The organism is Micromonospora sp. NPDC049891, assembly GCF_040660295.1.
GTDB lineage: Bacteria > Actinomycetota > Actinomycetes > Mycobacteriales > Micromonosporaceae > Micromonospora.
In genome coordinates this window covers 111861-160598 of record NZ_JBFAML010000015.1, presented here as the reverse complement: position 1 = coordinate 160598, position 48738 = coordinate 111861, and the positions used below count along the sequence as shown (strand labels likewise).

The following is a 48738-nucleotide window of genomic DNA, read 5'->3' as shown; positions in this document are numbered from 1 at the left end:
GTGGGCAACTCGACAGGGGTGCCGTACTCAGCCCATGCGATGGCCTCGTCGCCGTGCATCACAAGTGCCGCGTGCGCCTTGCCCTGCTCGACGTAGGCCTTCTTCAGAGCTCGGTTGGCCTCCGCGCCCTGGCCGCGCTCGGGCCCGTCAGGGTGAAACCAGATGCACCAGCAGCCCCCGAAGATGCCGTTGTGCCGCTGCACCAGCGCCTCGAAGGCAGACCAGGTCTCGGGGCTGAGAGGCGCGATGGTGTACGACGACTCGCTAGCCATGCGGCACCTTATCGCGGTACGGCCGCGCGCCGCCGGTCGACAGGACGGTCACGGCGTGTCGTGCGTGGCGCCGAGAGGCGTGGCAGCCTCGTGCGGCGCGAGTTGCTCGGAAGTCCCGACGAATGCGCGCCCGCACCCCGCACGAGATCTTCCAGTCCGTCCGGACGGCAGTGGTCCCGGCGCGCTACCGGATGAGGCAGAACGGGTGGCCGGCCGGGTCTGTGAAGACCCTGAAGCGCTCACCGCCGGCTCTGAGCCGGCGGGCGCCCAGCTCCAGTGCCCGGGTCTCGCCTGCGTCCAGGTCGTCGACGAGGAGGTCGAGATGGGCTTGCTGTGGGTACGCCGGATCCGGCCAGCGGGGCGCGTTGTAGGCGCTGATCTGCTGGAACATCAGGCTCTTACCGCCACCGGCGACGAGCGCACCCTCGGGGCCGTCGTAGGTGACCTCCATACCGGTGAGGCTGGCGTAGAAGCGGGCCAGCGCTGACGCGTCGGGGGCGTCGATCGTCACCGCGAACAGCCTCATCACCGGCCCGACGCCGTCTGCCTGGCAGAGATCGAAAGGATGGCCGGCCGGGTCGGCCAGGGTGATCCAGGTAGGGCCGTCGGCCAGCCGGACCGCACCGAGGGCGACGGCCCGCTCGGCCTGCGCCCGGGGATCATCGGTCTGCAGGTCCAGGTGGAACTGCTGCGGGTGCTCCTGCCCGGGCCACCGCGGCCCGACATGGTCAGGTGCGCGCTGAAATTCGATCTCCTGACCGTCCGGAGTCCGGAGGCCGAACCGGTCAGGATCCTGACGGACGACGTCCCAGCCGGCCAACTCGGCATAGAACGAGCCGACCTCGTCAATGTCCGCAGCGTCGAAGATGGCCAGGTCCAAGCGAGCTGTCACGGTCATGGCCACATCCTGCCCCAGCCCACCGACACGAACTCCCGGCCATCTCCACGACGCGTCCAGCGCACAGCGCCCGGCTTATACGCCCAGCCCTCCCATCACGGACACTTCTTGGCTGGTGAACTCGCCCGTGAGCATCGGCATGGCCTTGCCGATCGCGGCTCTGGTTTCGGGAAGCTGCAGGGAGGCGTCGTGCTTCTCCTTGCTCTGCCACACCTCGCTCACCCAGATCGTGACGTCGTCGGTGTCCGAGACGCTCACGACGTACAGGTCACATCCGGCCTCGCGGAGGCCATCAACGCCGCTGAGCAGGATGTCCACGACGTCATTCCGGTGACCCGGCTTGGTCTTCATCGATCCGATGTAGCCGTATGACACAGCAACTCCCTAACGCGGCGGCAAGCTGGTCACGTGCATGCGACGAGCGACGGAAGGTGACTCGTAACGGAGAACGCTTCTGCAGCTCCGAGATACTGATCTGCCGCTCCTGATGCGGTCAGTGTCAGCGTGCTGTCGTACGCGCGGGACTGGCTACTCTCTCTTTGTTGGTCAACTGGCTCGGTCTCAGTCGTCCACACCTTCACCGCCCGATACGCAAACCCGTCCTGCGCCGCCGGCTCGGCGATGAAGGAGACCCTCTGTCCGGCAGCAAGCTGCCGGTACCCATTCATGGCGATAGCCGAAAAATGGACCCAACACCCGCCGGGGACCTCTGACCCATCGATGACCCCCCAGCCAGCACCGCTGTGATAGATCCGAACGACTCCTGAGCCTGCCACCCGATCATTCTGCCTGGCGCCCGCCAGCATCGCGAAGTACACCGTCCTGCCGCGGCAATCACATGCCGCTGATTGGTGTGTGTCGGGCCCACACGCGGCAGAAGAGTGCGTGAGTCCCCTCGGCGCGGTCAGATTCCGAGGCGTTCGATCAGCGTCTCAATGTTGGGCGCAACCTCGATCCAGTCCGCCGTTGTGCTGAGGTAGATCACTGACGGGGCGGCCAAGGAAGGTCTGTAGTCCAACGCAAACGGCTGGTCGGGGCCGAGGTCACCGATCAGCAGAGACTGGTCAGGATCCACGTCGCCAGGCGGGCGCTGCCGGTCCGGCTGACCGAGATAGAACCCGCGATAGTCCTCAGGCATGTCGTCGATCCAGCGCCTGTTTGCCGTCATCCGACTCAAGGGGAGGAACTGTGGGACCACCGCGTCATCGCCGAAGACTTCGCGGTACGTCGACGACGAACGGTCTGGCGCTATCCATCGACCCTGCCGCACCGCACGGAGGAGCACCGACGGGACCGGCAAGCCGTCGATGATCACATCGCCATCATCAGTGCGCCCTACGGTCCCCACAAGTCCGACTCTCCTCGACACACAGAGAGTGTCGGATCTGGCGGATGCCGTTCGTAGCGTATGCAGAGCCGGACGTCGGGTCCGGGGACGAGCAGAGGGAGCGGACATGGCTGAGTACCTCATCTACTTCAATCAGCAGTGGGTGGGTGACCACACCGAGGAGTGGTTCCGTGGGCGTGGCCCCCTCGCCAGGGCGGTTGTTGATGAGATCAAGGCCGCCGGGGCGTTCGTTTTCGCCGGGGGTCTGGAGGAGGAGGACGGGCCGGTTTTCACCGCCGACGCCACGAGCGGTGCGGTGGTTTTCACCGACGGGCCCTATGTCGAGAGCAAGGAGTTTCTGGGTGGCCTGACCATCGTGGACGTGCCGGATGAGGCGACCGCGCGGATGTGGGCTGGCAGAATCGCGGAGGCCTGCGGCTGGCTGCAGGAGGTTCGCCGGTTCAAGCCGCCGCGTGTCTTGCAGGGATGAGATCGTCACTCGTCGGCTGAGGGTTGAGCCGAGGCGTGGCCGGCAACGGGACGAGGCGGCCGGGGTTGGGTGGTGCCTCGCCCTGTCGCCGGCGGTCCAGGGTCAGGCGTCGGGGTGCGGGGCGGTGACGTCGAGGATCCATGTGATGCCGAAACGGTCGGTCATGATCCCGAACGCCGGTGCCCACCGGGCTGGGCCGTACGCCTCGATGACGGTGGCACCGGCGGCGAGCTTGTCCCACAGTGCGCCGACCTCGTCGACGGTCTGCCGCGGACCAGGGCCACGTCGTTGGACGTGATCGGCGAGCTCACATCGCACCTGACCGCATGCGGCCTGCCCGTGGCATCCGGCCGGAGCCCGGCCGATAACACGTTTGGCGGACCACGGCTGTGCTGTTAGTTTCCGGAGGCCGTGCGAGAGACCGAGGAGGTGGTACCCGTGAACGTTTCGACATGGGTGCTCCCCTCTGGGGTCACGGTCGGGCGATAGGTCGTCCGGGAGCGCCGTTTCACGAGCACTCCCGAAAGGCACGACCATGCGATTCACTACTGTGCGGCGCCTCGATGACGGCGTCCTCGAACGCGAGTTCACCCTCGGAGAGATCCCGGGCATCCTGTGGACGCCCGCATTCGCATCCGTATCCGCACCAGTCCCGCTGATCCTGCTCGGCCACCCACCGCTCGGACTGCACAAGATGTACCCCCGTCTGGCGGCACGGGCTCGCCACGCCGCGGCGGACGGCTTCGCTGCGGCCACCATCGAGCTCCCCGGCAGCGGTGACCGGCCCCGTTGGGCCGCCGCCGAGCAGGCCCGCGCCGGCCTGCGCCGGGCCATGGAGGCCGGCGAGCCGGTCAGCGCCGAGATCATCGATACCCTCATCCTGCCGCTCGTCGACAAGGCGGTCCCGGAATGGCGGGCCGCCCTGGACGCTCTCCTGTCGCTGCCCGAGATCGGTGGCCCGGTCGGGTACTCGGGGGGAGTGATCTCCATCGGCATCCGGCTTGCGGTGGTCGAGCCCCGCATCGTGGCCGCCGGCTTCTTCGCCGGAAGTTTCGTGCCTCGCGCCATGTTCGAGGAGGCCCGACAGGTCACCATTCCACTGCATGTCCTGCTGCAGTGGGATGACGAAGGGAACGACCGGCAGGCGGCCCTGGATCTGTTCGACGCCTTCGGCTCCAAGGAGAAAACGCTGCACGCCAACATGGGCGGACACACCGGTGTCCCGCAGTTCGCAGGGGAGGACGCGGCCGGGTTCTTCGCCCGGCACCTGCGCTAGCCGCAGGCCGGGCCCCGCCAGGCCAGCAGCAGGTGGTAGGTGCCCTCGGCCAGTACGCCGCTGACCGAGGGCAGGCCCCCGCCCTCATCGATGGCGGGTGTCCAGCCCGTCCGTGGTTGTGCTTTTCACCCCTGCTTCGGCTCATGCTCGGGAGCATGGTGTCCGACCTGGCGCTCGACTTCTCCCGCCGAGGGTTAAACACCTGGGCGGGCTGGGAGCGGGTTGCCGCGCTGAGCACGCCGTGGCGGTCCCACAGCGCATGCGCTGACCGGCTGTATCGCCACGGACCCGCGGTTCGCCGTTCTAGGATCCGAGATATTGCGGCGGCGTGTGGATTTCGAGAAGACGCATCGACCCACTACTTCTCCTCGCGCAGGGCGCGAACCTGGATGGAAGGAACATGCATGGCTGTCACAACAAAGACCCATCCCGGTACCACGAAGATCCGGCCGTTCTCGGTCAACATTCCCCAGGCCGACCTTGACGACCTGAAAAGGCGCATCAGGTCCACCCGGTGGCCGAACAAGGAAACGGTGGACGACCAGTCGCAGGGCGTGCCACTGGCGACGATTCAGGCCGTCGCCCGCTATTGGGAGAAGGAGTATGACTGGCGCAAAGTCGAAGCGCGGCTGAACGCCGTGCCGCAGTTCATGGCAAGCATCGACGGGGTGGACATCCACTTCATCCATGTGCGCTCGAAGCACGAGGACGCGCTGCCGCTCATCGTCACGCACGGGTGGCCCGGGTCGGTGATCGAGCAGATGAAAATCATCGAGCCGCTCACCGACCCCACGGCCCACGGTGCCAGCGCCTCGGACGCCTTCCACCTGGTGATCCCGTCGCTGCCTGGCCACGGATTCTCGGGCAAGCCGACCGAGCCGGGCTGGAACCCGCAGAAGATCGCGACCGCTTGGACCGAGCTGATGAGGCGGCTCGGCTACACGCGGTTCGTCGCGCAGGGCGGCGACTGGGGCGCGGTCGTCGTGGATCAGCTCGGGGTGCAGGCCCCTCCGGAACTACTTGGCATCCACACCAACATGCCGGGCGCGGTCCCACCCGAGATCGACAAGCTGTTCCAGGGGGACACCACCGGCGCGAACAACGCGATGGGCTCGCTGCCGGCGGATCTGTCCGACGACGAGATGCGCGCCGCCACCGAACTGGACTACGTGTGGAAGCACGTCGCGTACGCCCTCATGATGGCGACGCGTCCGCAGACACTTACCGCCCTGGCTGACTCCCCGGTGGGTCTGGCGTCCTTCTTGCTCGACCACGATGCTAAGAGCCTCGCCCTGATCGCAAACATCTTCCAAGGCGCCAATGCGGGTCTCACCCGCGACGACATCCTGGACAACATCTCGCTCTACTGGCTGACGAACACCGCGGTCTCCGCGGCCCGGCTGTACGCGGAGAACAAGCTGTCGTTCTTCGCCGCCAAGGGCGTGAACGTCCCGGTCGCCGTAAGCGTCTTTCCAGACGAGCTGTACGAGGCACCGCAGAGTTGGGCCGAGCAGGCGTACCCCAACCTCATCTACTTCAACAAGCTCGACACCGGTGGGCACTTCGCGGCTTGGGAACAGCCGAAAATCTTCTCCGAAGAGCTTCGCACCGCCTTCCGGTCGCTGCGTTGAGTGGCCGTGTCTCTGCCTCGCTCACCGGGGCAGCCGGCCAGGCACGAGCGTGCCCACACGGGATTGGTTTGGCCGCCCGGACCCGTTGGCTGTCATGTGCCAAGTGTGGAACGGTGATCAGCGCCCGTGGTGCGGATCAGTGGTCGGGTGTCGTGGGTGGCCGTAGCAAACAGAACTCGTTGCCGTCGTGGTCGGCGAGGACGTGCCAGGCCCAGCCGTCTTCTTCGATGGGACTGTCCGTGATGCACCGTGCTCCTAGTGATACCAGTCTGGCCACCTCGGCCTCAAGGTCGGGTACGCGCAGATCCAGGTGCATCCTGTTCTTGTGCGCCTTTGGTTCGGGAACCCGCTGCAACAGCAGCTCAACGCCGTTCCCGTCGGCGGGTAGCAGCCGCCGGTAGTGCCCTGGCGAGAGCGGTTCAGCCACGTATCCGAGCGCCTGGCACCAGAAGGTCCCCGAGCGATCCAGGTCGGCACAATCCAGGACCACCGCCAGGACGACGTCGCTGCGTCCACCAAACCGAGCCGGCCCGTCAGTCATTGCTGCAGGCTATGACAGAACTCCGTGGGTGGGCCGTTGCTGTGGCCGGCGGACGAGCCTTGGCCGACCTGTGACGGTGAAGGTCTGGACGATCATCCCGCCGAGGCTGGGGTGCCACTCGTGCTGGTCCTGCAGCTGCTCGCCGACGATGTGCCCGAGTTGCCGTTCCCGGCGGCCTCGTCTCGTCGTAGTGCCGTGCGATCAGTCGGAGGTCAGCGGTGCTGTACTGCCCGATGACCTCGGTTGTCGTCCTGCCGTACGACGTCCCGCCGGTCTGAGCCGTATCGCTCGACGAGCGTGTTGCCGATCGAGGCCAGGTGGTCTCGCACGCCCGGAGGGCCGGTCACCTCGATCCATTCGACCAGCCCGGCAAGCTCGCCAGCGAGTATGTACTCGTCGTTGCCGCGGATCACGACGTCGATGCGGCCGTCGGTCCTGGAAGCTCCCACCTCGAGCCGACCGCCGAACCCCATCCGGAGCACGCCTATTCCCTGCGGCGCGCACACCGCCCGGACTTCGAGGGGCATTCGTTTGCGCTCGACCTCGTCGGCGATCGCGCGCCAGCCCTCGGCAAGGTCGAAGTCCTCGGGCCGGTGTACGGGGTCGCAGGTCGGGTCGGCGGACGAAACGCGGTCGATTCGGAAGGTCCGCCGACCGGCCTCGGTGTTGGCGACGAGGTACCACGATGGGCCTTTGGCGACGATGCCCAGCGGGTGGACGGTTCGCTCGGTTTCGGTGCCCTTGCGGTCGACGTAGCCGAGCCGGACCTGGACACTGCGGATCACCGCGTCCTGGAGCGCGTCGAGGAAGCGAGGCGGTCGGGGCTCGACCCGGCTCGCCCCCCATCGCTGTGGGTCCATGACGAGCGACGACGCTGCCGCCTCGGCCTGCACCCGGAAGGGTTCCGGCAGAGCTTGGACGAGCTTGCGCAGCGCCGCTTTGACGGCCGGCGTCGCAGCCGAGACCGGACCGGCGACCAGGAAAAGGGCGCGGGCCTCACCCGATGTCAACCCGGACAGGTCGGTGCGGGCACCGCCCACGAGGCGCCAGCCGCCGCCTCGGCCCTGCATCGAGTACACCGGGACCCCGGCCATACCCAGGGCGTCGAGGTCACGGCGAGCGGTGCGCTCGGAGATCTCCAACTCCCGGGCGACCTCCGCTGCGGTCACCTGCTCACGCTGTTGCAGCAGAAGGAGGATGGCCATCAACCGGTCGGCTCGCACTCCGACAACACTTCCACGAAAACCGGTCAGGAGGTGACCGGTATCGGTCGGCAGGATGCCGGCATGACAACCGATTTTCCCGAGCCCACCCGCATTTCGGTAAACGGTGTGGAACTCGAAGTCTTCGAAGCCGGCCGGCAGAACGCGGGGAACCCCATCGTGCTCTGTCACGGCTGGCCGGAGCACGCCTTCTCCTGGCGCCATCAGATGCCCGCCCTCGCGGCAGCGGGCTACCACGTCATCGTCCCGAACCAGCGCGGTTACGGCAACTCGTCCCGCCCGACCGAAGTCACCGACTACGACATCGCACACCTGTCTGGCGATCTCGTCGCACTGATCGATCACTACGGATACGACGATGCCACCTTCGTTGGTCATGACTGGGGCGCAGCCGTCGTCTGGGGCCTGACCCTGTTGCACCCGAACCGTGTCAACAAGGTGATCAACCTGAGCCTGCCGTACCTCGAGCGCGGGGACAAGCCCTGGATCGAGTCCATGGAGGAGGTGCTCGGTAGCGACTTCTACTTCGTCCACTTCAACCGGCAGCCGGGCGTCGCGGACGCGGTGTTCGAGGAGAACACGTTCCGATTCCTTCGGAACCTGTACCGGAAGGACGTGCCCCTCGCGGAGCCGCAGCCGGGCAATGCGTTGATCAACCTCGCCAGGATGGAAACCCCACTCGGTGCGCCCATCATGAGCGACAGTGAGCTGGCCGTCTTTGTCGCCGCCTTCGAATCAACAGGTTTCGCGGGCGGTTTGAACTGGTACCGAAACCTGGACCGCAACTGGCGTCTGCTGGCGGACGTGGACCCGATCATCCGACAACCCACCCTCATGATCTACGGCGACCGCGATACGGTCGCGAGGTCCGAAAGGTTGACAGACTTCGTGCCGAACGTGGAAGTAGTCAGTCTGGACTGCGGTCATTGGATCCAGCAGGAAAAGCCGGGAGAAACAAGCCGGGCGATTCTCAAGTGGCTGGACCAGCGGGATGCCGCCTAGCACCGCAGCAGGAGATCCGCTTCACGGTCCGCTGCGGGTCTGCGGGTTGTAGTTGCCGGTCATGCCCCCTGCGCTGCGGGTGCGCGGCGAGCGCGAGGAGGACGCCCCGCTGCCGGCGATGGACTCCTGCGATCAGCGCGCGCGGCGGTAGTGCATGGCCACCGCGCCGTTGCGGAACGGGTCCGCCGAGAGCAGTTCGAGCCGGCGCGTGCCGGGTAGCCCGCCCTGGTACAGCGTCGGGCCGTGGCCGGCGATCCTGGGGTGGACGAGCAGTTTGTACTCGTCGATCAGGTCCAGCCGGTCAAGTTCGGTCGCGAGCTTGCCGCTTCCGAGGAGGACCCCGGCCGGTGTCGTGTCCTTGAGCTTCTGCACGCCCTCGCGCAGATCGCCGGCGATGTGGTGGCTGTTGGTCCACGGGAAGTCCTTGCGCGTAGACGAGACCACGTACTTGGGTTTGGCCCCCAACTTGACCGCCCACTCGCGCATGGCCGGCGGCGCTTCCTGGTCGCCGCGAGCGACGGCAGGCCAGTAGCCCTCCATCATCTCGTAGGTGACGCGACCCCACAGCATTGCCCCGCCCTCGTCCAGGAGGCGGGTGAAGTAGACGCGCGTCTCATCGTCAGCGATCCCCTCCTGATGGTCGACGCAACCGTCCAGGGTGAGGTTGTAGCTGAAGGTGAGCAGTCCCATGACTGGCGACTCTAACGCCCCACCACGGCGTCGCGGCCCAGGCTGGGTGAGTCCGCTGACGGACCTACCCGAGCAGCGCCGCCGCCGCGGCCAGCGTGGCCAGCGACAGCGTCGTGGTCACTATCACCGCCCGGTTGGCCAAGTCCTCGCCGACGCCGTACTCCTGGCCGAAGATGAACGTGTTCTGCGCTGTCGGCAGGCCCGCGCACACCACCACGGCGAGCAACTGCGGCGCGGACAGGTGCAAGACCAGCCCGGCCGCGTACGCGATGACGGGCTGTGCGACGAGCTTCAGCGCGGTGACCACGGCCAGCTCTGCCGGCTCGGCCGGCTCTGCCCGGGGCGGCGTCGTGCGGTGCAGCGACGCGCCGAGCGCGACCAGGGCGGCCGGAACGGCGGCGCCCGACAGCAGGGTGAGCGACGCGCCGACGGCCGACGGCGGATGCAGGCCGGCAGCCGAGCATGCGACACCGAGCAGCGACGCCAGGATCACCGGGTTGCGTACCGGCAGGGAGGCGATACGGCGGACCCGTACCCGCCCGGCCGGGTCGCTGTGCCGGTCCAGGGCGACCAGGATCACGGGCGTCACCACCAGCACCTGCAGCAGCACCACCTCCGCCAGGAACGACACGTTGCCGAGAACCTTCGTAGCGATCGGGATGCCGAGGTTCGCCGAGTTCACGTACCCGGCGGCCATGCCCCAGATCGGCCGTTCGCCGGGCTCACGACCGAACAGCCGACCCGCGCCGACCCACCCGAACCCGACGACCGCGGCGGTGCTCACTCCAAAGGCGAGCAGCGAGCGGCCGGCGAACCCGGAAAGCGGCATTCGGGACAGGGCTAGGAACAGGGCGGACGGCATCGCAAGATGGAACACGAACCGGCCGAGTACCGACGCCACCGCCTCGCCCAGCAGACCCCAGCGACAGGCCGCGTAGCCGACCGCGGTAAGGGTCCAGATCGGTACGAACGCCGACACCAATGTCATGCGGGCGTCACCGGCGAGCGGGCGTCGCGCCGGCTCAGGGACTGGCGGGCGTCCGGGGCGTACGAGCCGGGAACCGCGGCGACAAACCTTACCTGGGCGAGGATGTCATCGACCTGCCGCAAGCCGCCGGGCAGCCGGGGGTTGTCCACGTGTCCGTCCATTGGAAAGCCACCGTTCAGCCTCGCATGCCGTCGTTACCACCATGCGCTACAACAGAGCCCGGCTCTGCCGCTGAGCGGAAACCGGATCAGCGTGCGGTGGGCAGTCATGCAGAGGATCTTCTGCTTCCGCCTATGGTGATCGTATGGACCATTTTCAGCGGCCTCACGGTCTGCCGCCGGTGAACGGCTACAGGCCAGGCGCGCTGCGATCAAGTCGCCAACAACGAAGCCCGGTAGCCCGGGACCTACGATGGTCTCGATGACAATTCCCGAACGGCGATCCGACGACGTGCCCACCGACGAAGCCCGGGTCGACGAGGCTCTGCGGCTGCTTGCCGGCGCGCCGGTCGAACTCAATGTCGCCGCCAAGCGGCTCAGCCGTGGCAGCGGTGTCTACGCCTGGTGGGCTGCTCCCTCGGTCTTCCCCGACCTACCCGGGCTGACGAATGAGAACGTCCCGTCGTTACGGCTGCTGTACCTCGGACGGGCGACCAGCCTGCGAGGGCGGATCCTGCGCAACCATCTGAGGCGTTCGGGCAGCTCGACTCTGCGCCGTACCCTGGCCGGGCTTCTTGTCTCCGAGGGGTACCGGACGACCTGGACCGACCGGGTCGTCCTGGTCCCCGAGGACGAGGCGCGGCTGACCACGTGGATGCACACACACCTGCTCTTGACGTGGGCGGAGGACCCGGATCCGGCGACCATCGAGGCCGAACTCGTCCGGCGTATGCACCCGCCGCTCAACGTCCACGGTGTCGACCCCGACCACATTCAGGCGGCTGTTGTCGCCGCCAAGAACTCATACAACGCCAGCAGCCGCCCGGCCGAACCTCCGCGAACGCCATAACTGGTTACCCGACCTGTCACAACACAGCCACGTCCCGGCGCGTCCCCGTGACCGATGGAACGAGCGGAGTCCCCGTCCCGGCGGCGGTGCACGATTCGGAAGCTATCGTCGTCGCATGCCCGATCTGATCGTGCCCACCGTCGATCTGCATGCGGCCTGGCTCGATGCGCACCACGAGTGGGGCCCGGGCGTACATGAGGACGGTTTCGGGCTGCGGCCGTCTGATGAGGTGGACTCACCGGCCGGATTCGCGGCCTGGGTGGCGCAGCTGGCCAAGAGTTCGGATCCGGCAGAGCCGCTACCGAGTGGCCGGGTGCGGTGTACGTACCGATGGGTCGTCGAGGGCGGCCGAGTCCTCGGCGGGATCGCGCTGCGGCACGATCTCAGCACCTCCGGCCATATCGGTTACGGGATTCGGCCGTCGGCGCGCCGGCGTGGATTGGCAGCCTGGGCACTGGGCCGGATGCTCGACCAGGCGCGAGGGATCGGCCTGGAGCGCGTGCTACTCATCTGTGCGGTGGACAACGTCGCCTCGGCAAAGACGATCGAGCGCCACGGCGGAATTCTCGAGGACGTCCGGGACACCGAACAGGGCTTCATGCGGCGATACTGGATCACGCTCGCTCAGCCAACGAGGCAGCCCGTCGGGGAGATGTTCGAGGAACAAGCACGAGGCTCGCGGTGACGTCCGCCTGCGCCTTGAACCGCGCGCACGGCCTGGTTGTCACCGACCCGGGCGACGACGGCGTCGAGGTCGAGGTGCTCGGCCGCGACCGGCGGGCGGCCGGTCAGCACCGGCAAGTGGCGCAGTAACGGGAACGATGGCGCCTAACCGGCGAGGATGCCCGCAGTGACGATCTGGTTCGCGGCCAACTCGCGCCATCCGCCGAGGCCCGAGCCGGCCAGGCGGTACATGCCGTACTGCCGGCGGGCTGGCAGGTCGAGCAGGTTCGGCGTGCGGTGCGGACGAGCTGGCTCCCGGTTCTCTGTAGGTGCGGACGTCCAACAGCACCGCGAGTGGTCATGACGGGAACGCCCGCAGGCACCGCGCAGTTGCGTCATGCCATCGAGTGACAGGCGCAAGTGTCCCCTGACCCGCCGGTCGGCGCATCGATGCCGGCGATCGCAGCCAGGTCCGCCTCCGGTATGCCCAGTGCGCCTGCGATCTCGCCGACCAGGACAGGGTGCGGATTGTGCCCTCCCGTTCGCGCCGCGTTGATCGTCGACATGGCGCGAACGGTCCGTACGGCGAGTTCCTTCACCGAGACGCCCCGGCTGTCCATGAGTTTGCACAGCACAGCGCCGAATGGATGCGGCTCCGGGGCACCGGCCTTCGCGAGTGCGGGCCCGACGGTTGTGTCCGCGATCTTCGCCTGGAAGCGCAGCAGCCGGTTGCCCTCGAATCGGACGCGTCCGACGAACGGCAACGTCTGCGCCGCGCGGCCCACGAGTGTGCCCGGCACCGAAACCTCAGTGAACGCGTTCTTCTGCCGGTCGTGACTGCTGGCGACCTCGCGTGGGGAAGCCGCCTCGACCTGCGTGACCTGCCAGTCGCTGTTCCACCACGGAAGTTCGGCCAGCAGGTCGTTGAAGAACGGCGGCAGAGCCGCGAGGTCGACCGGCTCCGGCCTCTTCGGGTGCACGATCCCGGGCCAGTACGTCAACGCCTTCTGCACGGCGGGGCTGAGCGTACGTCCAGCGACATTCATCGTCGCAGAGTAGCCCGGAGACGTTGCAGCATACGTATCCAGCGCCTACGGCATCGAGTCTGCTCCACACTGGTGTGATGCAAAGTGGCGATCGCCGGGCGCGGGTTCGGGAGGTACGGCGACGGCTGGTGCAGGAGGGTCCGCCGTGGACGCGACCTCGCGAGCAGGACTTCGAGACAGTCACGATGCCGGAGCGGGACTGTGACCTGCTTCGAGATCTGTTTATCCGTGAGGGGGTTGAGACGGTTGTCGAGGTCGGGCTTGCCTACGCCAGCTCTGCCCTCGCGATCGGGGAGGCTCTGGTCACGGTCAACCCGCCGCGCCCCCGGCACATCATCATCGACCCCTTTCAGGACCACGCGTATTCCAATGTCGGCTGGGATCTTCTGCAGGCTGCGGGACTGGACTCGATCGCCGGGCTCGTCCGTACGTGGTCCTCGATCGCGCTCCCTGAACTTGTCACCGAAGGTCTCGTCGCCGATGCGGCGTTCGTAGACGGTAGCCACCGTTTCCACGAGGTCTTCGTGGACCTCTACTTCCTTCGCAAGATCATTCGGCCGGGCGGGCTGATCGTGCTGGACGACGACTGGACTCCGTCGGTGCGGACCGCGGTGCGGTACTACGAGAAGAACCTGGGATGGACGCCGATTCCCGACGCCTTCGACGGAGGAACCCTGCGTAGCATCGGCGATGAGCCCGCGGCCGAGGCAGTGCCGCGCTGCCGCGCCCTCCGCCTCCCCGACTCCTTGATCGAACCGCCCTTCGATCTGTTTCATCCTTTCTGTGCTTGAAGGTGCGGTATTCGGCCGATCGAACAGCGTTTCGGGCTGTTCCGGTGGCGGCGGCGTGTCGTCGCGGGGCGGGGGCGGTGTCGGAATGAGCTGCGAGGTGGGAAGCGTCGCGACCATCAGACAGATGGTCGAGACGGGCGCGGTCGGCGGGCAGCCGAGGACCCCGGCGCCAGAGCCAGCCCCGGGGGCGGACCTTTTTTGCGCGGCGCCGCTGGCGTGAGTGCGACTGCGGCCGGCATGGCAGCAGGGACCGTTCATACGGCCTCAGGAGCAGGCCGGCCGGAATCCTCCGGGTGAGAGACCAGCATGCTGTCGAAGATGGCCCGCTGCGGGCGTGGAGCTTGGAGCGCTGCGCGGCCGCGGGATACGTCTGCTCTGCTCAACCGGTCGATGGTGGCCATGTGGGTATCGGCGCGACGGTCGCCGGACCAACGCCGCGCTGACCGATGCTGACTACGAGGTGCTCGTGGCCGCACCTCCGGGGCACGTCGCAGCGGTCCGGGAACACCTGATCGACCGACTCGCACCCCACGAGCTGGCAACGCTGAGTCGCATCGGCACCGCGGTCGAGGCTGCCATCAGCCGCACGGCGACGCCGACCGAACGGTAGCCCGCTGGCCGGATCTTGCGATCCCGTGCTGTGGCCGACCGCGGCAGAGGGTTGACCCGCCGGCAACTGGGCAGGACGTCAGGTGTCGGAAACCAGAGCCGGACCGCTGTCCGGCGTGGCACCAGAGGGAGGACGGGTCATGGGCGACTCTTCGACACGGCCGTTCGCGGTGGTGACCGGGGCATCCAGCGGTATCGGGTTTGAGCTGGCCCGGCAGTTCGTCCAGCACGGGTACGACGTCTTGGTGGCCGCTGAGGACGCGGAACTGGACACCGCCGCGACGAACCTGCGGCGGGACAGCGGCGCGACGGTAACGGCGGTCCGGGTGGACCTCACCCAGCCGGAGGGCGTCGAGCGGCTCTACCAGGAGATCACTACCACCGGCCGTCCGGTGGACGCCGTCGCATTGAACGCCGGAGTCGGACAGGGCGGCGATTTCGCCCGGCAGACCGACCTGAGCGACGAACTGGTCATCATCGACCTCAACTGTCGCTCCACCGTGCATCTCGCCAAGCGGGTGGTGCCCGACCTGGTACGACGGGGCAGTGGCAGGGTGCTGTTCACCTCGTCGATCGCGTCCACGATGCCGGGCACGTACCAGGCGGTATACAACGCGTCGAAGTCGTTCGTGCAGTCGTTCGCGGAGGCGCTTCGGGAGGAACTCAAGGACACCGGGGTCACCGTGACCTCGCTGATGCCGGGCCCGACCGACACCGAGTTCTTCGAGCGAGCCGATCTGGAAGACACCAAGCTGGCCAAGAAGAAGGACGATCCGGCCGAGGTGGCCCGCCAGGGTTTCGAGGCCATGATGAAGGGCGATGCGAAGGTGGTGGCCGGCTCCCTGTTGAACAAGGTCCAAGCGGCGGGAGGAAGGCTGATCCCCGATGCGGTAAAGGCCAGGTTGCACGGGGAGATGGCCAGGCCAGGATCTGGATCCGGGAGCTGATGAGCGGTTCCTGGTAGCGGCCGTCCCGGTGCCCGCCGGTGCATGCGACCTGATCCGGTCGACGGTCGCTGTTACGCCATTGACGGCATCGGTGGCGGGTACGCGTAGGCGCACCGTGGCGGGTGCCGGCTACCACGGTTTCGCGTGTCCGACTCGCGGCGGCCGGTTGTCAGTGGCGGATGTCGGGCGGCGGTGACAGCCGACGCTCGATGGTCGCCTGGTGGATGGGAAGCGCGATGGACGCCAGGTCGCGTACGACGGCGTCGAGTAGTCGTGTCATCCGGGGTTGCTGGCTGGAGATGAGCCGGATGTCGTCGACGATCGTCGCCAGGAGAGTGTCGTACGGGATGCTGATCATCCGGACGCGGACGGTGCCGTCGTCGTCGCGGACGACGTGGATCGGGTTTGGTCGGGTGGCGAGTCGGCGGAGGAGGTCGTGGGCCTCCTGTACGGCCCGTACGGCGGTGGTGACGTCGTTGACTGACGCAGACAGCGCGCGCTCGGCGATGTCGGCCAGCTGCCGGAAGCCGAAACCGACGTCCTGGCCCGGCGAACGCTCCACGCTGAGGGTCACGCCCTGCTCAGCCCGATCGGCGGGCACCGGGTGGGGCGTGCCGCCGGTCGTTGCGTGCACGCGTAACAGCGGCGCTCCGGCGACGACGAAGTCACCCGGTGCGGGGACCACGGTGATGGTGCAGTCGTACGCCTGTGCCAGCCGGGCGAGCAGCGCGAGATCGACATTACTGACCATGCCGGGTTCCGTGGCCCGTACGGTCTGTGTCACCTCGCCGGGTACCAGCGGCGGCTCGTCGGATGTGGGGAGTTCTGCGATCGATCGTCGGGACTGCGCGCCGATGGAGCCGATGATGTGCGACACCTGCATGACCGTGGTGATGTGGTGCAGGTAGTAGATGAAGGTGCCGCTGCTGGCGAGGACGAGAGCTATCGACACCGTGAGGGACAGCTCCGGCAGCCCCTGAGCTTCGCTGTCCGGTAGCGCGGCCAGTACCACCATCGCGAACAGGAAGGTGGCGATGAACGTACCGAGCGTCGCCTGGATGATCCGGTCTTGCAGGAAGGTCCGCAGGACTCGGGGGGAGTACTGGCTGCTGGCCAGTTGCAGGGCAACGATGGTGATGGAGAACACCAGCGCGGTGAAAGAGATCATCGCCGTGATGATCGAAGACAGTAGCGACCGGGCGCCGGCGGGGGCGCTGGGCACGATCCCCCCGAAGGGAAGATCGAGCTGGAGCTCCAGCGCCGACAGTCCGATCGCCGCGACCACCGCTCCGATCGAGAAGACCGCCGGCACGACCCAGAAGCTCTCCCGTATCCCGGCCAGCCGCGCGGCCGCGGTACGAGGCCGGCTCACGATCGACAGCTCTTCGTCGCCATATGCTCATCGTGGCGCATGCCGGGCCACCGCGGCCTGTCCATCGACGTCGACGAGCGTCGGGGGCCGGCGCTGCTGGTACGGCGGCGGGCGGCCGACACGGCGGTCTTCTCGATCAGGGCGCGTCGCCGGCCGGCGACGCCAGCACGTCGAGGACTGCGGCCAGGGTACGGTGCCACGGCTGGCGGACCAGGTCGCGTTCGAGGTTGCTCAGCGCCCGGGTCGTTCGAGTGGCCGCGACGCCCCCAGGATGCCGGTCGCCGATCACGCCTCGGGGTCCTCGTCCCGATCCAGTGAGCGCACCTGGTTCAGCAGGTCGGGGTGACGGTAGATGAAGGTTCGGTGGACCCTGGCGAAGCGCGCGACACCGCTGATGCTGGTGTCGCCGCCGTGGGTCGCGAGGTGGATGAGAGCGTCGAGAACCCGTTGCCGGCGGCGTGCTGAATCGGCCCGCCGGGCGGCAACCAGGGCGGCCGCGTTCTCCGCGGTCGGGGAGGCTGAACCGGTCATCGCGACCGTCCGACGAGGGTGATGGACGTTCGTATCCGAATGATGTGGGGGAGCCGAGCGGGTCATGGTGGCCTTCCTCAAGGGTCGGCTCGACTGGTGCGCCTCCATGGTCTCGGCCGGCGCGGCGCAACCGCAGAGGCCATCGGTCCGCTGTCGAGTGTCCTTTGGCAGGTCACTTTGCGTACTCGGGGCGCGATGATCGCGCCCCTCGCGGCTGGGTCGTCCTTTGTGGTCAGCGCCTCGGACGTTCGGTTACCACGGGTCGATTTTCGGTCAAGCGAAGATCCGTAGAGCGGGTGGATTCCGGCGTGGGATGATCTTGTCGCGCATGTTGCGCACGCGTTCCGTGGCCCCTTCGTAGCACTGTGTGCGAGCAGCAAGGATTGACGTTACGCAGTTGAACCACTACTTGAAGTAGCGATGCGGGTGTCACTCACGGTGCGTTGACACCGCCGAGCGCGCGGTCGAAAGTCACATCCACGGGGATGCAACTGGCATCCGAAGACGCCGGTCCTAAGTGGACCACGGGGTTGAGGCGTCTCGGACTCACGGTCGTTGGTCGTGAGCGCCTGCCGTCGCTCCTGTCGCTGCTCACCCCTCGCTCGCAGAAGGTGCGATGGACGCGCTAGACGATTTTCTTCGGCACGCTCACGTCTGGAACAGCTGGATAGTCCTGATCATCGGCTGCGCCGCCCTCGGAGCACTTGTCGCGTCGGCCCGCCGCCGGGACGTGGCCCGCCGAGACCGCCGGGTGCTCAGCGCGTTCGTAGGCGGTGTGCACCTGCAGGTGATCCTGGGCGTGGTGCTCGCGCTGCTGCTGATGTCCGTCGGCGACGACCTTTTCGCCGGCGACAGCGCGAAGGCTGGCTGGCACGCGGCACTCGGGGTGGCGGCGGCCGGGCTGGCCACGCTCGCGCTCCGGTTGTGGCGGTGGTCCGACCGGCCCTGGCCGGCGGTGTTCGCGGCTGCGGCAGCACTGGTGGCCGCGCAACTGGGCCGTCTGCCCCTGATCGTGCTGGGCACATTCGTCGCCGCCGGCGTCGCCGAACTGGTGCGGCGACGGACACCGCCGCAGGCCCGGCAACCGATGCCCGAGGGCGAGGAGTCGCGATGAAGGTTCTGATCGTCACCGAATCATGCTTCGGCAACACGTCTCGGGTGGCCGACGCGGTGGCCGCCGGCCTCCGGTCCGCCGGTGCCGAGGTGACCGTCGTCGAAGCGGCCGCCGAGCCCGCGCTCGACGGCGTGGACCTGCTGCTGGTCGGCGCGCCCACGCACAACATGGGCCTCCCCGGACCAGCGTCACGCAGACAGGCCGCGACAAAGGGCGCTAGCCCGGCCTCCACCGGCGTGGCGGAGTGGCTGGACCGACTGCCCACCGGATTCGGTGGCCGTGCCGCCACCTTCGACACCGTCACCGGCACCGGGTTCTTCTCCGGCTCCGCCGCCAAAGCCATCCAGAAGCGGCTTCGCCGCCACGGGGTGGCCGTGGTCGCCCGGCAGAGTTTCGTCGTCACATCGACCGAAGGCCCGCTGGCCGACGGCGAACTGGACCGCGCCGAACTGTGGGCCGCCGGCCTGGCCTGACCCGCGGCGGTCCGATGGGCCCGCGAGAACTGGAGTGTGTGATGGCCGCAGCATCCGCGGACGAGACGCTCGTCGATCGCTTCCGTACCGTCCTGCACCGCCGGGCCGAGGCGCCCTGCTACCGGTTCCTCGTCGACGGCGAGGGTCCGGCGCGGGTTCTCACCGGCGCCGACCTCGATCGCCGGGCCCGCGCCATCGCGGTCGCACTACGCGAGAGGGTGACCGGGGGCGACCGGGCACTGATCCTCTGCCCACCCGGCCTCGACTACGTGGCGGCGTTCTTCGGCTGCCTCTACGCGGGCGTGGTGCCGGTCCCGGCCTACCCGCCCGACCCGGGCCTGCTCGCCCGGATGCTGCCCCGTCTGGCCGGTGTGCTCCGAGATGCCGATCCGGCGGTCGTTCTCGGCCCGGCCGCGGACGCCGGCATCAGCGAGCACCTTGTAGCCCTCGTCCCCGAGGCGGGCACGCTGCCGTGGGTCGCGGTGGACGAGGTGGACGACGCCAGGGCGGGGGAATGGCGACGTCCCGGGGTGCGCGGCGACGACCTGGCTCTGTTGCAGTACACCTCCGGTTCCACCGGAAGCCCCAAGGGTGTCATGCTCAGCCACGCCAACCTGCTCGCCAACCTGGCTGCCATCGACGACCGGTTCTTCGACGCCGCCGATCCGGACCCGAGCTGCGTGATCTGGCTACCGCCCTACCACGACATGGGGCTCATCGGCGGGCTGCTGGAGCCGGCCTACCGGGGGTACCCGGTGACCTTCATGTCGCCACTGGCCTTCCTGAAGCGCCCCGTCCGGTGGCTGCGGGCAATCTCCGACCTGCGGGCCACGCATGCCGGCGGACCCAACTTCGCCTACGACCTGTGCGTCGCGAAGATCCCTGAGGCGGAACGTGCCGAACTCGATCTCAGCAACTGGCAGGTCGCCTTCTCCGGCGCGGAACCGGTCCGGGCCGCGACCCTCGACCGGTTCGCCCGCGCTTTCGCCTCCAGCGGCTTCCGCCGCGCCGCGTTCTACCCCTGCTACGGGATGGCCGAGTCGTCGCTGCTGGTCGCCGGCGGGACGCGCGCCTCCGAGCCGTCGCTGCTGCGGGTCCGGGCCGACGCACTGCAACAGAACCGAATCGAACTGGCCGAGGCCGGTGACGCGTCCCGGACCCTCGTCGGTTGCGGCCCGGTCATCGACGGACACCGCCTCGTGGTGGTCGCCCCGGACGAGCGGACGCCGCTGCCGGAGCGCCAGGTGGGCGAGATCTGGGTGGCGGGGCCGAGCATCGCGCGCGGCTTCTGGGGCCGCGCCGAGGAGACCGCCGAACGGCTCGACGCCCATCTCGCCGACGGCACCGGCCCGTTCCTGCGTACCGGTGACCTCGGCTTCCTCGACGATGGCCAGCTCTACGTGACCGGCCGGATCAAGGATCTCGTGATCATCGCCGGCCGGAACCACTACCCGCAGGACATCGAGCGAACCGTCGCGGAGGCTCACCCGGCGCTGGGCCGTGGCGCCGGCATCGCCTTCTCGGTCGACTCCGGTGACGAGGAGCGACTCGTCGTGGTGCAGGCGGTAAACGTCAGCGCCGCCCGCCTCGACTGCGGCGAGGTCTTCGCCGCCGTCCGCGCCGCGGTCGCCGCCGAACACGGGCTCCGGGTCCACGAGATCGTGCTGGTCAAATCCGGGAGCATCCCGAAGACATCGAGCGGCAAGCTGCAGCGCCTCGCCGGTAAGCAGGCCTACCTGGCCGGCTCGCTGACCGCGGTGGCCCGGTCCTTCGCCACGGATGTGCGCCTGACCCGAGAACAGTTCGAGGAGCGGATTCTGCGGGCACTCGGGGAGCGGCTGCAACTCGACCCCGAGGCACTCGACCCGCAGCGCCCGGTAGCGACCTACGGGCTACAGTCCGTGGACCTGGTCGGACTGATCGGTGAACTGGAACGGTGGTCCGGCCGGGCACTGCCGGCCACGCTCGCCTGGGAGTACCCCACCGTCGAAGCCCTGGCCGGGTTCCTGTCCGACGGTGATGAGGCCGCAGCGGCCGGGCGGACGCCCGCACCGCCGAATGCGTCGAGCCCGGAGCCGATCGCGGTGATCGGCATCGGCTGCCGTTTCCCCGGTGGCGCCGACGGGCCGCAGGAGTACTGGCGACTGCTCACCGAGGGCCGGGACGCCGTGACCGAGGTGCCCGCCAGCCGCTGGCGGGCTGCGGACTTCGACGCCAGCCGGTGGGGCGGGTTCCTGCCCGGCGGCGTCGACGGCTTCGAGCCCGCCTTCTTCGGCATCTCCCCGCGCGAAGCCGCCCGGATGGACCCTCAGCAGCGCCTGCTCGCCGAGGTCGCCTGGGAGGCGCTGGAGGACGCGGGCATCGTGCCGGAGCAACTCGCCGGCTCGGCCACCGGAGTCTTCGTCGGCATCGCGACAAACGACTACGCCCATCTGCAGTTCCAGCGGCTCGACCGGATCGACGCCCACACCGGCACCGGCAACGCGCTCAGCATCGCCGCGAACCGGCTGTCCTACCTCTTCGACCTGCGTGGGCCGAGCCTTGCCGTCGACACGGCCTGCTCGTCGTCGCTGGTCAGCGTGCAGCAGGCCGGCACCAGCATCGCGCAGGGCGAATGCGACCTCGCTCTGGCCGGCGGGGTGAATCTCATCCTCTCCCCGGCTCTGGCGATCAACTTCACCCGGGCCGGCGCGATGGCCGGCGACGGGCGGTGCAAGCCGTTCGACTCACGGGCCGACGGCTACGTCCGCGCCGAGGGCGCCGGGGTGGTGGTGCTGAAGCCGCTCTCCCGAGCGGTGCGCGACGGCGACGCGATCTACGCCGTCATCCGGGGCGGCGCGGTCAACCAGGACGGCCGGACCAACGGGTTGATGGCGCCGAACCCGCACGCTCAGGAAGCGGTCGTCCGCGCCGCGTACGCCAGGGCGGGCGTCGCGCCCGGCGACGTGCACTACGTCGAGGCACACGGCACCGGCACGATGCTTGGCGACCCGATCGAGGCGAAGGCGCTCGCCGCCGTGGTCTCCGCGCGTCGCGACCCCGCGCGACCCTGTCTGATCGGGTCGGTGAAGTCGAACCTCGGGCACCTGGAGGCCGCAGCGGGCATCGCCGGCCTGATCAAGGTGGCCCTGATGTTGCGTCACCGCCGCATCCCGGCCAGCCTGCACTACCGCGAACCGAACCCGCACGTCTCCTTCGAGCAACTGTCGCTGCGGGTGGCGGACACCGCGCAACCGTGGCCGGCCGGCGATGGCCCGGCGCTGGCCGGTGTGAGTTCGTTCGGTTTCGGCGGCACCAATTGTCACCTGGTGCTCCAGGAGGCTCCGCCGGCAGCCACGGCCGAACGGACGGTCCCCGGGGACAATCTTCTGCTCACCGTCTCGGCGCCCACCCACGCGGCGCTGCGCGAGCTCGCCGCCCGGCACGCGGCCCGGCTGAGGGAGCCCGGCGCCGAATCCACCGTGGCGGCGTACTGCGCGGCGGCGGCGGTCCGGCGCACCCACCACGCAGAGCGACTGGCCTGCGTGGGCGGGTCGGCGGCCGAGCTGAGCGAGGCGCTCGCCGCCTTCGCCGGCGGCGACGACCACCCCGGTCTGATCGCCGGCGGCCGGCGGACCGGCCGGCGGCCCCGGCCGGTGTTCGTCTTCGCCGGGCAGGGCCCGCGCTGGTGGCCCCTGGCCGCCGATCTGCTGGACACCGAACCGGTCTTCCGGGAGACGCTGTGGCGGTGCGACGCCGCGCTGCGCCGCTACGTCGACTGGTCACTGGTCGAGCAGCTCACCATCGCGCCGGAGCGGTCCCGGCTCGCCGACCCGGGCGTGGTGCAGCCGGCCACCTGCGCACTCCAGATCGCCCTCGCCGCTCTGTGGCAGTCCTGGGGCGTGGAGCCGGCCGCAGTGGTCGGGCACAGCGTCGGCGAGATCGCCGCAGCGCACGTCGCCGGTGCGCTCGGCCTGGACGACGCCCTCCGGATCGCCCTGCACCGGGGTCGGGTGATCCGCACGGTGATCGGACAGGGCAAGATGGCCGTCGTCGGTGCGTCCTACGACGAGACCCGGAACATGCTGGCCCGGCTCGACGACGGTCTGGTCTCGGCGGCCGCCGCCAACGGTCCCGCCTCGACGGTCATCTCCGGCGCGACCGCGGCGGTGGAGCGACTGGCCACACTTCTGGACGACGAGGGCGTCTTCTGCCGGATTCTGGAGTCCGTCGACTACGCCTCGCACAGCCCCCAGATGGAGCCACTGCAGGCCGTGCTGCGTGACGCGTTGGCCGGCCTCGCCCCGGGGCCGACCGCCCGTACCCTGGTCTCGACCGTCACCGGCGAGCCGATCGACGGCACCACCATGGACGCCGGCTACTGGGCGACGAACCTGCGCCAGCCGGTGTTGCTCGACCGCGCCATGGACAACCTCCTGGCGAGCGGGCACGACACCTTCATCGAGATCTCCGGCCACCCCATGCTGACCGGCGCGCTCGCCGAGAAGCTCGACTCCCGAGAGCAGCCCGGTACGGTCGTCGCCTCCCTGCACCGCGACCAGCCCGGCCGCGCCGCGCTGCTCAGCGAACTCGCCTGGCTGTACGGCGCCGGCCTGCCGGTCGACTGGACCCGGCTGTACGGCACGGTGCCGCCGGTGGTGTCCCTGCCGACCTACCCGTGGCAACGGGAGCGCTGCTGGGTGGACCACGACGACGCCGTCCCGTCGGCCGCCCCGCCAGCCGACCGTCGACTCTGGCAGGCGGTCGAGGACGGCGACCTGGACACGCTGCACGACGTGTTGGGGCTTGCCGACCCGGCCCAGCACGCCGCCCTCGCCACCGTGCTCCCGGCCCTGGCCGGTTGGCGTCGGACGACGTCCGGCCGGAGCGCCGCCGAATCCTGGCGCTATCGCGTCACCTGGACCCCGCTGCCGGCGACCCAGCCGATGCCGCTGGCCGGCACGTGGCTGCTGGTGGCCCCGAGCACCCCGGCCGACGTCGAACTCGCCGATGCCGTCCGCGCAGCGCTCACCGGGCACGGCGCGGCCGTCGTCGAGGTGCCGGTGCCACGCGCGGACCGGGCGTCGCTCACCGCGTCCCTCAGCGCGGCTCTGCGACGATCGCCCGAGCCGCCCCGCGGCGTGGTGTCCCTCCTTGCCGTCACGGACGCGCCGCTGCCCGACGGTGCTGCCCGGACCCTCGCCCTGGCACAGGCCATGGCCGACGCAGTGGTCACCGCCCCGCTGTGGCTGATCACCAGGGGTGCGGTGTCCACCGGGCCAGCCGACCCCGTCGAAAACCCGGCGCAGGCGCTCGCCTGGGGGCTGGGCCTGGTGATCGGCTTGGAGCACCCGCAGCGGTGGGGCGGGCTGATCGACCTCGGCGGCACGCTCGACGGGAGCGTCGTGGAGGGGCTGGCCGCTGCTCTGGGCGGTCCCGGGGATGAGGACCAGCTGGCGGTACGGCCGGGTGGGGTCTTCGCCCGTCGGCTGGTGCACGCGGCCGTCGCCGAGCCGGCCGTGTCGGCTTACCGGCCCCGCGGGACGGTGCTCATCACCGGCGGCACCGGCACGCTGGGTGCCGAACTGGCCCGCCGGCTCGCCCGCGCCGGTGCCGAACATCTGGTGCTCACCAGCCGGCGCGGTCCTGACGCGCCAGGCGCCGCCGACCTGGCGACCGAGCTGACCGCGCTCGGTCCCCGGGTCACCGTGGCCGCCTGCGACCTGGCCGACCGGGCGGCACTCGCGGCGCTGCTCGACGGGCTGTCCGCCGCCGGTGACCCCGTCCGCTCCCTGTTTCACGTCGCGGGCGACGTGTCGCTGGTGAAGCCACTCACCGAGACCAACCCGGATGACCTGCGACACGTTGTCGCGGGGAAGGACATCGGTGCACTGCACCTGCACGAACTGCTTACCGGCCCGCTCGACGCCTTCGTGCTGTTCTCCTCGATCACCGGGGTGTGGGGCAGCGGGCACCAGGGCGCCTACTCCGCCGCGAACGCCTACCTCGACGCGCTCGCCGAACACCGGCGCGGCCGGGGTCTGCCGGCGCTGTCGGTGCAGTGGGGCCCGTGGGCGGCCGGGCAGGCCCACGACGCACACGAGGACGAACTGGCCCGCCGCGGCCTGCGGCTGATGCCGGTGCAACCGGCCCTGGCCGAGCTGGACCGGGCACTCGGCACGGACCGGGCGACCGCCGTGGTGGCCGACGTGGACTGGTCACTGTTCACCCCGGCGTACGCCGCCGCGCGAGCCCGGCCCCTGCTGAGCGAGCTTCCCGAGGCGCAGCGGGCCTTGCAACCGGTCGAGCCGACGCCGGCCGTGGCCGGAGAGCGGCGCGACGACCTGCACCGGGTGCTGCTCGCGGTGGAGCCGGGACGCCGCCGCCGTGAACTGCTCGTGAACCGTTGCCGCGAAGAGGTGGGCCGGGTGTTGAAGCTGGCTCCGGAACGGGTGGACACCAGCGTCCCCCTCGCCGGCATGGGCTTCGACTCACTGCTCTCGCTGGAACTGCGGCGACGTTTGGAACTCGTCGTCGGCACCACACTGCCGGCCACGCTTGCCTGGCGGTACCCCACAGTGGACACGCTCGCGCCGTTCCTCGCCGAGCAGATGGGGATACCCCTGGAGGCGGTGCCCGTCGCCGAGGCCACGCCACCCACGCCACCCGCACCGCCCGCAGCGCCCGAGGCCGTCCTCGACGTCGAGGCACTGAGCGGCAGCGACGTCGAGGCGCTGCTCCTACAACGACTCCAGGCCATCGAGGGGGCCCACGATGACACCGCAGCCGAAAGAGCCTGAGATGACCTCTCCGGATTCCTCTGCCGCGACGTTGAGACGCGCACTCGTGGCGATCGACCAGCTGCAACGCGATCTGGCTGCGGCTCGTGCACAACGAACCGAACCGATCGCCGTGGTGGGCCTTGGTTGCCGCTTCCCGGGCGGCGTGGTGGACGCCGACTCGTACTGGCGCCTGCTCTCCGATGGTGTGGACGCGATCCAGGAGGTCCCGTCGGACCGCTGGAACGTGGACGCCTTCTACCAGAGCGAGGTGGGCCAGCCGGGGACGATGACCACCCGATGGGGCGGCTTCCTGGACCGGATCGACGAGTTCGACGCGGAGTTCTTCGGCATCTCGCCGCGGGAGGCCGAAGCGATGGATCCCAACCAGCGGCTGGTGCTGGAAGTGGCGTGGGAGGCGCTGGAGCACGCCGGGTACGCCCGGTTGGCCGGTAGCCGCACCGGCGTGTTCATCGGCGTGATCGGCAACGACTACGCGCTTCGGAACTTCCGCCGGCCGGACGAAGTCACGCCGTACGTGGTCACCGGGAACGCGCACAGCGTCGTCTCCGGTCGGCTCGCCTACCTCCTCGACCTGCGCGGCCCTGCGGTGTCGGTCGACACCGCGTGTTCCTCCTCGTTGGTCTCGGTGCACCTGGCCTGCCAGAGTCTGCGGTCCGGCGACTGTGACCTGGCCCTGGCCGGCGGAGTCAACGTGATGCTCTCGCCGCTTCCCACGATCGGCTTCTCCCAGTTCGGGATGATGGCACCGGATGGCCGGTGCCGGACGTTCGACGCGGCCGCGAACGGGTTCGTACGCGGCGAAGGCTGCGGGCTGGTGGTGCTCAAACGCCTCTCCGACGCGCTCGCCGCCGACGATCACGTGCTTGCCGTGATCCGCGGTGGAGCGATCAATCAGGACGGTCGCAGCACCGGCCTCACCGCACCCAACGTGCTGTCCCAGCGCGACCTGCTGCGACGTGCCCTGGACGCCAGCGGGGTCAGCGCGAGCCAGGTCTCCTACATCGAGGCGCACGGCACCGCCACGACGCTTGGCGACCCCATTGAGACAGAGGCGCTGGCCGAGGTCTACCCGGCGGAACCGGGAGGGGAGTGGCACCTCGGATCGGTGAAGACCAACTTCGGTCACCTGGAGGCAGCCGCGGGGGTGGCCGGCCTGATCAAGGTGATCCTGGCGTTGCGTCACCGGGCGATCCCCGCCCACCTGCACTTCGAACGCCTGAACCCACTCATCGGCCTGGAACGTCCGCCGTTCACCGTGCCGACGCGGCTCACCGAGTGGGTGCCCCGAGACGGGCGCCGGATCGCCGGTGTGAGCAGCTTTGGGCTGAGCGGCACCAACGTCCACCTGCTCGTCGAGGAGGGCCCGCAGCGGCAGCCGGTGGCGCCGGACGACTGCCGCCCGCTCTCCGTGCTCGCCCTCTCCGCCCGCAGCGAGGACGGCCTGCGCGCGCTCGCCACCCGGCACAGCGAGCTGCTCGGGGCCACCGCGCCACCGCCGGTGGCCGACCACTGCTGGTCGGCCAACACGGGGCGCATGCACTTCACCCACCGGCTCGCGGTGGTCGGTGGTACGGCGACGGAGCTGCGGGCGGCGCTCGACCGGGCGATGGAGCAGCTCGCTCCCGCTGCGGTCCGCGACCCCGAGGTCGCATTCCTGTTCAGCGGCGAGGGTGCCGAACGCCCTGGCATGGCGCGCACGCTGTACGAGACCGCTCCGGTGTTCCGGGAGGCGATCGAGCGGTGCCATGAGCTGCTTGCCGACCCGCTGCTGCCGGTGCTGTTCCCGGCGCGCCCCGACGCGACGGACTTCCGCCGTCCGACCCGGGGACAGCCCGCGCTGTTCGCGGTGGAGTACGCGCTCGCCCAACTGTGGCGGTCCTGGGGAGTGGAGCCAGCCGCGGTGCTCGGCCATGGTGTGGGGGAGGTGGCCGCCGCCTGTACCGCCGGGGTGATCAAACTGGAGGGCGCGCTGCGGCTGGTGACCGAGCGGGCGCGACTCGTCGAGGCCGGCGCGGCCGGCATGGACGCCTTCCGCCGGGTCGTCGCCGAGATCGGCCACGCGCCGCCGCGTATCCCGTTCGTATCCGCGCTGACCGGGGCGCTTCAGCCCTGGGACCGCGCGCCGGGAGCCGAGCACTGGAGCGGGCAGGCTGACGGGCCGGTGCGGTTCAGCGACGGCGTGGCGACGCTGCGCGGGCTCGGGCACCACCGGTTCGTCGAGATCGGCCCGGACGCCACCCTGCTCGACGACCTCGACCCGGGTGCCGACCTGCTGCGCCTGCCCAGCCTGAGGGCTGGCGCGAACGACTGGGAGACCATCCTGCGCACGCTCGCCGAGCTGTACCGGCACGGCACCGACGTGGACTGGATCGGGTTCGACCGCGGCTACCGGCGTACCCGGGTGCCGGTGCCGACGTCACCGTTCACGCGGACCCGGCACTGGTACGAATCGTCGCCGGCGACCGACGTGCCGGCTCCCGCGCCCGCGCCCGTGCCGGCCGCGGAACCGCTGCTCACCCGCGCTGCGCTGCTGGCGCTGCCACCGGAGGAGCGTTTCGACGTCCTCGCCGACCACCTCGCCCGGGGCGTCGGGGTGGCGCTGGGCTCCGGCTCCGGCCCCCGTCGCAAGGCGGCCGTCGCCGCCGTCCGGGTCGGATTCGACCAGCCGCTCCTGGAACTGGGCCTGGACTCGCTGATGGCGATGGGGCTGCGGAACCAGATCCGCAGCCAGCTCGGGGTGACGCTGCCCATCGCCGGCCTGTTGCAGGGGGCGTCGGTTCGTCGGGTGGCGGAACGGATCCTGCACCTGCTGGACGACGCGGAGACCTCGCCCACCGGGACCTCGTCCACCGGGACCTCGCCCAGCGACGACCCGACGGACGCGTTGCTCGCCGAGTTGGAGCGTCTGCCCGCCGAGGAGAGGCAGGCCCTACTGGCGGAAGAGGACGGCCGATGAGCCTGCGTGAACGGCTGGCCGGTCTCTCCCCGGAACAGCGTGCCCGCCTGACAAGGCGGCTCGCCGATCGGGAGAAGACCTATCCGCTCTCGGCCATGCAGCGCCGCCTCTGGTTTCTTGAGCGGCTCACCCCGGGCACCGCCGCCTACCTGGTGCCCGCAGCGGTCCGGCTGCGCGGTCCGCTCGATCGCGCGGTGCTGCGCGCCGCCGTCGCGGACCTGGTCGCCCGGCACGAGTCACTGCGTACCACGGTGGTCGAACGTGACGGCGAACCGGTGCAGGTGGTGACGCCGAACGTGGCGGTCGACATCGGTGCGGAGGATCTGCGCTCCGCGCCCGACGCCGTTCTCGCCGAGCGGGTGGAGGCGGCCGTCAGCACCCCGCTCGACCTGGCGACCGGACCGCTGCTGCGGCTGCGGTTGCTGCGGGTCGCCGACGAGGAGCACCGGCTGATCGTCGTACTGCATCACATCGTGGCCGACGGCTGGTCGGTGAGCGTGTTGTTCGCGGAGTTCGCCGCGCTCTACGCCGCGCACCGCGCGGGTCGTCCGGCCGGGCTGCCACCGCTGCCGTTCAGCTACGGCGAGGTAGCGCGGCGCGAGCGGAACGACTGGGACGACGACCTTCGCTACTGGAGCGACCACCTGGCCGGGGCCCCGCGCGTGCTGGAGTTGCCGCTGGACCACCCGCGGCCACCGGTCGCGTCGTCGCGAGGCGACTCCTGGCACTTCGACCTCCCGGCCGGCCCGGTCCGGGACCTCGTCGCCGTCGGGCAGGCGCGCCAGGCCACCCCGTTCATGGTGCTGCTGGCCCTGTTCCAGGTTCTCGTACACCGCTACGCCGGCCAGGACGACGTGGTGATCGGTGTCCCGGTCGCCAACCGGGACCGGGCCGGGCTGGAGGGACTCATCGGCTTCTTCGTCAACACCCTGCCGATCCGCACCGACCTGGCCGGTGACCCGAGCTTCGCCGAGCTGCTCGACCGGGTCCGGGACGCCTGCCTGGGGGCGTACGCCCACCAGGAGGTTCCCTTCGACCGGCTGGTGGAGGAGCTGAAGCCGGCCCGCGACCTCAGCCGGCCGCCACTGGTCCAGGTCAGCTTCGCCTACCAGGCGCAGCCGTTGCCGACCGTCGACGTGGCGGGGCTGGAGATGACCCGACTTCCGCTGCGCAGCCGGACCGCGCGATTCGATCTGGAACTGCAACTCGTCGACGACGGCGACCGGGGTCTGAGCGGGCTGATCGAGTACAACAGTGACCTGTTCGACGCCGCGACCGTCGAGCGGATGGCCGGTCACCTGGGTCGGCTCGCGACCGCGGCGGCGGCCGACCCGGACCTGCCGATCGGGGCGCTCGCGCTGCTCGGCGACGAGGAACGGGCGGCGCTGTTGGCCGCGGGCATGGACAGCCGGCGCGACTGGCCGGTGTCCGACCTGGCCCACCGGCGGATCGCCGGCCGCGCGCGGGAGACGCCGGACTCCGAGGCCATCCGGTTCGAGGACCGCGTGCTCACCTACGCCGAGGTGGACCGGCGTGCCAACCAGCTCGCGCACTGGCTGCGCGGGCAGGGCGTCGATCGCGACGTACTGGTCGGGCTCTGCCTCCAGCGCTCACTGGAGACCGTCATCGCCATCCTGGCCGTGCACCGGGCCGGCGGCGCCTACCTGCCGTTGGACCCGGACTACCCCAGGGCGCGGCTGGAGTTCATGCTCGACGACTCGCGCGCGCCGTTGGTGCTCACCCAGTCCCGGGTACGCGACCGGGTTCCGGCCGGGGCTGCCGTGGTGGCCTGTCTGGACGAGATCGACAGCGAGCTGGCCGAACAGCCGGCGGATCCACCGACCGACGCCGTCGCCGACGAGGACCTCGCCTACGTCATCTACACCTCGGGATCGACCGGACGACCCAAGGGCGTGCAGATCCCGCACCGTGCGCTGGCCAACTTCCTGCGTTCCATGCAGGTGCGACCGGGAATCGGCCGGGACGACACGCTACTGGCGGTCACCAGCCTCTCCTTCGACATCTCGGTGCTCGAACTGCTGCTGCCGCTGGTGACGGGGGCCCGGGTGGTGCTGGTGTCGCGGGCGGTGGCCGCCGACGGTCGTGAGCTTGCGCGGGTGCTGGACCGGAGCGGAATCACGGTCATGCAGGCCACGCCGTCGACGTGGCGGATGCTTGTCGAGTCCGGCTGGGCGGGTTCGCCCCGACTGCGGATGCTGTGCGGCGGTGAGGCCCTGCCGCCGGGCCTCGCCGCCCAGCTGCGCCCACGTGGCGCAGAGCTGTGGAACATGTACGGCCCGACCGAGACCACCGTCTGGTCGGCGGTGTGGCGGGTCGTCGCCGGTCCTATCCGGCTCGGCGAGCCGGTCGCCGACACCGAGCTGCACGTGCTCGACGGGCGCGGGCAACTGGTGCCGCCCGGCGTTGCCGGCGAGTTGCACATCGGCGGGGTCGGGCTGGCCCGTGGCTATCTGAACCGGCCCGACCTCACCGCCGACCGGTTCGTCGAACTCGCCACCCCGGCCGGCCGGTTCTACCGCACCGGCGACCTGGTGCGCCGTCGAACCGACGGCAGCCTGGAGTTCCTGGGCCGGCTCGACCACCAGGTGAAGGTCCGCGGTTTCCGGATCGAACTCGGCGAGATCGAGGAGGTGTTGACCGGTCACCCCGAGGTTGGCGGGGCGGTGGTCACCGCCCACGCACATGCCGGCGACACCCGGCTGGTGGCCTATCTGGCCGGCGGTGACGTGCCGGCCGCGCACCTGGTGGGCTTTCTGCGGGAGCGGCTTCCGGACCACATGGTGCCATCGACCTTCGTGCGCCTGCCGGCGTTCCCGCTCACCCCGAACGGCAAGATCGACCGGGCGGCCCTGCCCGAGCCGGAGTACGGCCGTACCGGCCTGGAAACCAGCTACCGGTCGCCGGAGGATCCGCTGGAGCACGTGGTCGCCGAGGCCTTCGGCCGGCTGCTCGGAGTCGAGCGGATCGGTCGGGACGACGACTTCTTCGCGTTGGGGGGCCACTCCCTGCTCGCCACCCGGCTCGTGACCTGGCTCCGCCCGGTCGTCGGCGTGGAGCTGCCGCTGCGCGCGGTCTTCGAGCACCCGACCGTGGCCGCTCTGGCCGCCCAGCTGCGCGATCCCGACGCCCGCCCGACGGCGGCCGGTCCGGGCCGCGTCGGGCCGGCCGTCGGCGCGCAGGTGGTGCCCCGTCGCGCCGATCCGGCCGCGCCCGTGCCGCCGCTGGCCGCCCAACGTCGACTGTGGCTGCTGGAACAGCTCGCCCCGGACAACCGTGCCTACCTGCTGCCGGCCGCGTTGCTGGTGCGCGGCCGCCTGGACGTCGCGGTTCTCCGCCGGGCCTGCGACGAGGTCGTACGGCGACACGAGGCGCTGCGCGCGGTGTTCCCGGAGATCGACGGCCGACCCTGGCTCGTGGTGCGCCCGGAGGTTCCGGCCGCGCTTGTGGTGCACGAGTGTCCGGACGGCACGGAGACCGAACTCACCGAGCGGTTCTTCGACAGTCCGTTCGTTCTCGCCGACGGGCCGCTGCTGCGTTGGGAGGTGCTGCGTCGCACCGACGACGAGGCGGTGGTGCTGCTCGCCATGCACCACATCGTCTCCGATCAGTGGTCGTTGGGCGTGCTGCTGGGCGAGGTTCTGGCGCTGTACGCCGCGTACGCCGCCGACGCGCCGAGTCCACTGCCCGCCATCGAGGTCCAGTACCCGGATGTCGCCCGCTGGCAGCAGGACGAGCCGGCCGATCCGGCGGGCCTGGACTACTGGGTCCGACAGTTGCGCGGGGCGCCCGCCGAACTCAACCTGTCCCTGGCCCGTCCCCGGCCGCCGAGGAAGAGCTACCGGGGCGCCGCGCTGCAACTGACCGTGCCCCCCGAGGTGGTACGGGACCTGCGCGCTCTCGGCCGCGCCGAGGGGGCCACCCTCTTCATGGTGCTGGCCGGTGCCTTCCAGGTGCTCCTCGGCCGGCTCGGCGGCACCGAGGACGTGGTGGTCGGCACCCCGGTGGCGAACCGACGGTTGCCGGAGCTGGAACCGCTGATCGGCCTCTTCGTCAACACTCTGGCGCTGCGCACCGATCTGTCCGGCGACCCCACCTACCGTGAGCTGCTGCGCCGTGTCCGTCAGGTCTGCCTGGACGGGTACGAGCACCAGGACGTCGCGTTCGAGCGGCTGGTGGAGGCGCTTCGGCCGGACCGCAGTCTGGCCCGTACGCCGATCTTTCAGGTCGGGTTTGCCCTGCAGAACGTGCCGTTCCCCGCATGGACCGGCGGCGGCCTGCGGGTGGAACCGTTGCCGGTCGACGCCGGCACGGCGAAGTTCGACCTCGAGCTGCTGCTCACCGAGGACGGCGACCGCGTCCACGGCCGCCTCGAGTACAGCCTTGACCTCTTCGACGAGACCACCGCCCGGCGCATCGTCAACCATCTCCAGGTCCTGCTGGTCGGGGTCGCCGCCGACCCGGACCGGCCCATCGGCCGGCTCCCGCTGATCACGGCGCACGAGCAGCGGAAGATTCTGGCGCTCGGTGACGGCGGCCACCGGGAGTGGCCGGGTGCCGGTCTGATCCACGAGGAGTTCGAGGCGCAGGCCAGGGCGACACCGGACGCCGAAGCGGTGCGCTTCCACGACGAGCGGCTCAGCTACGCCGAACTGGACCGCCGCGTCAACCAGCTCGCGCATCGCTTGCGCCGGCTCGGCGTGGGCCGGGACGTGATGGTGGGTGTGTGCATGGAGCGTTCCGTTGAAATGGTGGTGTCGCTGCTCGCCACCCTCAAGGCCGGCGGTGCCTACCTGCCGCTGGACCCCGGCCTGCCGCCGGCCCGCATCGCGTTCATGCTGGATGACGCCCAGGTGCCGGTCCTGCTCACCCAGAGCCGCCTGGCCCCCTCGCTGCCGGAACTCGGGGCGGACGTGCTCCGCGTGGACGAGTTGGCCGAGGAACTCGGCCGCGAACCGGCGTCGTCGCCGGGTGTTCAGGTGAACGGCGACGACCTGGCCTACGTCATCTACACCTCCGGCTCGACCGGGCGGCCCAAGGGGGTCATGAACGTGCACGCCGGCATCCGCAACCGCCTGTTGTGGATGCAGGACACGTACCGGCTCGACGTCTCCGACCGCGTGTTGCAGAAGACGCCGTTCTCCTTCGACGTGTCGGTCTGGGAGTTCTTCTGGCCGCTGATGACCGGCGCCTGCCTGGTGGTGGCCGTCCCGGACGGACACCGCGACGCCCGTTACCTGGTGGAGACCATCCGTCGCGAGCGCGTCACCACTGTGCACTTCGTCCCGTCCATGCTGCGGATCTTCGTCGGCGAGGAGGGGGCAGCGGACTGCCCCAGCCTGCGCAGAGTGATCTGCAGTGGCGAAGCCCTGCCACGTGAGCTGCAGGAACAGTTCTTCGCCACGGTGCCGGCCGAGTTGCACAACCTGTACGGCCCGACCGAGGCGGCTGTCGACGTCACCGCCTGGGCGTGCCGCGCCGGCGATCCGGGACCGGTACCGATCGGTCATGCCATCGCCAACACCCGGATGTACGTGCTCGACCAGATGCTCCAGCCGGTGCCGGCCGGAGTGGCCGGCGAACTCTGCATCGGCGGACGGAACCTGGCTCGTGGTTACCTCAACCGGCCGGATTTGACCGCACAGCGGTTCGTCGCGCACCCGTTCGACCCGACCCCCGACGCCCGGCTGTACCGCACCGGTGACCTGGCGCGGTTCCGCGACGACGGCGCCATCGAATATCTGGGCCGGCTCGACCACCAGGTGAAGCTGCGCGGCCATCGGATCGAGCTCGGTGAGATCGAGCACGCTCTCGCCGACCATCCGGACGTCCGCGAGGCCATCGTGACCGCCCGGCCGCTGGGCGGCGACCAACGGCTGGTGGCCTATCTGGCCGGCGAGGAGCCGCCCGCCGCGGGCACGCTCATCGCCCACCTGCGGCAGCGGCTGCCCGACTACATGGTGCCAGCCGTCTTCGTGCCGCTGCCGTCCTTCCCGCTGCTGCCGAACGGCAAGGTGGACCGCGCGGCGCTGCCCGAGCCGGAGCTGTCACGGCCCGATCTGGCCAACCCGTACGAGGCGCCCCGCGACGACCTGGAGCGGACCGTCGCCGCGGCGTGGAGCCGGTTGCTCGGCATCGAGCGGGTGGGTGTGCACGACAACTTCTTCGAGCTGGGCGGTCACTCGCTTCTGATGGCCGAGCTGCGTGGCGCGCTACAGGACGCCCTCGACCGACCGGTGACGCTCGTTGAGCTGTTCCAGTACCCGACCGTGCGCGCGCTGGCCGAGCACCTGGCCGCCGGCCCGTCCGCCGATCCGCTGGCCGCCGCGCGGGAGCGGGTGGCCGGCCGGCGGGCGGCGTTCGCCGAACGCCGCCGGACCGCCGCCCGCCGGAGCACGAACCGTACCGATTCCACAGGGGAGCGACAGTGAGCGACTCGACCGACGACCTGTCCCAGGTGGCCATCATCGGCATGGCGGGACGCTTCCCGCAGGCCGCCGACGTGAACGCCTTCTGGGCAAACCTGGTGACCGGTCAGGAGAGCATCTCCTCCTTCTCGGTCGACGAGCTGCGTGCGGCAGGGGTCAGCCCGGCGCTGGCGAGCCGGCCGGACTACGTACGCGCCAAGGGTGTCCTCGACGGCGCTGACACCTTCGACGCCGGCTTCTTCGGCTTCAGCCCACGCGAGGCGGAGCTGATGGATCCCCAGCACCGGGTGCTGTTGGAATGCGCCTGGGAAGCGGTGGAGTCGGCCGGCTACGACCCGCAGGCGTTCCCCGGCCGGATCGGGGTCTTCGCCGGCGCCAGCATGAACACCTACCTGCTCTACAACCTGATGGCCAACCGCAGCCTGATCGAGGCGCTCGGCCCGTACCAGACCCAGCTCGCCAACGACAAGGACTTCCTCGCCACCCGGGTCGCGTACAAGCTCGGGTTGCGTGGGCCCGCCGTCACCGTGCAGACCGCCTGTTCCACCTCGCTGGTGGCGGTCCACCTCGCCTGCCAGAGCCTGTTGTCCGGGGAGTCCGACATGGTGCTGGCCGGCGGGGTCTCGGTGAACGTACCGCTGCGCAACGGCCACCGGTACGAGCCGGGCGGCATCCTGTCCGCCGACGGCCACTGCCGGCCGTTCGACGCCGCCGCCGGCGGCACCGTGATCGGCAACGGCGTCGCCCTGGTGGTGCTGCGCCGGCTCGCCGACGCGCGGAAGCACGGCGACACCATCGACGCGGTGATCCGCGGCTCGGCGGTGAACAACGACGGTGCGCTCAAGGTGGGCTACACCGCACCGGCCGTGGAGGGCCAGTCCGAGGTCATCGCCGAGGCGCTCGGCATCGCCGGTGTCGCGCCCGAGACGGTCGGCTATGTGGAGACCCACGGCACGGGCACGGCGCTCGGTGACCCGATCGAGATCGCCGGACTCACCCGCGCCTACGGCCAGGGCGGCGCGTCCCCCGGCTCCTGCGCGATCGGCTCGGTGAAGAGCAACATCGGCCACCTGGACGCGGCGGCCGGGGCGGCCTCGCTGATCAAGGCGACGCTGGCCCTCAAGCACGAGGTCATCCCGGCCAGCCTGCACGTCGAGCGGCCCAACCCGGAACTGGCGTTGGAGACGAGTCCGTTCCTGGTCAACGGCACCCGGCGGCCGTGGCCCCGTACCGACCAGCCGCGTCGGGCCGGGGTCAGTTCGTTCGGCATCGGCGGCACCAACGCCCACGTGGTGCTGGAGGAAGGACCGGCCGCCGCCCCGGCGGAGCCCGGCCGGCCGTGGCAGCTGTTGCCGCTGTCGGCGCGCACCACCACCGCCCTCGCGCAGGCCGCCGAGCGGCTCGCCGACCACCTCGAGGCGCACCCCGACGAGGAACTGGCCGACGTGGCCTTCACTCTGGCCACCCGGCGGCGGGCCTTCGAGCAGCGGCGGGCGGTGGTGGCGGTCGACCGTGCCGACGCGGTGCGACGGCTGCGCCGGGCCGCCCTGGCCGAGGCGTCGGACACCGCCGGGCGGCCCGTCAAGGTGGCGTTCCTCTTTCCCGGGCAGGGCACCCAGCACGCCGGCATGGCCCGCGACCTGTACGACGATGACCCGGTCTTCCGGACCGAGCTGGACCGCTGCCTCGCCCTGTTCCCCCCGGCGGTGCGCGCGGCGCTGTTCCCGACCGACGGCCCGCCGGCCGACCTGACGGAGACCGAGCTGGCCCAACCGGCCCTGTTCGCCGTCGAGTACGCCCTGGCCCGCACGCTGATCGCGGCGGGCGTACGACCGGACGCGCTGGCGGGTCACAGCATCGGCGAGTACGTCGCCGCCTGCCTCGCCGGTGTGTTCCGCCTTGAGGACGCCGCTGCCCTGGTCACCGCGCGCGCGCGACTGATGGGGGCCACGCCGCACGGGGCGATGCTGGCCGTCTTCCTGCCCGAGGCCGAGACCGTGGAGCTGCTCGGCGACCGGCTCAGCCTCGCCGCCGTCAACGGTGCCGCACTCTGCGTCGCCTCAGGCCCGGCTGACGCCGTGAACGACCTGGAACGACGTCTCGTGGCCGGCGGCATCGGCTGCCGGCGGCTGCACACCTCGCATGCCTTCCACTCGACGCTCGTCGAGGACGCGGTGCGACCGTTCGTCGCGGAGGTCCGCGAGGTCATGATGAGCGCACCCCGGACGCCGATCTGCTCCAACCTCACCGGTACCTGGATCGAGCCCGGTCAGGCCACCGACCCCGAGTACTGGGGCGCGCACCTGCGTTCCACCGTGCGCTTCGCCGACAACCTGGGCACCCTGCTCGCCGACCCCGACCTGATCCTGGTGGAGGTCGGTCCGGGTGACTCGCTGTCCACCTTCGCCAAGCGACACCCGTCCTGGACGCCGGGCCGGGTCGTGGCGGCCGTCATGCGTCGGCCCGACGAGCGGCGGGCCGACCGGCAGGCCCTCCTGGAGGCGCTGGGCACGATCTGGGCGGCGGGCGTCCCGCTCGACTGGACCGTCCTGTGCGACGACAACCGGCGTCGGTTGCGCCTTCCCTCGTATCCGTTCCAGCGCCGCCGCTACTGGGTGGAACCTGATCGTCCGGACACGCCCGGACCGACCCCGACGTCTGTCTCGTCACCCACCTACCGCCCGAGTTGGCGACGGCTGCAACCGGTCCGCCCTCGCGCCGAGGAGGGCGCCTGGCTGGTGCTGGGCGCGGATCTCCCTTTGGGCCGGGCCCTGTGCGAGTCCCTGCCCTCGGCCGTGCGTGTCCGCGCCGGAACCGGTTTCGCGCAGGACGACCCGGACGCCTTCACCATCGATCCGGCGAACCGGGAGGACTACCGACGTCTGTTCGACGCCCTCGGCGATCACCGGCCGGCGCGGGTCGTCCACCTGTGGAGCCTGGCCGTGGAACCCGGTGCCGATCTGGACCGCGCCGAGGCCGTCGGATTCCACAGCCTCCTGGCGTTCGCACAGGCGCTCGCCGGCCGGGCGGAGCGGCCCGCCGTGGCCCTGGACGTGCTGACCCGGGGCGTGTTCAGCGTGACCGGCGACGAGTGCCTGCAACCGGAGAACGCCACCCTGGTCGGCCCGTGCACGGTCGTCCCGCAGGAGGTCCCCGGTGTCACCTGCCGGCTTCTCGACCTCGGCGGGGCGAGCGCCGAATCGCTCGCCCTCGTGCTGCGGTCGGCGCCGGACGAGCCGGTGCTCGCCCGACGGGGCAGCCACTGGTGGGCCCGAACGTTCGACGCCGTTGACCTCGACCCCGGCCCGGCCACCGGCCGGCTGCGCGACGACGGCGTCTACCTCATCACCGGCGGGTTGGGCGGCATCGGCCTGGCGCTCGCCGAACACCTGGCCCGCTCCGTGCGGGCCCCGGCGATCGGTCTCCTCGGCCGTACCCCCATGCCCCCGGAGGAGACTTGGTCGCAGTGGTTGACCGAGCACGACGCCGACGACCCGACAAGCGTGCGGATCCGACGTCTGCAAGCGCTCCGCGACCTGGGTGCCCGGCCGATGGTGCTGCGGGCCGACGTCACGGACCTCGCGCAGACCACTCGGGCGGTAGACGAGCTGCGGGCCCGATTCGGCGCGCTGTCCGGCGTCGTCCACGCGGCCGGGCTTCCCGCGAGCGGTCTGCTCGCCGGCATGTCGCGCGCCGACGCCGACGCGGTCCTCGCCGCCAAGACCCGCGGCACCCTGGTCCTGGACGCGGTCTGCGGCCGGGATCCGCTCGACTTCGTCCTGCTGTGTTCGTCGCGCACCGCGATTCTCGGTGGGCCGGGTCAGTTGGACTACTGCGCCGCCAACGCGTTCCTGGACACCTTCGCCGCCACGCGGGACGGCGCTACGGCCGTGGCCTGGGACACCTGGCGTGACACCGGAATGGCGTCCGACCCGGCCGGCGGAGCCGACATCGGCCACCCGCTGCTGCACCGCCGCCTGCGGCGCACCGCTACGGTCGAGACGTTCCGCACCACCATCACCACGGCGGACAGCTGGATCGTCGACGAGCACCGGATGCAGGGGCACGGACTGGTTCCGGGCACCACGTACCTGGAGATGGTCCGAGCTGCGGTGGCGCCGCACGCCGGCCGCAGGGAGATCGAGTTTCGGGACGTGCTCTTCATCGCGCCGGTGATCGTGCCGGACGGCCAGGAGCGCGAGATGATCACCACGGTCGAGCGCGGCGACGACGGCGTGCTGAGCTTCCGGGTGCACAGCCGGGGAGCCGCCGGGCAGCAGGAGCACTGCGTCGGCACCGTGGTGCTGCACGACCCGGTCGAACGGCCCCGGCGCGCGGTCGGCGAGTTGCTCGACGCTTGCGACGTACGCGAGGTGATCGAGGGCGAGGACGCGTTGCGGCGTCGGCTGCGGCTGGACTTCGCCGCCGAGGGCGGGCTCATCCGGTTCGCGGTGCACGGTCGGTGGCGCTGTCTCACCCGCATCGATGTCGGCACCACGGGCATGATCGCCACCCTGGACCTGCCCGAACGGTACGCCCCGGACCTGGACACCTACCTGCTGCACCCGGCCCTGCTCGATGTGGTGGGGGGTGCGTCACGGGTCTACGCCGCCGAGGGCTACTACCTGCCGTTCTGGTACGGCAGTCTGCGATTCGTCCGGGGCCTGACCGGCCGGATGACGTGTCACATCCGGGTCAGGGAGGGTGGTGACTCGTCCGGCGAGACCCTCACCTGCGACGCCGACGTCCACGACGAGCAGGGCCGGCTGCTGGTGCGGATGCGCGACTTCACCATGAAGCGGGTCCATGATCCTGCGTCGATGCGGGACGAGGTCGAGCGTGCTGCGGCAGCCGGGCCGGATCCCTCACCGGCCGGCCTGGCCACCCTGCTGGACCCGGCCGGCGGGTTGACCGTCGCCGAGGGCGGTGACCTGTTCGACCGGATCCTGGCCATCGACCCGCTCCCAGCCCAGGTGGTCGTCTCCGCCCGCGACCTGGCGGCGGCGCAGCGGGCGGCAGCGGCGATCGACCCGGCCCGGCTGGCAGCCGAGCTGGCGGAGGCGACCGCTCCGGCCACGCTGCACCCGCGCCCCGATCTCGACATCCCGTACGAGGAGCCCGCGCCCGGCGCCGAGGCGGACATCGCGGCCATCTGGCGGGAGGTGCTCGGCATCGAACGGATCGGCCGCAACGACGACTTCTTCGCGTTGGGCGGCCACTCGCTGGCCGCGGTCCAGATCGGTACCAAGCTGCGCGCCCGGTTCGGTGTGGAACTGACCCTGCGCGACTTCTTCGACCAGCCCACCGTGGCGAACACGTCCCGGCTGATGGCCGGTACCGGGGATGTGCCGACGCCGACGCCTATCGAACCGATTGCCGACGGAGTGGACGAGCTCACCGACGACGAGGTGGACGCCATGCTGCGGGAGCTGATGGCCGCCGAAGGGGGAGGCGAGGCATGACGATGCCGGATCTGGACGCAATGTCGACGGCCGACAAGCGACGCCTGCTGGCCGAGCGGCTTCGCGCGCGGGTGCGCGAATTCCCGCTCTCCTTCCCGCAGCAGCGGCTGTGGTTTCTGGAGCAGCTCGTGCCCGGCAGCGCCGCGTACCACGTGCCGATCGCGGTCCGGCTGCACGGGCCGCTGGACCTGGGGGTGTGGCGACGCTGCTGCGATGAGATCGTGCGCCGGCACGACGCGCTGCGTACGACGTTCGCCGAGGTGGAGGGGCAGCCGGTGCAGCGGGTCGCGGCTACCGGGCGGGCCGACCTCGCGGTGGTCGACTGCGCCGGTGGCGATGTGCGGCAGCTGCTGCGGGACGAGGTCCAGCGGCCGTTCGACCTCGGGACCGGTCCACTGTTGCGGGTGCGGTTCTTCCGGGTGGCACCGCAGGAGCACGTCCTGCTGATCACCATGCATCACATCGTCGCCGACCTCTGGTCGGTGGCGGTCGCCGTGCAGGAGTTGATCACTCTTTATCCGGTGCTGCGGGACGGTGGCCTGTCCCCGCTGCCGGACCTGCCCATCCAGTACGCCGACTTCGCCGCCTGGCAGCGCCGGCAGATGGCAGGCCCTGGCTTCGCCGCCGATCTCGCCTACTGGACGGCCGCGCTGGAGGGGGCGCCGCCGGTGCTCGAACTGCCCACCGACCGGCCGCGACCGCCGGTGCAGACCTCCCGCGGCGGGTCCACGGAGTTCCGACTGCCCGGTCCGCTGGCCGAGCGGCTGCGTGCGTTGAGCCGTCAGGAGGGCGCGACGCCGTTCATGACGATGCTCGCCGCGTTCGCCGTGCTGCTGCGGCGCTACAGCGGCCAGGACGATCTCGTGATCGGCGCGCCGATCGCCAATCGGACCCGGCCGGAGGTCGAGCGGCTGGTCGGCTTCTTCGTCAACACCCTGGCGCTGCGGATCGACCTCACCGGCGAGCCCACCTTCAGGGAACTGCTGTCCAGGGTCCGGGACGCGTGCCTGGGCGCCTACGCGCACCAGGACCTGCCGTTCGAACGGCTGGTCGAGGAGTTGCATCCGCAGCGGGACCTGTCCCGGTCGCCGTTGTTCCAGGTGTCGTTCGTGTTCCAGAACATCGAGGTGCCGGACCTCGACCTGGGCGGGCTGCGGGTCACCCCGTACACAGTGGAGAGCGCCACCGCGCGTTTCGACCTGGAGTTGCAGGTCTTCGACCGGCCGGACGGGCTGGGCGGCTGGTTCGAGTACAACGCCGACCTGTTCGACGGTGCCACCGTCGAGCAGATGTCCCGGGCGCTACGTCGGTTGGTCGAGCACCTCACCGAGGCGCCGGACCGTCCGGTCGTCCGGCTCGACCTGCTGAGCGGGGACGAACGCCGGCGACTGGCACAGGAGCCCAACGACACCCGACGCGTGTGGGCCGACCTGACCTGGGCGCACCTGGAGGTCGCCGGCCGAGCGGCGGCGGACCCCGACGCCGAGGCGGTGCGCTGCGGCGAGCGGACCCTGACCTACGCCGAACTCGACCGTCGGGCCAACCAGCTCGCGCGTCACCTGCGCGGACTCGGCACCGGGCGCGGCGACCTGGTCGGAATCTGCACCGAGCGCACCCCGGAGATGGTGGTGGCGATGCTCGGCACGCTCAAGGCCGGCGGCGCCTACGTCCCGCTCGACCCGGCCTACCCGACCGAGCGGCTCGCGTTCATGATGGCCGACTCGGGACTGAAGATGCTGCTCACCGAGGGTCAGCTCGCGGATCGGCTGCCGGATCCGCCGGCCGTGGTCGTCTGTCTCGATCGGGACGCGGACGCGCTCGCGGCCGAGGACACGGCAGCTCCGGAGGTGGTGGTCGACGGCGACGATCTGGCCTACGTGATCTACACCTCCGGCTCGACGGGGCAACCCAAGGGCGTGCAGATTCCGCACCGCGCCCTGGCCAACTTCCTACGCTCGATGCGCGAACGCCCGGGCCTCACCCCGGCGGACACCCTGCTCGCGGTCACCACGCTCAGCTTCGACATCTCCATGCTGGAGTTGCTTCTGCCGCTGACCACCGGCGCGCGGGTGCACCTGCTCAGCCGGGAGGTGGCCGCCGACGGTGCCCGGCTCGGCGCGGCACTGACCGCCTCCGGTGCCACGCTGATGCAGGCCACGCCGGCCACGTGGCGACTGCTGCGGGACACCGGATGGACACCGCCCGCCGGGTTTCGGATGCTCTGCGGCGGTGAGGCCCTCCCCGAGGATCTGGCGCGGTGGCTGGTCGGCTGCGGCGCAGAGCTGTGGAACATGTACGGACCCACCGAGACCACGATCTGGTCTGCGGTGTCGCGGGTGACGGAGGGGGTCCGGCTGGGCGACCCGATCGCCAACACCGAGTTGCACGTCCTCGACGCGTACGGCGAACTCGTGCCACCGGGCGTCCCCGGTGAGCTGCACATCGGTGGCGCGGGCCTGGCCGTCGGCTATCTCGGCCGGCCCGAGCTGACCGCCGAGCGGTTCGTGCCACACCCGTTTCCGATCGGACTGGGCGAGAAGCTCTACCGCACCGGCGACCTGGTGCGGCGTCGTGCCGACGGCAGCCTGGAGTTCCTCGGCCGGATGGACCACCAGGTGAAGCTGCGCGGCTTCCGGATCGAGCTGGGTGAGATCGAGGCGGTGCTGGCGCGGCAGGCGGTGGTCCGGCAGGCGGTGGTCCTGGTCCGCGAGGACACGCCCGGAGATCAACGCCTGGTGGCGTACGTCGTGGCCGACGCGGCCCCGGCGCAGCCTGACGAGCTGGTCCAGTGGCGCAGCATCTGGGACTCCGCGTATGACGGCTCGGCTCCGGAGGTCGACCCGACATTCGACATCAGCGGTTGGAACAGCAGCTACACCGGCGAGCCGATCCCTGCCGCGGAGATGCGGGACTGGGTGGACCGGACCGCCGAGCTGGTGCGGGAGCGCGCGCCGCAGTCGGTGCTCGACGTGGGCTGCGGCACCGGCCTCATCCTGCACGCGGTGGCTCCGCACTGCCTGCGCTACTGGGGCACCGACTTCTCCACGGTCGCGCTGGACCGCCTCCGCGACTCCTCGACCCGGTACGCCGGCGACGTCCAGCTGCACGAGTGCGCCGCCGATCAGCTCGACCGGCTGCCGGAGCAACTGTTCGACGTCGTGCTGCTGAACTCGGTGGTGCAGTACTTCCCGGATGAGGAGTACCTGGCCCGGGTGATCGAGGGGGCGCTGGACCGGCTCGCCCCGGGCGGCGCGGTCGTGATCGGCGACGTGCGCAGCCTCCCGTTGCTCGAGGCCTTCCACACCTCCGTCGAGCGCCACCGGGCCGGACCCGGTGAGTCCGACGACACGCTGCGCGCGCGGGTACGTCACCGGGTGTCCGAGGAGGAGGAGTTGGTGATCGATCCGCGCTACTTCCAGGCCCTGCGGCACCGGATCCCCGGCATCGCCGACGTCCGGGTGCGGCCCAAGCGCGGCCGGTTCGCCAACGAGCTCACCCGGTTCCGGTACGACGTGGTCCTCACCGCCGGCGTCGTCGTCCCGCCGGCCGACTGCCCCTGGCGGGAGTGGACGTCCCTGACGGCGTTGCGCGATCAGGTCGGTGGTGACGTGCTCGCCCTGCGCGACGTGCCGAACGCCCGGGTGCTGCACAGCGGCGGGATCGACCCGGAGGAGCTGTTCCGGTTCGGCGAGGAGGTCGGCTACCAGGTCGAGCTGGACTGGTCCGACCACGGCCCGGACGGCGCGTACAACGTGGTGCTGCGTCGGTCCGGCGTCGCGGACCACCCGGTCGCCCCGGTGGCGCCGCCACCGGACGGGCCGCTGTCGGCCTGGGTCAACGGCGCCGCGACCCGCCGTGCCCGCAAGCTTCAGCCGCAGCTGCGCGCCGCCCTCGCCGAACGCCTGCCGGAATACATGCTCCCGTCGGCGTTCGTGTTCCTGGACGCCTTCCCACGGACCCCCAATGACAAGGTGGACCGCCGGGCGTTGCCCGCCCCGGACCTGCTGCGTCCCATCCTGCGTACGCCGTACGAGCCCCCGCGTGACGAGGTGCAACGCGCGCTCGCCGAGATCTGGGGCGAGTTGCTCCGGGTGGACCGGGTCAGCGTCCACGACGACTTCTTCGAGCTGGGCGGCCACTCGTTGCTGGCCACCCAGGCCATTTCGCGGATGCGGGCCCGCCTCGGCGTCGACGTGTCGCTGCGCGACCTGTTCGAGCAGCCGACCGTCGCGATGCTCGCCGCGTGGTTGACCGCCCGTGCTCCCGCACCCACCGTCACCGCGCTCACCGCCATCGAACCGGTGCCCCGCGGCGGGGATCTTCCGCTGTCGTTTGCTCAGGAGCAGCTCTGCGTCGACTTTCCGGTGCCGCCGCAGCATCCCTTCCACACGGTGGTGACCGCCGCCCGCCTGCGTGGCGCGCTGGACGAGGAGGCCCTGGGCCGAGCACTCGACCACCTGGTGCGGCGACACGAGACCCTGCGCACCCGGCTGGTCACCCGGCCGGGCGGGCTGGTGCAGGTGATCGATGACCAGGGAAAGTGGCCACTGGTCCGGTCCCGGCTGGATCCGGCCGACCTGGCGGACCCGATGTCGGCGATCCGCAGCCTGCTGGACGAGGAGGCCGGCCAGGGGTTTTCCCTGGCCGAGGGCCCGCTGGTCCGGGCCCGGCTGATCACCCTCAGCGACCGGGACCGGATCCTCGTGCTCGCCATCCACCACGCCGTCACTGACAACTGGTCGTACGGAGTGCTGCTGCGGGAGTTAGCGGTGGCGTACGACGCCTTCGCCGGTGGGCGCGACCCCTGGCTGCCGCCGTTGCCTGTCCAGTTCGCCGACTTCGCCGGGTGGCAGCGCCGAGAGTACGAGTCCGGTGCACTGGACCAGCACGCCCGGTACTGGCGGGATCGACTCGCCGACCTCCCACCGGCGCCGTCGTTCGACGTGGCGCACCTGCCGGCCGCCGAGGCAGCGTCCGGTGCGGACGACCACTTCGTGCTCGGCGCGGAGCTCACCGCCGGACTTCAGGCGCTTGCCACACAGGAGAACGCCACGCTCTTCATGGTGCTGCTCGCCGCGTACGACGCGTTGCTCGCGGCGTACACCGGTAGCCGGGATCTGGCCGTCGGCTTTCCGACCGCCGGGCGCGACCGGCCGGAGGCCGAGAACCTGATCGGCTACCTGGTGAACTCCCTGGTGCTCCGGGTCGACCTGGCCGGCGATCCGACCTTCCGGGAGGCGATCGCGCGGGTACGGGAACGAACCCTGGAGGCGCACGCCCACCACGCCGTGCCGTTGCAGCCGCTGCGGCGTGAGATGCCGGCCGCCCGTGACCGGGTACGCCTGGGGTTCAACCTGCTCAACGCGCCGCTGCCGCCGACAGTGCTGCGCGACGTACAGCTGGAGCCGGTCTCCGTCGAGCACGGCGGGGTGTTCGTGCACGTGCCCCCTGGCCTGCGACCGGCCGAGGTGGATCTCGGCCTGATCGTCATGGCGGACGCCGGTCTCCTGCGGGGCCTGTGGTTGCACGCTCCCGAGCGCGTCGATGCCCGCCTGGTGGGCCGCCTGCGTCGCCAGTGGGAGCGGCTCCTGGAGATGGTGGTGGCCGACCCGGACCGGAGCATCGAGGAACTGGGCCGGGTCCTCCGTACGGACGGCGCAGGGCAGCCGACGTGAACGAGCAGTGGTTCTGGGCCCGCCGTCCCCGGCCGGCGGCGGCGGCCCGTCTGGTCTGCCTGCCGTACGCCGGCGGCGCCGCAGCGGCCTACCGCATGTGGGACCAGTTGGCGCCTGGCTGCGTCGAGGTGTGCCCGGTCGAGCTTCCCGGGCGTGGCGTGCGGATGGGGGAGGAGCCGTACCGCCGGCTCGCACCGCTGGTGCGGGCGCTCGCCGACGCGCTCGAACCGTTGCTCGACCGGCCCTACGCGCTGTTCGGTCACAGCATGGGCGGCCTCGTGGCCTTCGAGCTCGCCCGGCTGCTGCGTCGCCGTGGCCAGCCCGAACCGGTGCACCTGTTCGTCTCCGCCTCACCGTCGCCGGACCGGCGTTCCGGGGCCACGATGCACGACGCCTCCGACGCCGAGCTGAAGGCACGGCTGCACGCGCTCAACGGCACGCCGCCCGAGGTGCTGGAAAACGAGGAGCTGATGGGGCTGGCGCTGCCGGTCATCCGCGCCGACTTCGCGGTGCTGGAGACCTACGAGTTCGTCGACGAGCCGCCGCTCGAGACCCCGCTGACCGTGTTCGGCGGCATCGACGACCTGACTGTCCGCCCGGCTGACCTGGTCGGCTGGCGTGACCACGCGATCACCGTGGATCTGCGGATGCTGCCCGGCGACCACTTCTTCATCGACGAGTTGGCGTCGGAGTTGATCCGGATGATCACCGCTCGGGTCATCCCGGCGTGGTCTGCGGGCGGCTAGTGGATCATCCGACAGTTTCCCGTCCGGACGGGATGGCGTCCAGCGCCTCGCGCGCGTACTCGGCGATGGGCCGGGCGCGGCCGTCGTTGTGCCACTGTTCGAGGGCGCTGAAGTAGACGCCGAAGATGTAGGTGCGGGCCAGGACCCTGGCCGAGGTCGAGCCGTGTCCGCGCTCGGCCAGGGCGGCGGCGATGCGCTCCACCATGGCGTCCATGGTGGCGTAGACGGCTGCCCGGACGCTGGGCTCCTCCAACACGTAACGCATGCCGCGCCACGGTCCTCCGCCACCGGCGCTGTCCGCGAGGCGGGTCATCGTGCCGGGCAGGTCGTCGAGGTCCAGGACCTCGTCGAAGCCGTCCGCTCCGACGGCGGCGAACGGATCGACGGTGAACAGGCCCTCCTTGGAGCCGAAGTAGCGGTAGAAGGTGGATGGGGACACCGCCGCTTCCCGCGCGATGTCGTCGATGGTGACGCTGTGGAATCCGCGGGAGTCGAACAACTCCATGGCCGTGTCCTGGATGGCGCGGATCGCGGCCATCCGGTTGCGCTGACGCAGGCTGAGCGGCATGCCGTTGAGTGTAACAATGTGAAAATCCTACCCATGAAGGAAGCTGACCTCAAGATGACAGCCACTTCCACAACGTGTCATGATGGTTGGTATGGACGCGATTGCGGTGCGTGGTGTGCGCAAGGTGTTCGGCGGCACTGTCGCCCTGAACGACCTGGACCTGACCGTCACCCAGGGTGAGGTGCACGGCTTTCTCGGGCCGAACGGCGCCGGCAAGAGCACCACGATCCGGGCCCTGCTGGGCCAGTTGCGGGTGGATGCCGGCCGGGCGATGATCTTCGGCCTGGACTGTTGGACCCGGTCGGTGGCGGCCCACCGGCGCCTGGCGTATGTGCCGGGTGACGTGGCGTTGTGGCCCGGCCTGACCGGTGGCGCCAGCATCGACGTCCTCGGCCGGTTGCACGGCGGCGCCGATCCGCGCCGCAGGCAGCAGCTCATCGACCGGTTCGAGCTCGACCCGACCAAGCGGACGCGCACCTACTCCAAGGGCAACCGGCAGAAGGTGGCGCTGGTCGCGGCGCTCGCCACGAATGCCGACCTCTTCCTGTTCGACGAGCCGACCTCGGGATTGGACCCGCTCATGGAGGAGGTCTTCCAGCAGTGCGTCCGGGAACTGAAGAACGAGGGCCGCACCGTGCTGCTGAGCAGCCACATCCTCAGCGAGGTGGAGGTCCTGTGTGATCGGGTCAGCATCATCAGGCGGGGCACGGTGATCAGGAGCGGTACGCTGACCGACCTGCGCAGCCACACCCTGACCCGGGTGGCCGCGGTGACCCGACACCCGGTGTCCGGCCTGGACCAACTCGATGGTCTCGTCGACCTGGTCGTGTCGACACGACCGGACGGCGTCCACGTCGGCTTCCGCGCCGCCCCCGGGGCGCTGGGTGCGGCCGTCGGCTGTGTCGCCGCCGCCGAACCGGCCTCCCTGACGGTGCAGCCACCCAGTCTCGACGAGCTGTTTCTCTCCAACTACCGCGACGAGGTGCCGACCGCCCTTGCCGAGGGAGCGGTGCGATGACCGGATACGGGCGCTGTCTGTCACTGAGCCTGCGTACCGGCTGGCTCCAGGTGCTCGGCTGGCCGGCGTTGGTGGCCGTCCTCGTGGTGGCCAGCGCGGCCACCATCAACGGGACGTACGCCGACCAGGCCAGCCGCGACCGGTACGCCGGCGTCTACGAGTTGCTGAACGGCAGCGCGGCGCTTCAGGGCCG

The 48738-nt window shown here is 70.5% G+C and carries 35 protein-coding genes and 2 pseudogenes (1 of these 37 cut by a window edge); 19 read left to right on the top strand and 18 right to left on the bottom strand.

The genetic code is table 11. The annotated features are described in order from the left end of the window. The 5 genes and pseudogenes from AB0I71_RS20325 to AB0I71_RS20305 form a co-directional block, all read right to left on the bottom strand. Window positions 1–272, bottom strand: a pseudogene (locus AB0I71_RS20325) (hypothetical protein); the annotation flags it as partial. A 184-nt stretch (window positions 273–456) separates the two neighbouring features. Continuing rightward, window positions 457–1170 (bottom strand): VOC family protein, encoded by a 714-nt coding sequence (locus AB0I71_RS20320; RefSeq protein ID WP_357586776.1) that lies wholly within the window; start codon window positions 1168–1170, stop codon window positions 457–459. Window positions 1171–1245: 75 nt separating this feature from the next. Continuing rightward, window positions 1246–1521, bottom strand: coding sequence for an antibiotic biosynthesis monooxygenase (locus tag AB0I71_RS20315; RefSeq protein WP_357586774.1), 276 nt, complete (start codon window positions 1519–1521; stop codon window positions 1246–1248). 53 nt (window positions 1522–1574) lie between these two features. Further along, the gene (locus AB0I71_RS20310) at window positions 1575–1976 is read right to left on the bottom strand and encodes a cold shock domain-containing protein (RefSeq protein ID WP_357586794.1); all 402 of its coding nucleotides are present in this window, start codon (window positions 1974–1976) and stop codon (window positions 1575–1577) included. 98 nt (window positions 1977–2074) lie between these two features. Continuing rightward, entirely contained in the window at window positions 2075–2485 is a 411-nt protein-coding gene (locus AB0I71_RS20305) for an SMI1/KNR4 family protein (protein WP_357586772.1), read from the bottom strand. A 139-nt stretch (window positions 2486–2624) separates the two neighbouring features. Between AB0I71_RS20305 and AB0I71_RS20300 the strand changes: the two genes are divergently transcribed. Then, window positions 2625–2987 carry a YciI family protein gene (locus AB0I71_RS20300; RefSeq protein ID WP_357586770.1) on the top strand — a complete coding sequence of 121 codons (363 nt, stop codon included), beginning with the start codon at window positions 2625–2627 and terminating at the stop codon, window positions 2985–2987. Window positions 2988–3089: 102 nt separating this feature from the next. Here AB0I71_RS20300 and AB0I71_RS20295 read toward each other — a convergent pair whose 3' ends face one another. Further along, entirely contained in the window at window positions 3090–3305 is a 216-nt protein-coding gene (locus AB0I71_RS20295; RefSeq protein ID WP_357586768.1) for a hypothetical protein, read from the bottom strand. 217 nt (window positions 3306–3522) lie between these two features. Here AB0I71_RS20295 and AB0I71_RS20290 point away from each other — a divergent pair, with 217 nt between their 5' ends. Next, the gene (locus tag AB0I71_RS20290; protein ID WP_357586766.1) at window positions 3523–4263 is read left to right on the top strand and encodes an alpha/beta hydrolase; all 741 of its coding nucleotides are present in this window, start codon (window positions 3523–3525) and stop codon (window positions 4261–4263) included. Between the two features lie 404 nt (window positions 4264–4667). Next, the gene (locus AB0I71_RS20285) at window positions 4668–5894 is read left to right on the top strand and encodes an epoxide hydrolase family protein (RefSeq protein ID WP_357586792.1); all 1227 of its coding nucleotides are present in this window, start codon (window positions 4668–4670) and stop codon (window positions 5892–5894) included. Between the two features lie 136 nt (window positions 5895–6030). On the opposite strand, the gene AB0I71_RS20280 is transcribed toward AB0I71_RS20285, so the two are convergent. The 3 genes and pseudogenes from AB0I71_RS20280 to AB0I71_RS20270 all read right to left on the bottom strand — a co-directional run. Next, the gene (locus AB0I71_RS20280) at window positions 6031–6435 is read right to left on the bottom strand and encodes a VOC family protein (RefSeq protein WP_357586764.1); all 405 of its coding nucleotides are present in this window, start codon (window positions 6433–6435) and stop codon (window positions 6031–6033) included. A gap of 212 nt (window positions 6436–6647) precedes the next feature. Further along, window positions 6648–7328 carry a WYL domain-containing protein gene (locus AB0I71_RS20275; RefSeq protein ID WP_357586790.1) on the bottom strand — a complete coding sequence of 227 codons (681 nt, stop codon included), beginning with the start codon at window positions 7326–7328 and terminating at the stop codon, window positions 6648–6650. Between the two features lie 216 nt (window positions 7329–7544). Continuing rightward, window positions 7545–7640: pseudogene (locus AB0I71_RS20270) on the bottom strand (HTH domain-containing protein); the annotation flags it as partial. An 81-nt stretch (window positions 7641–7721) separates the two neighbouring features. Here AB0I71_RS20270 and AB0I71_RS20265 point away from each other — a divergent pair. After that, on the top strand, window positions 7722–8660 hold the full coding sequence (locus tag AB0I71_RS20265; protein WP_357586788.1) for an alpha/beta hydrolase: 939 nt from the start codon (window positions 7722–7724) through the stop codon (window positions 8658–8660). Between the two features lie 132 nt (window positions 8661–8792). Here AB0I71_RS20265 and AB0I71_RS20260 read toward each other — a convergent pair whose 3' ends face one another. From AB0I71_RS20260 to AB0I71_RS20250, 3 genes are all read right to left on the bottom strand, one after another. Continuing rightward, window positions 8793–9350: a dihydrofolate reductase family protein gene (locus AB0I71_RS20260; RefSeq protein ID WP_357586762.1), complete on the bottom strand. Its 558-nt coding sequence runs from the start codon at window positions 9348–9350 to the stop codon at window positions 8793–8795. 64 nt (window positions 9351–9414) lie between these two features. Continuing rightward, window positions 9415–10338 carry an AEC family transporter gene (locus tag AB0I71_RS20255; RefSeq protein ID WP_357586760.1) on the bottom strand — a complete coding sequence of 308 codons (924 nt, stop codon included), beginning with the start codon at window positions 10336–10338 and terminating at the stop codon, window positions 9415–9417. Next, window positions 10335–10499: a hypothetical protein gene (locus tag AB0I71_RS20250; protein ID WP_357586758.1), complete on the bottom strand. Its 165-nt coding sequence runs from the start codon at window positions 10497–10499 to the stop codon at window positions 10335–10337. The genes AB0I71_RS20255 and AB0I71_RS20250 overlap by 4 nt, the downstream gene beginning before the upstream one ends. Before the next feature lie 259 nt (window positions 10500–10758). Between AB0I71_RS20250 and AB0I71_RS20245 the strand changes: the two genes are divergently transcribed. The 3 genes from AB0I71_RS20245 (at window position 10759) to AB0I71_RS20235 (ending at window position 12159) form a co-directional block, all read left to right on the top strand. Next, complete coding sequence (locus AB0I71_RS20245; protein ID WP_357586756.1) at window positions 10759–11346, top strand: GIY-YIG nuclease family protein; 588 nt, start codon at window positions 10759–10761, stop codon at window positions 11344–11346. A 115-nt stretch (window positions 11347–11461) separates the two neighbouring features. Beyond that, window positions 11462–12031, top strand: coding sequence for a GNAT family N-acetyltransferase (locus tag AB0I71_RS20240; RefSeq protein ID WP_357586753.1), 570 nt, complete (start codon window positions 11462–11464; stop codon window positions 12029–12031). Beyond that, window positions 12028–12159, top strand: coding sequence for a hypothetical protein (locus AB0I71_RS20235; RefSeq protein ID WP_357586751.1), 132 nt, complete (start codon window positions 12028–12030; stop codon window positions 12157–12159). Before AB0I71_RS20240 ends, AB0I71_RS20235 begins: the two co-directional genes overlap by 4 nt. Window positions 12160–12174: 15 nt before the next feature. On the opposite strand, the gene AB0I71_RS20230 is transcribed toward AB0I71_RS20235, so the two are convergent. Together AB0I71_RS20230 and AB0I71_RS20225 are read right to left on the bottom strand one after the other, a co-directional pair. Further along, the gene (locus tag AB0I71_RS20230) at window positions 12175–12408 is read right to left on the bottom strand and encodes a hypothetical protein (RefSeq protein ID WP_357586749.1); all 234 of its coding nucleotides are present in this window, start codon (window positions 12406–12408) and stop codon (window positions 12175–12177) included. Further along, the gene (locus tag AB0I71_RS20225; RefSeq protein WP_357586747.1) at window positions 12405–13055 is read right to left on the bottom strand and encodes a hypothetical protein; all 651 of its coding nucleotides are present in this window, start codon (window positions 13053–13055) and stop codon (window positions 12405–12407) included. The genes AB0I71_RS20230 and AB0I71_RS20225 overlap by 4 nt, the downstream gene beginning before the upstream one ends. A gap of 185 nt (window positions 13056–13240) precedes the next feature. Between AB0I71_RS20225 and AB0I71_RS20220 the strand changes: the two genes are divergently transcribed. Beyond that, window positions 13241–13846 carry a class I SAM-dependent methyltransferase gene (locus tag AB0I71_RS20220; protein ID WP_357586745.1) on the top strand — a complete coding sequence of 202 codons (606 nt, stop codon included), beginning with the start codon at window positions 13241–13243 and terminating at the stop codon, window positions 13844–13846. A gap of 749 nt (window positions 13847–14595) precedes the next feature. After that, window positions 14596–15402, top strand: a complete 807-nt coding sequence (locus AB0I71_RS20215) for an SDR family NAD(P)-dependent oxidoreductase (protein ID WP_357586743.1) — start codon at window positions 14596–14598, stop codon at window positions 15400–15402. A 169-nt stretch (window positions 15403–15571) separates the two neighbouring features. Here AB0I71_RS20215 and AB0I71_RS20210 read toward each other — a convergent pair whose 3' ends face one another. From AB0I71_RS20210 to AB0I71_RS20200, 3 genes are all read right to left on the bottom strand, one after another. Further along, window positions 15572–16774: a DUF2254 domain-containing protein gene (locus AB0I71_RS20210; protein ID WP_357586741.1), complete on the bottom strand. Its 1203-nt coding sequence runs from the start codon at window positions 16772–16774 to the stop codon at window positions 15572–15574. Window positions 16775–16910: 136 nt separating this feature from the next. Beyond that, window positions 16911–17063, bottom strand: a complete 153-nt coding sequence (locus AB0I71_RS20205) for a hypothetical protein (RefSeq protein WP_357586739.1) — start codon at window positions 17061–17063, stop codon at window positions 16911–16913. Continuing rightward, window positions 17060–17371, bottom strand: coding sequence for a hypothetical protein (locus tag AB0I71_RS20200; protein ID WP_357586737.1), 312 nt, complete (start codon window positions 17369–17371; stop codon window positions 17060–17062). Before AB0I71_RS20200 ends, AB0I71_RS20205 begins: the two co-directional genes overlap by 4 nt. Window positions 17372–17921: 550 nt before the next feature. On the opposite strand from AB0I71_RS20200, the gene AB0I71_RS20195 reads away from it, so the two are divergent. The 8 genes from AB0I71_RS20195 to AB0I71_RS20160 are packed head-to-tail and all read left to right on the top strand — an operon-like array spanning window position 17922 to window position 46959. Further along, window positions 17922–18419 (top strand): hypothetical protein, encoded by a 498-nt coding sequence (locus AB0I71_RS20195; protein ID WP_357586735.1) that lies wholly within the window; start codon window positions 17922–17924, stop codon window positions 18417–18419. Next, window positions 18416–18892 carry a flavodoxin domain-containing protein gene (locus tag AB0I71_RS20190; protein ID WP_357586733.1) on the top strand — a complete coding sequence of 159 codons (477 nt, stop codon included), beginning with the start codon at window positions 18416–18418 and terminating at the stop codon, window positions 18890–18892. Before AB0I71_RS20195 ends, AB0I71_RS20190 begins: the two co-directional genes overlap by 4 nt. 41 nt (window positions 18893–18933) lie before the next feature. After that, complete coding sequence (locus AB0I71_RS20185) at window positions 18934–25671, top strand: SDR family NAD(P)-dependent oxidoreductase (RefSeq protein WP_357586731.1); 6738 nt, start codon at window positions 18934–18936, stop codon at window positions 25669–25671. 1 nt (window position 25672) lies between these two features. Beyond that, window positions 25673–28630, top strand: a complete 2958-nt coding sequence (locus AB0I71_RS20180) for a type I polyketide synthase (protein ID WP_357586729.1) — start codon at window positions 25673–25675, stop codon at window positions 28628–28630. Beyond that, window positions 28627–35079, top strand: a complete 6453-nt coding sequence (locus tag AB0I71_RS20175; protein ID WP_357586727.1) for an amino acid adenylation domain-containing protein — start codon at window positions 28627–28629, stop codon at window positions 35077–35079. The genes AB0I71_RS20180 and AB0I71_RS20175 overlap by 4 nt, the downstream gene beginning before the upstream one ends. Next, on the top strand, window positions 35076–40538 hold the full coding sequence (locus AB0I71_RS20170; protein WP_357586725.1) for an SDR family oxidoreductase: 5463 nt from the start codon (window positions 35076–35078) through the stop codon (window positions 40536–40538). The genes AB0I71_RS20175 and AB0I71_RS20170 overlap by 4 nt, the downstream gene beginning before the upstream one ends. After that, on the top strand, window positions 40535–46213 hold the full coding sequence (locus AB0I71_RS20165) for an amino acid adenylation domain-containing protein (protein WP_357586723.1): 5679 nt from the start codon (window positions 40535–40537) through the stop codon (window positions 46211–46213). Before AB0I71_RS20170 ends, AB0I71_RS20165 begins: the two co-directional genes overlap by 4 nt. After that, a complete protein-coding gene (locus AB0I71_RS20160; RefSeq protein ID WP_357586721.1) occupies window positions 46210–46959 on the top strand; it encodes an alpha/beta fold hydrolase in 750 nt (249 codons plus the stop codon). Before AB0I71_RS20165 ends, AB0I71_RS20160 begins: the two co-directional genes overlap by 4 nt. 4 nt (window positions 46960–46963) lie before the next feature. Here AB0I71_RS20160 and AB0I71_RS20155 read toward each other — a convergent pair whose 3' ends face one another. After that, entirely contained in the window at window positions 46964–47527 is a 564-nt protein-coding gene (locus AB0I71_RS20155) for a helix-turn-helix domain-containing protein (protein ID WP_357586719.1), read from the bottom strand. Between the two features lie 91 nt (window positions 47528–47618). Here AB0I71_RS20155 and AB0I71_RS20150 point away from each other — a divergent pair, with 91 nt between their 5' ends. Both AB0I71_RS20150 and AB0I71_RS20145 read left to right on the top strand, forming a co-directional pair. Further along, window positions 47619–48545 (top strand): ABC transporter ATP-binding protein, encoded by a 927-nt coding sequence (locus AB0I71_RS20150; RefSeq protein WP_357586717.1) that lies wholly within the window; start codon window positions 47619–47621, stop codon window positions 48543–48545. Next, window positions 48542–48738 carry the start of a hypothetical protein gene (locus AB0I71_RS20145; RefSeq protein ID WP_357586715.1) on the top strand. 1363 nt of this gene lie beyond the right edge of the window, so only the first 197 of its 1560 coding nucleotides appear in the window; its start codon is at window positions 48542–48544; its stop codon lies off the right edge, out of view. The genes AB0I71_RS20150 and AB0I71_RS20145 overlap by 4 nt, the downstream gene beginning before the upstream one ends.

Coding starts and splice junctions, on each gene's coding strand:
- AB0I71_RS20320 (WP_357586776.1), bottom strand. CDS start 1,170: ATGACCGTGACAGCTCGCTTGGACCTGGCCATCTTCGACGCTGCGGAC.
- AB0I71_RS20315 (WP_357586774.1), bottom strand. CDS start 1,521: ATGAAGACCAAGCCGGGTCACCGGAATGACGTCGTGGACATCCTGCTC.
- AB0I71_RS20310 (WP_357586794.1), bottom strand. CDS start 1,976: ATGCTGGCGGGCGCCAGGCAGAATGATCGGGTGGCAGGCTCAGGAGTC.
- AB0I71_RS20300 (WP_357586770.1), top strand. CDS start 2,625: ATGGCTGAGTACCTCATCTACTTCAATCAGCAGTGGGTGGGTGACCAC.
- AB0I71_RS20290 (WP_357586766.1), top strand. CDS start 3,523: ATGCGATTCACTACTGTGCGGCGCCTCGATGACGGCGTCCTCGAACGC.
- AB0I71_RS20285 (WP_357586792.1), top strand. CDS start 4,668: ATGGCTGTCACAACAAAGACCCATCCCGGTACCACGAAGATCCGGCCG.
- AB0I71_RS20280 (WP_357586764.1), bottom strand. CDS start 6,435: ATGACTGACGGGCCGGCTCGGTTTGGTGGACGCAGCGACGTCGTCCTG.
- AB0I71_RS20265 (WP_357586788.1), top strand. CDS start 7,722: ATGACAACCGATTTTCCCGAGCCCACCCGCATTTCGGTAAACGGTGTG.
- AB0I71_RS20260 (WP_357586762.1), bottom strand. CDS start 9,350: ATGGGACTGCTCACCTTCAGCTACAACCTCACCCTGGACGGTTGCGTC.
- AB0I71_RS20255 (WP_357586760.1), bottom strand. CDS start 10,338: ATGACATTGGTGTCGGCGTTCGTACCGATCTGGACCCTTACCGCGGTC.
- AB0I71_RS20250 (WP_357586758.1), bottom strand. CDS start 10,499: ATGGACGGACACGTGGACAACCCCCGGCTGCCCGGCGGCTTGCGGCAG.
- AB0I71_RS20245 (WP_357586756.1), top strand. CDS start 10,759: ATGACAATTCCCGAACGGCGATCCGACGACGTGCCCACCGACGAAGCC.
- AB0I71_RS20240 (WP_357586753.1), top strand. CDS start 11,462: ATGCCCGATCTGATCGTGCCCACCGTCGATCTGCATGCGGCCTGGCTC.
- AB0I71_RS20230 (WP_357586749.1), bottom strand. CDS start 12,408: ATGACGCAACTGCGCGGTGCCTGCGGGCGTTCCCGTCATGACCACTCG.
- AB0I71_RS20225 (WP_357586747.1), bottom strand. CDS start 13,055: ATGAATGTCGCTGGACGTACGCTCAGCCCCGCCGTGCAGAAGGCGTTG.
- AB0I71_RS20220 (WP_357586745.1), top strand. CDS start 13,241: ATGCCGGAGCGGGACTGTGACCTGCTTCGAGATCTGTTTATCCGTGAG.
- AB0I71_RS20215 (WP_357586743.1), top strand. CDS start 14,596: ATGGGCGACTCTTCGACACGGCCGTTCGCGGTGGTGACCGGGGCATCC.
- AB0I71_RS20200 (WP_357586737.1), bottom strand. CDS start 17,371: ATGACCCGCTCGGCTCCCCCACATCATTCGGATACGAACGTCCATCAC.
- AB0I71_RS20195 (WP_357586735.1), top strand. CDS start 17,922: ATGGACGCGCTAGACGATTTTCTTCGGCACGCTCACGTCTGGAACAGC.
- AB0I71_RS20190 (WP_357586733.1), top strand. CDS start 18,416: ATGAAGGTTCTGATCGTCACCGAATCATGCTTCGGCAACACGTCTCGG.
- AB0I71_RS20185 (WP_357586731.1), top strand. CDS start 18,934: ATGGCCGCAGCATCCGCGGACGAGACGCTCGTCGATCGCTTCCGTACC.
- AB0I71_RS20180 (WP_357586729.1), top strand. CDS start 25,673: ATGACCTCTCCGGATTCCTCTGCCGCGACGTTGAGACGCGCACTCGTG.
- AB0I71_RS20175 (WP_357586727.1), top strand. CDS start 28,627: ATGAGCCTGCGTGAACGGCTGGCCGGTCTCTCCCCGGAACAGCGTGCC.
- AB0I71_RS20165 (WP_357586723.1), top strand. CDS start 40,535: ATGACGATGCCGGATCTGGACGCAATGTCGACGGCCGACAAGCGACGC.
- AB0I71_RS20155 (WP_357586719.1), bottom strand. CDS start 47,527: ATGCCGCTCAGCCTGCGTCAGCGCAACCGGATGGCCGCGATCCGCGCC.
- AB0I71_RS20150 (WP_357586717.1), top strand. CDS start 47,619: ATGGACGCGATTGCGGTGCGTGGTGTGCGCAAGGTGTTCGGCGGCACT.